We start from the raw sequence: 55,000 nt of genomic DNA, 5'->3' as shown, positions 1-55,000 counted from the left end.
GCTGTCGTTGAGCAGGCGCGAGATTGGCGATGGCGAGGCGACGATCACCGGCAGCTTGCCGTCCTTGCCCTTGAGTTCCGGGCTTTGCGGCGTGCCGCCGCTGAGCTGGATGAACGAGTTGCCGGTCACCCCCGCCAGGGTCAGTTTGGCCTGGGTGTCCTCCTTGACCGGCGTGTCGCCGCTGAGGCGCACGCGAGCCAGGACCCGGCGCGGGTCCTTTGGGTCCAGGCGCAGGCTGCTGACATCACCGACCTTGATGCCGTTGTACTGCACCGGGCTGCCGCGGGACAGGCCCGAGACCGCCTCGTTGAACACCACTTCGTAGTCCTTGAATGCGTCGTCGACACTGGACTTGGTCAGCCACAGGCCGAACAGCATGGCGCCCGCCACCACCAGCACGGTGACCAGGCCGATCAGGACATGATGAGCTCGGGTTTCCATCGTTCAGCGCTCCTGGCGGGCGCGCAGGGCGGCGTCTTCGGCCGCCCGGCCACGCGGGCCGTGAAAGTATTCGTGAATCCAGGGATCAACGGTCTGCTCGACCTCGGCCAGGGGCCCGGCTACCAGCACCTTCTTCTGCGACAGCACCGCCACCCGGTCGGTAATGGTGTAGAGCGTGTCCAGGTCGTGGGTGATGAGGAACACCGACAAGCCCAGGGCGTCGCGCAGGGTGAGGATCAACTGGTCGAAAGCGGCGGCGCCGATCGGGTCGAGGCCGGCGGTGGGCTCGTCGAGGAACAGGATGTCCGGGTCCAGGGCCAGGGCGCGGGCCAGGGCGGCGCGCTTGATCATGCCGCCGGACAGCGAGGCCGGGTACTTGTCGGCGGCGCTGATCGGTAGCCCGGCCAACGCCAGCTTGACCCCGGCCAGGTGCTCTGCGTCGGCCCGCGACAGCCCGGCATGCTCGATCAGCGGCAGGGCGACGTTCTCGGTAACGGTCAGCGATGAAAACAGCGCGCCCTTCTGGAACAGTACGCCGAAGCGGCGTTCGACCAGCGAGCGCTGGTTTTCGTCGAGCGTGGCCAGGTCCTGGCCGAACACCTTGACCGTGCCTTCATTGGGCCGGCGCAGGCCGACGATGCTGCGCAGCAGCACCGACTTGCCGCTGCCCGAACCGCCGACCACGGCGAGGATCTCACCGCGGTACAGGTCCAGGTCGAGGTTCTCGTGCACGCTCTGGCTGCCGAAGCGGTTGCACAGGCCCCGGGCTTCGATCACCGCTTCAGTCACCAGCCCATCTCCATGAAGAACAGCGCGGCCACCGCGTCCAGCACGATGACCACGAAGATCGATTGCACCACGGCTGAGGTGGTGTGGGCACCCACCGACTCGGCGCTACCGCTGACCTTGAAGCCTTCCAGGCAGCCGATGGCGCCGATCAGGAAAGCGAAGAACGGCGCCTTTGCCATGCCCACGAGGAAATGCTGCACGCCGATGTCGCTCTGCAGCAGCGAGAGGAACATGGCAGGCGAGATGTCCAGGGTCAGGGCGCAGACCACCGCGCCACCGATCATGCCGCAGAGCATCGCGACGAAGGTGAGCAATGGCAATGCGATCAACAGTGCAAGCACCCGGGGCACAACCAGCAGCTCGATGGGGTTCAGGCCCAGGGTGCGGATGGCGTCGATCTCTTCGTTGGCCTTCATCGAGCCGATCTGCGCGGTGAACGCGCTGGCGGTGCGCCCGGCCATGAGGATGGCGGTCAGTAGCACGGCGAACTCGCGCAGGAAGGAGAATGCCACCAGGTCGACCGTGAAGATCGTTGCGCCGAAGTCGGCCAGCACCGTGGCGCCAAGGAAGGCCACAACGGCGCCAACCAGAAAGGTCAGCAAGGCGACGATGGGCGCGGCGTCCAGGCCGGTCTGCTCGAGGTGCGCAACCACCGGGGTGACCCGCCAGCGATGCGGCTGGAACAGGCGCAGGAACAAGGTCTGCAGGATCAGGCCGATGAAACCCAGCACCTGGGTGGTGTCCTGCCACAGCTGGTCGACGGCGCGGCCGATGCGCGCCAGCAGGAGCAGCAGCACTGGCTGCTCCGGTTCCTTGACCGGGATGCAGTAGTCCTGCACCGAGCAATAGACGTTCTTCAGCAAGGCCCGGCTGGCGTCGGGGAGTTCGTCGCTGCAGCGCGACAGGCGTTCGGAGCCCAGCAGTTCGGCCAGCAGCGAGGCACCGGCGGTGTCCAGGCGGCCCAGCTGGCTGAGGTCGACCTGGGTGTCATCGCCGTACTGGCTGCCCAGGCGCTCGCATTCGCGCTTGAGCTCGGCGTAGTGGGCCAGGGTCCAGTCGCCGACGATGCGCAGGCGGGTGGGCTGCTGCTGGGTGTCCAGGGTAGCGCTCGGGGCGGTCATAGGCTCCATGCATCTGACTGGTGAATCGGCGACTCAGATCATAGCCCATCACGGGGCAAGCCCGCTCCCACCAGAATCATGGCGTGGGAGCGGCGGTGCGCCGATGCGACTTGCCCGGCGATCTTGTCAGGAGTCGACCACCCTGAACCGCAACACCCCGATCACCTGCCCGTCCTCGGTCAGCACCCTCACCTGCCACTTGCCCACGGGATTCGGTGGGAAGTTCTGCTTGTGGGTCCAGGCGCGGTAGCCCTCCTTGCGCCCGCCGTGGATGTCCAGGGCGATGCGGTCGACCTCTTTGCCGTCGAGCTGCCACACATGGTAGATGCGCTCGTTCAGCCCGCGCGGCGCGTTGATGGCGGTGTAGGCATACAGCCCGCCACTGCGGATGCGGCTGGCTGCTACTTCCTCCAGCGACGCGCCTGGCTGGCGGTTGAGCACCTCGGTGCTGATCGCCACGTCGGTCATCCACAGCGTGGCCGGCGGCACCCAGGAGCGCAGCAGCCAGCCGCCGCCGCCCACCGCCAGGGTCACCAGCACCAGCGCTACGCCACGGCGCCAGTTGTTGATCGGGAAGCTGCTGGCCAGGCTCGGGAACGACAGCGCCATGGCGGCGATCAGCGCAAGCTTGAAGCTCTGCGCGGTGGTCAGGTGAAGGATGATCGGCAGCGCCGTGAGCATGGCCGCGAACAGCGTCAGGGTATGCAGCGCCAGGAACAGCCAGCGCCGCGGCACCAGCCACTTGTGATACAGCGGGTCGATGATCGAGATCAGCCCCGCGGCACCGAGCAGGCCGGTGAACACCAGCTGGCCGCTGTTCCAAGTGGTGGTGATGAAGAAGAACGGCAGGACGAAGAACAGGCTTTCCTGGTGAATCATCTGCGTCGCGAAGCGCAGCAGCGGTTGTGGGATCTCGCGCTTGAAGGTGCGGGCGAACAGTTCGGTGAGGGTGTTCTCCAGCATCAGCCAGACCCAGCTGACCAGCATCGCAATGGCGATCCATCTGGCCAGGCCGGCCTGGCGGTCGACCAGGATGAAGCTGCCGATCCCCGAGACGAAGCCGTAGAGCGCAATGATGCCGGGGTAGCGCTTGAGCAGCTCGATGATGCGCAGGATGAAGCTGGGGATTGGGGGCATGGGGCAAGCAACAGGGAGCGGTGGATGGCTGTGCCAGCTTCATCGCGGGGCAAGCCCGCTCCCACGCAAGAGTCGGCGTGGGAGCGGGCTTGCCCCGCGATGAGCGCTAGCGAACGGCTTACAGGATACCGCCGAATCAAGGCGCCCGTGTAGCACCGCTGGGCTTGGTGTGTGGCCGACGGCGACGGATCAACCCGACCGCCAGTATCAGCCCCAACAACAACGCCACCAGCCCATACAACTCGTCATAGCCCAGCAACGGCTTCTCGATACGCAGGTAACCAGGCTCCTTGAGCAGCTCGCGCAGCGCCGCATCGGCCTGTTTCAGGCTGACCTGGCGAAGTTCTCGCACCGGGTCGGTGAAGCGCCCGTCCTCGTAGGCGTTGAGCGCCCCCCAGTAGTAGTCGGCGAGCGCCGCGTTGCCCTGGGTGGTCCAGCTCTCCCGGGCAATCGCTGCCTCCTTGATGCGGGCGAAGGTGTCCGGGTCCAGGCCATGCTTGCGCAGGTGGTCGAACAACTGCTCGAGTACCTTGAGTGCCTTGTCGAGGTCCTGGCGCTCGAGGTCGGCATTCAGGCTGAGCAGCCCGCTGTCGCCAAAGCTCTCGCGTTGCGCCGATGGCCCGTATGACAGCCCGTGGCGCAGGCGCAACTGGTCGTACAGCGCCCAGTCCAGGTAGCGCGACAGCAGCTCGAGGGTCTGGTCGTGCCCCTCCTCCAGGGTCGGCTCGATGAACAGCCAGTGCAGCTTGACGTTGTCGCCCAGCCAGCCGCGGGTCAGGTCGCGACGCGGCTCGGCCTGCTGGCTGATACTTTCGAGGTTGCGGCGTTCTTCGGGCTCGGTCGCCGGCAGCTCGCCGAAGGTGCGTTCCAGATAGGCCGGCAGCAGGCGGTCGAGGCCGCCGACGACGATCAGCGACATGTTGTTGGCCACATACCAGTGCTCGCGCAACTGCTGGACCTGCTCCAGTGTCATGTCGTCGAGGTTGGAGCGTTCCGGGCATTTCAGGCCCATCTCGGTAGCCAGCTGGTCACTGGCTGGGTGGCCGATGTCCTGGCGGTCCAGCCAGCGCTGCAGGCGGCCGTAATGGCCACCGTCCTCGCGCTCGATGATCTTTTTCGCGGTGGCCAGCGCCTTGGCGTCGATTTGGGTATCGCGGACCACCGCCAGCAGCAGGTCGAGCACCTTGCGCTGGTTGCGCGCCGGGGCTTCGATGACGAAGGTGGTGTCGGCGCTGCTGGTGAAGGCGTTCCACTCCCCGCCCAGGGCCTGGATACGCTCCTCCAGGCCGCCCTCGCCCGTCTCGTCGATACCGCTGAACAGCAGGTGCTCGAGCAGGTGTGGCAGCTCGCGCTGGTCACAGTCGAAGTCGTCCAGGCCCACGCCCACTACCAGGCGGATCGACACATGATCACGCTCGTAGCCGGACTTGAGGATTACCTGCAGGCCGTTGGGCAGCAGGTAGCCCTCGACCCGCGAGCGGTCGAGGGCGAGCGTGGGCAGGCTGCAGATCAGCAGGCAAACGAACAACAGGCAACGCATAGGCGAGCTTCGGTCTCCGGGGTGTCGTGGCTCAAGGCTGGCGGGCTTCGTCCGGCACGCTGTCGAGCATCAGCCCGCCGGTATCGGTGCCGCCCAGTACCACATAGGCACTGCTGCAGAACAAAGAGTTCAAACGCTTCATGTCGGCAATGAGCTCCAAGTGTAGCGAACTGGTCTCGATACTCTGCACCACTTTACGTTGCAGGCGGCTGACATGGGCGTGGGCCAGGCGCCGCTCCTGGGCGCGGAAGCGACGTTTCTCGCGCAGCAACTGGTGCGCGCTCTGCGGGTCGGCGCTGAGGAACACCGACAGGCCCAGGCGCAGGTTGGCCAGCAATTGCTCCTGCAGGCCGGTCAACTCCTCCAGGCCGACCTGGGAAAACTCCCGGCGCTGCGAGGTCTTCTGCTGCTGCACCTTGCGCAGCATGCGCTCGATCAGGTCGCTGGCCAGCTTGAGGTTGATCGCCACCTCGATGATCTCTGCCCAGCGCCGGTTTTCCTGTTCGGCGAGGTCTTCACGGGGCATCTGCGCCAGGTACAGCTTGATGGCGTTGTAAAGTGCCTCGGCATCCTCCCCGAGGGCCCGAACCTGTTGCGGCAAGGCCGTTTGGGTACCGCGCAGGGCGCCGAGCATGGCCTCGAGCAGGCTGTCGACGATATCGCCCAGGCGCAGGGTCTCGCGCACGGCGTTGACCAGCGCCAGGCTGGGGGTGTTCAACGCGGTCGGGTCCAGGTGGCGTGGCTGGTGGTGGCCATTGCCGTTGTCGCGTTCGGGCAGCAGGTAGCCGCACAGGCGGCCCATGGGTTTGACCGTCGGCAGCATCAGCAGGCAGCGCAAGGTGTTGTAGAGCAGGTGGAAGCCGATCACCAGCTCCTGCGGGCTGAAACTCAGGCTGTCCATCCAGGCCACCAGCGGGTGCAGCACCGGGATGATCAGCAGCAGGCCGATCACCTTGTACAACAGGCTGCCCAGCGCCACCCGGCGCCCGGCGCTGTTCTGCAGGCTGGTGGTAAGGAAGGCGAGCAGGCCGCTGCCGATGTTGGCGCCGATCACCAGGCCGATGGCCACCGGCAGGCTGATTACCTCGGCGCCCGCCAGGGTGGCGGTGAGCAGCACGGCGGCTAGGCTGGAGTAGGAGATCATGGCGAACAGCGCGCCGATCAGGGCATCGAGTAGGATATCGCCGGTGAGCGAGGCGAACAGCACCTTCACCCCTTGGGCGTGGGTGATCGGCGCGGCGGCGTGGACGATCAGCTGCAGCGCCAGGATGATCAGGCCCAGGCCGATACCGACGCGGCCCAGCTGGCCGGCGCGGGTCTGCTTGCGCGAGAGGAAGAAGATCACCCCGAGGAAGATCAGCAGCGGCGACAGCCAGGACAGGTCGAAGGTCAGCACCCGCGCCATCAGCGCGGTCCCGACGTCGGCGCCGAGCATGATCGCCAGGGCCGGGGTCATGGCCATCAGGCCCTGGCCGACGAACGAGGTGACCAGCATGGCGGTGGCGTTGCTGCTCTGCACCATGGCGGTGACCAGGATCCCGGCGATGAAGGCCAGCGGGCGCTTGTTCATGTTCTGGCCGAGCACGCGGCGCAGGTTCGAGCCATAGACCCGCAGGATGCCGGTACGCACGATATGGGTGCCCCACACCAGCAACGCCACGGCGGAGAGCAGATTGAGCAGGGTCAGCATGGTCGGGCCCCCTTTTCTTCTATGCCCCTGGGCGGGGCCAATGGGTGCAGCGGCGAGCCTGGCCCGGGGGTGGGCTGTTTTTTCCAGTGCTCACTGAAGCTTTAGTTGTTTTGCGTGGCTGGCGCCAGCTTGGCATGGGTGAAACGTATTTGAAACATGCTCTGGCCTCATCGTCGGCAACAAAAAAGGCCCCGAAGGGCCCTTTTGCTACCGCGCTTCCTGGGTTTATTGACCCGGGATGTCCTTGCGCAGTTTCACTGGATCGTGTTCCTTGCCCTTCTTGCGTGCCATCGCCGTGCGCATGCGGATGTTGATCGCCTCCACCGCCAGCGAGAAAGCCATGGCGAAGTAGACATAGCCCTTGGGCACATGCACATCGAAGGACTCGGCGATCAACACCGTACCGACGACGATCAGGAACGAAAGTGCGAGCATCTTCAGCGACGGATGCTTGTCGATGAAATCGCTGATGGTGCCGGCGCAGAGCATCATCACCAGCACGGCGACGATGATCGCGGCGATCATCACCGGCACGTGGGAGACCATGCCCACCGCGGTGATCACCGAGTCCAGCGAGAACACGATGTCGATGATGGCGATCTGGATGATGGTGTAGAAGAACTTGCCGCCCGAGCCTTTCGGCTCGTCCGCGCTCTCGTCCTCGCCTTCCAGGCCGTGGTAGATCTCCTGGGAGCTTTTCCACAAGAGGAACAGGCCGCCGAAGAACAGGATCAGGTCGCGCCCGGAGATACCCTCGCCCAGCACATGGAAGAGGTCGTCGGTCAGGCGCATGACCCAGGTGATCGACAGCAGCAGCATGATCCGCGTGACCATGGCCAGGGCCAGGCCGAAGATCCGTGTGCGCGGTTGCATGTGCTTGGGCATGCGGCTGACCAGGATCGAGATCATGATGATGTTGTCGATCCCGAGCACGATCTCAAGCGCGGTGAGGGTGAAAAAGGCAACCCAGATTTCCGGGCTGGTCAGCCATTCCATGTGTATTCCTTCGAGCGGTAAAGGCAAAGCGCCCTGATGGCGGGCGCTTTGCGGTTGGATGAGGCGCTTGTCTTACAGACTGCTGAACAGCGGGAAAGTCCCCAGTGCCAGTGCGCCGAACATTATGCACAGGCACACCAGCACTGCCCACTTGAGGGTGAAGCGTTGGTGGTCGCCGAACTCGATGCCGGCCAGGGCCACCAGCAGGTAGGTGGAGGGTACCAGTGGGCTGAGCAGGTGTACCGGCTGCCCGACGATCGACGCGCGGGCCATTTCCACCGGGGTGACGCCGTAGTGGCTGGCGAACTCCGACAGCACCGGCAGCACGCCGTAGTAGAAGGCGTCGTTGGACATGAAGAAGGTGAACGGCATGCTGACCAGTGCGGTGATCACCGCCATGTAGGGGCCGAACGCTTCCGGGATCACCGCCAGCAGGCTCTTGGACATGGCATCGACCATGCCGGTCCCCGACAGGATGCCGGTGAAGATGCCAGCGGCGAAGATCAACCCGCTCACGGCCAGCACGCTGGAGGCGTGGGCGGCGATGCGGTCCTTCTGCTGCTGCAGGCACGGGTAGTTGACGATCATGGCGATGCTGAAGGCGATCATGAACAGCACCGGCAGGGGCAGCACGCCGGCGATCAGCGCGACCATCAGCGCGGCGGTCAGGGCGCCGTTGAACCACAGCAGCTTGGGCCGGCGGGCTTCCGGGAACTGCGACACGCTGATTTCGCTGTGGTCGATGTCGTCGGTCGGCAGGTGCAGTTCACCGAGGCGGGCACGTTCGCGCAGGCCGTACCAGTAGGCGATGGCGAGGATCGCCAGTACACCGAAGGCCATGGCCGGGATCATCGGCACGAAGATGTCAGAAGGGTCCACGTGCAGGGCGCTGGCGGCGCGCGCGGTAGGGCCGCCCCATGGGGTCATGTTCATCACCCCGCCAGCGAGGATGATCAGGCCGGCCATGATCCGCGGGCTCATCCCCAGGCGGCTGTACATCGGCAGCATGGCGGCGCAGCAGATCATGTAGGTGGTGGCGCCGTCACCGTCCAGGGACACCACCAGGGCCAGCACCGCGGTGCCGACCGAAACTTTCAGCGGGTCGCCCTTGACCAGCTTGAGGATCTTGCGCACGGCTGGGTCGAACAGGCCGGAGTCGATCATCAAAGCGAAGTAGAGAATGGCGAACATCAGCATCACGCCAGTGGGCGCGAGCTTGCTGATGCCCTGCAGCATCATCGGGCCGATGTCGCTGTAGAAGCCGCCGAACAGGGCGAACAGGATCGGTACCAGGATCAGCGCGATCAAGGCCGACAGGCGCTTGGTCATGATCAGGTACATGAAGGTGATGACCATGGCGAAGCCGAGGAAGGTCAGCATGGCGGTACTCCAGGCGTGGCGCGGCGAAAGGAAGGACGATTCGGGCGGATCAGCGCGTCAGGCGCTGCGCGAGGAGCAGGCGGAGGGGGACTGCGAAAAGGCGGGCACAGGAAAACATCAGAATCACCATTGTTGTTGTTGATTGGGCCGGGCGCGGAAGTTTCCGGGTGCCCTGGCTGACCGGTCTGCTGCCGGTGGTGGCGCTATCCTATGTGGGCAAGCTTTCAGCCAGCTTTCGCCCGGTGCAAGGCGACGGGAGGTCATTTCGATGGTGGATGTCGTGGAAGGCGGGTGCCATTGCGGTGCCCTGCGTTATCGCTTGTCGGGCGCCCTGGGCGATGTCGCCCATTGCCATTGTTCGATCTGCCGGCGGGTCAGCGGGGGCACTCTGGTGACCTGGGTCACCCTGCCCTTCGAGGCTTTCCAGTGGTTGGCGGGCTCACCGCAGCGCTACATGGCGCCGGAAACCTGTAGCCGTTATTTCTGTGGCAGTTGCGGGGCGCACGTGGCGCTGGTGACGGCCCATAGCCCGGATTCGATCGATGTGACCGTGGCGACGCTGGATCACCCGGAGCGGGTGCCGGCCAATCGGCATATCTGGGTGGGGAGCCGGTTGCCATGGTTGCGGGTGGATCAGGGGTTGCCGGAGGAAGACGAGGAAAACCTGTAGGGCATTGTGCTGCCTCTTCTGGCCCTATCGCCGGCAAGCCGGCTCCCACAGGGTTATGCGATCCCTGTGGGAGCCGGCTTGCCGGCGATAGAGGCTGACCTGCCATGTACTAGGGCAGCTGCAACCCCCCGGCCGCCTTGTGCAACGCCCGCAGGTGCTCGCCCACCTGCTTGATATTGGCCTCGACCGCCTTGATTTCCCGGCCCCGCTCGGGCCCCAGCAGCGCCCTGACCTGCTGGTCGAGGTCGGTGCTCAGGCGCAGCAGCTGCGCCTGGCGCTCGCTGCTCACCTGTTCCAGTTGCTTGCGCTCTTCCGGCTGCGGCAGGCCGTAGCCCCCTGCCCCGAGCAGCTCCGCCGGGCGGCTGAGGAAGCCGCTGTTGGCCAGCATCGCCTGCAAGGTCTCGTTGGCCTTGTCGAAACTGCCGTCCTTGAGTGCCCGCCCGTTCAGGTAGCGTTGCTTGACCTCATCCTGGGCCAGCAGCAGCTGGCGCCGCAGCCCGGCCTGTTCGAGCAGCAGCAAGGCCGCGCTGGTGCGCAGGTCGGCGCGGTCGAACCACTGGCGGCGCTGCTCGGCGTCCAGCGCCAACCAGTCTTCCACCGTCGTCTGTTTGATTGGCAGCTGCTTGCGCAACACCTCGAACATCGCCTGGTAGCGGTCGCGGTAAGAGTCGAAGCGATAGCCCAGGCGCAGGGCTTCGCGTGGATCGTCGAGCACGCTGGTATTGGCCAGCCCCCTGCCCTTCATGACCTCGAGCAGGCCGTTGGGCATGATGCTGTCCAGGTCATTCAGGCGTGGATTGCCGGTGCCGCTGCGCAGCAGCTTGAGCGACTCCACCGCGCAGTTGTTGGACAGGAAGTAGTAGTTGCCGTCGTAGCTCCAGTGCATCTCGGCGGCCTGGCGCACAAGGTTCTCGATCTCGGCGCGACTGAGCTTGAGCGGCACCGAGGCCAGGCTGCGCAGCTCGGTCTTGGTGTACTCGTCGATCACCTGCCCCAGCGGCAGCACGAACAGCCGCGACGGGTAGGCGCCGACCAGGCCGTCCCAACTGGACAGCTGCACATCATTGACGAAGGCGCGGTATGACAGCACCAGGCTCTGGTCGAGGTCCAGGCGACAGGCCGGCCCGCGTGGGCGGCCCGGGGCGCAGATCACCAGGCGCAGCATGCTGTGGCCCCAGCGGCTGACCCAGTTTTGGTTGGCTTCTGCCAGCAGGTAGTCGACCTCATAGACCCGTTCCGGGTCGATCTCGCCCAAGGGTTGGCGGGCAAAGTCGTTGCCGGCGTTGAGGAACGGCAGTCCCTTGGCGCAGACATCTTGTTGCGGCGCCCAGGCAAAGTGGTCGCGCAGGTACTGGTTCAGTGCCGGCCGGCGGCAGCCGTAGCTGGGATCGAGGAGGAAGTACTCCATGTTGACCGCGACGAATTCCTTCGGGCTGCTCAGCTCGTAGGGGTCCGGGCTGCGCACCAGCTGGCCGTTGTGCTGCTCGCGCTCGCCGCGCCGGCCGACGTACTGCGGCCAGCCGGCCAGGTCCAGCAGGCGCGGGTCGTCGCTCAAGGTGAAGCGGCGTTCGGCCTGGCCGCGACAGTCCTGCGGCAGGCCGACTTTGCCAAGCGCGCCCTGCTGGCGCTTGCAGCGGCTGATCAGCTGGCGCTCAGCCTCCGGCCATAGGCGGGCGCGGTCATAGATGTGGGTCAGCTCGTGGAGCACGGTGGCCAGCAGTTCTTCGCGGACGGTGCCATGGGGGCGGTTGGTCTTCTCGCGGGCGGCGCTGCCATCCACGAGACCCGGTAGCAGGCGTCGGTTTAGATCCAGGCTGGCGACCGGCGAGGCCTGGCCATAGGCATCCTCGGGCATGCGTGTGGTCCAGCTGACCAGGATCTGCCGGTCGAGTTGCTGCTTGAAGCGCGGTGGCAGCTTGGCCATGGCTTCGTCGAGCAGCACCTGGCTGGCCTGCCGTTGCGAAGGGTCGAGGCCGTCGGTCTGCAGCACCAGCTGCAGATCGGCCAGGGCGGGCGTGCCAAGCAGCGTCAGGGCGCAGCCCAGCAGCCAGGCACGCATGCGCTTCACAGGGCGAGGATGGCTTCGGCCAGCACCTGGTCGCTGGCGTCGCGGGCTTCGGGCACACGGGCGCGCAAGGTGTCGAAGGCGGCTTCGAGCTGCGCGCCGCGGATGTCGCCATTGCTGGCGACGAAGCTGGCGGCGTCGTCGTGGGCTTCACGCACCACTTTCGAGTCGCGAATCGAGGTGGTGGTGTCGGAGGTGAAGTCGATCGACCGGCCAAAGGCGCGGACGATGATGTTGCTGGTGGCCACCAGGGTGTGTGCCTGGGCCAGGTCGGCGAGCAGCAGCATGCCGAGGGTGGCGGCGATCAGCGGTTTACGCATGGAGCATCTCCGGAAATACAAGGGAGCGGGTGTAGTTATTGGACGAGAATCGCCTCGGCCAGTTCACGGTCACCGACAGAGTGCCGGGCGCTGCCGTGGCGCAGGGCGTCGAACGCCGCCTCCAGGCGGGCGCCACGGATCAGGCCGTCGCTGGCGACGAACGCGGCTGCATCGTCACGGGCCGCGACGATCCGTTTGCGGTCGAAGGGGGCGGCCGTCACCTGGCTGGTGACGTAACCCGTGATGACCAGGTTCTGGGTGGTGGCATCCATCGCCTGGGCGCTGTTCATGCAGGCCAGGGCGACAAAGGAAAGCAATAGGTAACGCATGGGCTTTGAAGTGGCGATTGTCTCGGGCTGCGAAGGCTACCCCGGATTCATGGCTCGGGGCCAGTGAATCCGGGGCAAGGGCAGGGTCAGATGGCGAGGATGGCGCGCGCCAGCTGCGCATCGCTGGCTTGCAGGGCCGGCAACTGCTGGCGGATGTGCACGAATGCGCTTTCCAGCTTGGCGCCGCGGATGGCGCCATCGCTGCCGACGAAGCTGGCGGCATCGTCACGGGCGGCCTTGACGATCTTGTCGTCGCGGAACGAGGAGGAGATATCGGACGTGGCATCGGTCGAGGCGGCTACGGCGCCGACGACGGCATCGGTGGTGACGACGAAGCTGGTGGCGTGGGCGGCACCGGTGAGGGACAGCAGCAAGGCGGCGCCAATCAGGTGATAACGGGACATGTTGGTGGACTCCTGCACAGGGTCAAGGTTGGTTCTGGTTATCGGACGCTCGCTTGGCTCGTCACGGTACTTTATATGCCAGGCGCGTAAGACAAGCGTAACACGCGGCGGTTCTGACGCCGGGGCGCGAAAAACAGATCAAATCGTAACTGTATCTATAGAATTTGAGTTTTATAAAACTGTTGCGGTTGTCTGTGCAAGTGCTCTACTGCGCGGCTTAAAACAAAAAACCCGCCGCAGTTGCCTGCGGCGGGTTCTTGAGAATTCACGGTGCCGGCCTGGGCCGGCGGCCGGCGCTTAGCGCCAGAAAGGCTTGCTCAGCTCTTCGTAGCGCTGCGACTCGCTGATACCGGCGTCGGCCAGCAGGCGGGAGTCCAGGCGCGCCAGTTGGCGGCGGCTGGCCATGCGGCGCTGCCACAGTACCAGGGTGGACAGGACGCGCAGCGGCAGGGCGGCGTTGGAAGCTTGGGCGTTTTCGAAAACCAGGTCGGAACTGAGGGTACGTTCCATGATGTGTCATCCTTCCGCTTGTGGCGGCATTAGGGAGTGATTTAACTGGTGCCCATCTTCCTCCTCTCTCGTCCAGAACAGTAGGTACAGTTCAGGTGTATTGTGATGGGCCAGTTAACTGTTGAAAGCGACTGTTGCACCGGTTATTGAGGGAACTGTACTGGTGCGCACTTTTTTGGTGCGGTTATGTGGTGTTGGCAGGGAAATGATCGGCAGGAAGTGAGGTATATAGCAGTACAGTAGTACAGTTTTAGATGGATGCTGACTTCAAAGTGTTCAGCGATACAGTTGCGGCGCTTGTGAAATCGAGCGCCGCCCGCGCGGCGATGGCGCGCGCAGCGGCTCCGGGGGGCTCAGACCGACAATGCTGCCCGCCGTGCACGCTCAGCCTTGCCCAGCAGCCGCTTCATCCGCCATTCGAAGCCGAACGTCAGCGCCACCGCTGCGCAGGCCAGACCCAGGGCCAGCCCCCACCAGATACCCTGTGCACCGCCACCGAAGGTGAAGGCGAACAGCCAGGCACTTGGCGCACCCACAAGCCAGTAGCACACCAGGCCGATCAGGAAGGTGGTCTTGGCGTCCTTCAGGCCGCGGATCGAGCCCATGGCAATGGTCTGCACGCCATCGAACAGCTCGAACCACGCCGCCACCATCACCAATTGCACGGCCAGCATGAAGATCGCGGCGAAGGCCGGGTCGTTGCGGTCGATGAACAGCCCGACCAGGGCATCCGGCAGCAACCAGAACAGTGCCGCGAAGGCGAACATCAGCGATGCGCCAAAACCAATGCCCACGCGCCCGGCGCTACGGGCCGCCAGCAAGTTGCCGGCGCCGTAATAAAGGCCGACGCGCATGGTCACCGCATACGAAAGGCCCGTCGGCACCATGAATGCGGTGGAGACGATCTGCAGGGCGATCTGGTGCGCCGCCAGCTCCGTGCTGCCGAGCACGCCCATGCACAGGGCGGCAAAGGCGAACAGACCAACTTCGACCATATAGGTGCCGCCGATCGGCAGGCCCAGCCGCCACAGCTCGCGCAGTGCCGGCAGGGAAGGGCGCAGCAGGCCCTTGCGCAGCGGGTAGGCGGCATAGGCCTTGTGCCAGCGGATATACAGTGCGAGCGCGATGGCCATGAGCAGGGTCACCACCGCAGTGACCAGGCCGATACCCATCAGCCCCAGCTTGGGCAGGCCGAACATGCCCTCGATCAGGGCGTGGTTGAACAGGTAGTTGAACACCGTGCCCACCAGGCTGATGACCATCACCGGGGTCGAGTGGCCCAGGGCACTGGTAAAACCGCGCAGGGCCATGAAAGTCATGTAGCCGGGGAGGGCAAGCGGCAGCAGGGTCAGCAACTGCATCGCCGAGTCGACGTTCTCCGGCTTCTGGCCGAACAACAGCAGCACCGGCTTGAGGTTCCACATCACCAGTGCCGAGACCAGCGCCAGGCCCCAGGCCAGCCACAGGCCGCTCTGCGCCAGGCGGGTGACGCCCTCGATGTCGTTGGCGCCCTTGCGGATGGCCACCAGCGTGCCGACCGCGGCAATCACGCCCAGGCAGAAGATCGACACGAACGAGTAGCTCGCCGCGCCCAGGCCACCGCCGGCCAGGGCCTGCGGGCTGATGCGGGCCATCATCAGGGTGTCGGTGAGCACCATCAGCATGTGCGCCAACTGCGAGGCGATCAGCGGCCCGGCCAGGCGCAGCAAAGCCTTGAGTTCGGTGGTGGGCGCGACGTGCATGGGGGCGGTCCTTCTTGATGATTCTGGAAGCGAGCCGTCGATTCTGAGGCTTCGGTCAGCTTTGCACAAAAGGATAAATGCGATCGGTGTCATGAGTCTGACTCATGCCTGTATGATCATTGGCACCGATCCAGCTCCCGTATGACAGGTGCGCCATGATTCGCCAACTGCCTCCGCTTTATGCGTTGCGCGCATTTGAAGCCGCTGCTCGGCTGAGCTCGTTCACCCGTGCCGGGGAAGAGCTGGCGATTACCCAGAGCGCGGTGAGCCGGCATATCCGCACCCTGGAGGAGCATTTCGCCTGTCGCCTGTTCGTGCGCAATGGCCGCAGCTTGCAGCTGACCGAAGCCGCGCGCATGCTGCTGCCTGGTGTGCGTGATGGTTTTGCTTCCCTGGAGCGGGCTTGCGAAACCTTGCGCGGCGAAGATGACATCCTGCGCATGAAGGCCCCTTCGACCCTGACCATGCGCTGGCTGCTGGCGCGCCTGAGTCGCTTCCGCCATCTGCAGCCCGGCAACGAGGTGCAACTCACCAGTGCCTGGATGGATGTCGACCATGTCGACTTCAACCAGGAGCCGTTCGACTGTGCAGTGCTGCTCAGCGATGGCAGCTTCCCGGCGGACTGGGAAGTGCGCCGGTTGTTCTCCGAGTTGCTGATTCCGGTAGGTGCGCCGGACCTGCTCGATGATGCGCCTTGGGACGAGCGGCGCCTGGCCGGTATCGAGCTGCTGCATCCCACGCCGGACAAGCGCGACTGGCGGGCTTGGTTGGCGCGCATGGGCCTGACCGACAAGATCTCGCTCAAGGGCGGGCAGGTGTTCGACACCTTGGAGCTGGGCATGATCGCCGCCGCGCGGGGCTACGGGATCTCCATGGGCGACCTGCTGATGGTGGCCGAGGATGTGGCGCAGCGGCGGTTGAGCCTGCCCTGGCCGACTGCGGTAGCCAGCGGCATGGACTACTACCTGGTGTGGCCACGGACCCGGCCGGGCGGGGAGCGGTTGCGCCGGCTCAGCGTGTTTTTGCAGGAGGAGGCGGCGGCGATGGATTTGCCGGCTGTGCAAATCCTGTCGGCACAGGGCTGACAACCTCTCTGAGGCCACGGCAAGAAAACGTTTGCGAATATCCCGGTCCCGCACTCAAGTATTTCCTACAGACGCCGATCAACTTGCACCAGCGTCCCGGAAGAGGACGCGATTCCCCGTCGATATGCAGCGGGCGGTCAGCGTGATCAGGACGATCCCGGCCTCTTGCCAGGAGCCTTGCCATGTCTCAACCGCGTGCCCGAATCGCCTCGCAGCTCGGGATTGCCCTCGCCATCGTGCTGGCGCTGGTGATCACCGGTAGCACCCTGTTCGCCCTGCGTTCGCTGGACGACGCCAACCTCACCACGCGCCAGGCGCACCTGGCCAGCGAGGCGCGGCTGCTGGCCGATCAGCTCGATACCTTCCACGGTTCGCTAAAGGACAATACCCAGCGCCTGAGCGGCCTGTTCGAGCGGCGGTTCGCCAGCGGACTGGCGCTGCACGCGGGGGAAACGGTCAACGTCGCAGGTGCCGCGACGCCTGCGCTGTACCTGGGTGACCACCTGTTGAACAACGATTTCCACCAGGTCGACGAGTTCCAGCAGATGACGGCCGGTGTTGCGACCCTGTTCGTGCGCAGCGGTGACGACTTCGTACGCATCAGCACCAGCCTGACCAAGCAGGACGGTAGCCGCGCCATCGGCACCCAGCTCGACCGCCAGCACCCGGCCTATCCGAAACTGATAGCCGGGCAGACCTACGTCGGCCGCGCCGTGCTGTTCGAGCGCAACTACATGACCCGCTATGTGCCGGTGCGCGATAGCGGTGGCCGGGTGATCGCTGTGCTGTTCGTCGGCTTCGACTACACCGACGCACAGAACGCCCAGTTCGCCAACCTCAAGCGCTTCCGCATCGGCCAGACCGGTTCGCTGGCGTTGCTGGACGAGCAGGGCAAGTGGCTGGTGCCGCCGGCCGAGGTGCGCGACGGTGAGGCGGCGGCCCAGGCGGCCCAGGCGGCCCAGGCGGCCCAGGCGGTCAAGGCGATCAAACCGGGGGCAGGGCAGTTCTGGGCCGGTGCCGGCGAGCCTTTGTTCAGCGTCACCGAGCCGTTCGCCGAGGGGCCGTGGACCGTGGTGGCAAGCATGCCCGAGGGCGAGATCCGCGAAGTGACCTGGAGCGTCGGCCTGCGCCTGGCCATCGGCAGCGTACTGGCGATGCTGCTGGCCGTGGCCGCCACCCTCTGGCTGCTGCGCCGCAAACTGCGCCCGCTGGGCGACCTGGTGCGCCAGGCCGAAGCCCTCGGCGCTGGCGACCTGAATGCCCGCCTGAGCGTCACCAGCCATGACGAGATCGGCCAGCTCGCCCGCAGCTTCAACCAGATGGGCGATGCCCTGGCGACCATGGTCGAGCATATCCGTGCCGCCTCCGACCAGGTCAGTGGCCGTGCCCGCTCGTTGTCGGGCCTGTCGTCCGGGGCCTGCGAGGGCATGGACCAGCAGTCCGGCGAGATCACCAGCATGGCCGGTGCGGTGGAGGAGTTCAGTGCCACCTCGATGAACATTGCCGACAACATGGCCGGGACCGAGCGCATGGCCCGCGATAACGCGCAGCAGACCCGTATCGGTCGCAGCGCCATGGACGAAGCCTCGGTTTCCCTGCGGCAGATCGCCGAGGCATTGGGCGGTACTGCCAGTGTGATGGACACCTTGGGCGCTCGCTCGCAGGAGATCGGCGGCATTGTCGGCGTGATCACCTCGATTGCCGAGCAGACCAACCTGCTGGCGCTCAATGCCGCCATCGAAGCGGCTCGGGCTGGCGAGCAGGGCCGTGGTTTCGCCGTGGTCGCCGATGAGGTCCGCGGCCTGGCCGCGCGCACCCGCCAGGCCACCGACGAGATCTCGGGCATGATCGCCAGCATCCAGCAGCAGACCGGCCATGCCATCAGCACGCTGGAGCAGGGCAACCAGCTGATGCAGGAAGGCCTGGCGCGCAACGACAAGGTGGCCGAAGCCCTGGCGCGCATCGATGAGCAGAGCCGGGTGGCGGGCGAGCAGTTCGCCGTGATCAGCACCGCGACCCAGGAGCAGAGCAGCACCGCGACGGTGCTCAGCCGCAACCTGCAGAGCATCGCCCAGGCCAACAGCGAACAGCGCGATGTGGCCAATGAACTGGCCATGACGGCCCGCGAGCTGGAAGGACTGGCGGGGCAGTTGCGCCAGGAAGTGGATCGGTTCCGGACTCATCGGTAGGGCATTGGGGCCGCAATGCGGCCCCGGCTTTGCGAAGCCCTACATCGCGCTCAGACCCAACGCCTGCGCACACGCCTGCAACGAGCGCCGCTCGCTCTGCGCATACAGCGCCAGCTCATCCTGCACCTTCAGCCCCAGCGCCTGCTCGAAGGCTTCGCGGTTGGCGTTGCTGCCATAGTCGGCCTGCCCCTCGTCTCCCAGGTTGGACTGGAAGATCCCCGCCGCACTCACCGGCAGGAAGTCCTCGTACACCAGCGCCTCGTAATGCACATGCCCGGCGTCGATCAGCCCTTGCAAGGTAGTGGGGCGGCCGGGCTGCCCGCGTGCCGCCAGTCCCTTGTCGGTGGCGAAATAGCGGAAGTAGGCCAGCCCTTGTTCGCGCATCTGCCCCAGGTCGTCCGGAAATTCGGCGAAATGCTCGGCGAGCAGGCTCATGTAGCGTTCTGCGTTGGCCTCGGCGGACACGCCTCCCAGGGCCGCGCGGGTCGCGTCCAGCAGGCGGTCGTACAGCTGGCGCCCCTTGGGCGTCAGCGCTGCGCCGCGTTGTTCGATCTCGCCGAAGCGCGCCGTGTGACTGCCCTGGGCATCGCTGAAAGCGACCTTTTCCTGTAGCGCCTTGAAGCTGGTCTGGCGTAGCAGGATCGGCTGGCGGCGGGTGGGTGGCCCTTCGACCACGGCCTTGGGTGGAATGCCCTTGGCTGGCATGCCGAGCTGGATGGCGTCGATGTCCAGGGTGCGCGGGGTCAGGTGGTTGATATGGGGGCCTTTGAACGCCACCACGTCAGCGATCAGGCGGTGCTGGTCGTGCAGTTGCTGGTACTGGTCGGCGGTAACGGTGGCGTCCTGGTGCCAGCGGAAGGTGTGCAGCGCTTCCTGGACGAAGGTCTCGGCATCGCTCGCGTTCAGGCCACCATCGCGTTCGCATTGGGCGATCAGTTCCAGCACACGGGCGGTGAAGATCTGCCGCTTGTCGAGAATGCCCTGGGCCAGTGTGCGCAGTTGCGGGTTGTCGATCAGTTCCAGGCGCAGCAGCGAAGTGAACACGCGGAACGGGCTGACATGCAGCGACTGTTCGTGCACGGCACGGAACGCAGTGGAGTGCACCGGTACGCCGGCCGAGCTCAGGTCGTAATAGCCGACCGGTGCCATGCCCATGACCGCGAACAGGCGGGCGATGGTGGCGAGCTCCTCGGCGGTGCCCACGCGGATGGCGCCATGGCGCTCCTGGTCGAGACGTTCGATCTCGCCGGTCCAGCGTAAGGCCTCGGCCACCTTGGGTTGCGCAGCCATGACCTGCCGGTTGGTTTCGCTCACCAGTTCAAGCAGCGTGCCGTACAGGGGAACTTCCTGCTTGTACATGAGCGACATGGCGGCAGAGAACTGCGCACGGATGCTGTCGGGGCTGACGAAATCATGGGCGGGCATCGCAAGCTTCCTGGGTGAGTGGAGGACACTTACATGAAAGCTGGGAATGGAGATGCCGTACAAGCGAAAAAAAGTGCGGGTTTCATTCCTTTTCTTATCGATCTTGACGCCCCTATCGCGGCGCAAGCCTGCTCTCACGACGGCGTCAGTGGTGGCGCCGCTGGATCTGCTCGGCAACCCACTCCACCAACGCCCGCACCTTCGGCACCTCCGCCGCATGTTCGGCATACGCCAGGTAATGCGCGCCATTGCTTTTCATCGCATGGTCCCAGGCCAGCACCAGGCTGCCCTCAGCCAGCTCTTTGGCCACCAGGTAACTGGGCACCAACGCCACCCCGCATCCGGCCTGCGCCGCGCTCAAGGCCATGTAGAAGGTGTCGAAGCGCGGCCCATGGTAGCTGTTGTCGGTATGTAGCCCCTGCTCCAGGAACCATTCGTGCCACGCCTGCGGTCGCGAGGTGCTCTGCAGCAGCACCAGCTCCGCCACCGCGCCGGCGTCAGGCAGCGTGCGCCCTTGCAACAACTCCGGCGCGCACACCGGCACCACTTCTTCGCCGAACAGCTCGATACAGGTCGCCCCGGGCCAGGTGCCTTGACCATAGAAGAACACCACGTCGGCCGAGCCCTGCAGCAGGGCGAACGGTTCCATCTCGTTGCGGATGTCCAGGTGCAGGTTCGGGTGGCGCTTGCCGAAGCCCTTGAGGTGCGGGATCAGCCAGCGCACGCCGAAACTCGGTTGAGTGGCTACCTTCAACACTTCGGTCTGCGAGCCGTAGCTCAGGACATAGCGGCTGGACATGTCCACCTGGGTGAGGATCTTGTTCACTTCGGCCAGGTACAGGCTGCCGGCCGGCGTCAGTTGCAGGCGGCGGCGGATGCGCAGGAACAGGTGATGGCGCAGCATTTCCTCGAGCTGCGCCACTTGCTTGCTTACCGCGCTCTGCGTCAGGTGTAGTTCCTCGGCGGCGCGGGTGAAGCTCAGGTGACGGGCTGCGGCCTCGAAGCACTGCAGGGCGGTCATGGACGGTACCAGGCGTTTGGACATAAGCGGTCTCGGCGGCTGAAATCATTACCTGGTGGAATGATATGCGGAATAAAGGTCGTTTGTTGCACCCGAGTAATCGGATTAATACTGACCCACGATATTTTCAACCCCTTCACCCGATGTAAGGAGAAGCACGATGGTTGCTGGATTGCTCGAGCGCCTTGGCGTTGCCGCTGCGGCTCACACCCAGGGCGATTACCCTGTCCATACCCCCATCGACGGCAGCCAGATCGCCTCGGTGAAGCTGCTCGGCAAGGCCGACACGGTTGCCCGCATCGACCAGGCGCAACAGGCCTTCGAAGCCTGGCGCAGCGTGCCGGCCCCTCGTCGTGGCGAGCTGGTGCGCCTGTTCGGCGAAGTGCTGCGCGAGCACAAGGCCGACCTCGGCGAGCTGGTGTCCATCGAAGCAGGCAAGATCACCCAGGAAGGCCTGGGTGAAGTGCAGGAAATGATCGATATCTGCGACTTCGCCGTCGGCCTGTCGCGCCAGCTGTACGGCCTGACCATCGCCTCCGAGCGCCCGGGCCACCATATGCGTGAAACCTGGCACCCGCTGGGTGTGGTCGGGGTGATCAGCGCCTTCAACTTCCCGGTCGCGGTGTGGGCGTGGAACACCGCGCTGGCGCTGGTGGCGGGTAACGCCGTGGTGTGGAAGCCGTCCGAGAAGACCCCACTCACTGCGTTGGCGTGCCAGGCGCTGTTCGACAAAGCCCTGAAAGCCTTCGGCGACGCCCCGGCAGGTGTGGCGCAACTGGTGATTGGTGGTCGCGACGCCGGCGAAGCCCTGGTCGACGATTCACGCGTGGCGTTGGTCAGTGCCACCGGCAGCACCCGCATGGGCCGCGAAGTGGGCCCGCGTGTAGCGGCGCGTTTCGGCCGCAGCATCCTCGAGCTGGGTGGCAACAACGCCATGATCCTGGCCCCGAGCGCCGACCTCGACCTGGCCGTGCGCGGCATCCTGTTCTCTGCCGTCGGCACCGCCGGCCAGCGCTGCACCACCCTGCGCCGCCTGATCGTGCACCGCTCGATCAAGGACGACGTGGTCGCCCGTGTCAAAGCCGCCTACGGCAAGGTGCGCATCGGTGACCCTCGCAAGGACAACCTGGTCGGCCCGCTGATCGACAAGCAGTCGTTCGATGCCATGCAGGGTGCGCTGGCCAAGGCCCGCGACGAAGGCGGGCAGGTATTCGGTGGCGAACGCCAGCTCGCCGAGCAGTACCCGAACGCCTACTACGTGTCGCCGGCCATTGCCGAGATGCCGGCCCAGAGCGAGGTAGTGCGCCACGAGACCTTCGCGCCGATTCTCTACGTGCTGGCCTACGACGACTTCGACGAGGCCCTGCGCCTGAACAACGAAGTGCCGCAAGGCCTGTCGTCATGCATCTTCACCACCGACCTGCGCGAGGCTGAACGTTTCCAGAGCGCCTCGGGCAGCGACTGCGGCATCGCCAACGTCAACATCGGCACCAGCGGCGCGGAGATCGGCGGGGCGTTCGGTGGCGAGAAGGAAACCGGCGGTGGCCGTGAGTCTGGTTCGGATGCCTGGAAAGGCTACATGCGTCGCCAGACCAACACCGTGAACTACTCTCGCGAATTGCCACTGGCGCAAGGGATCGTGTTCGACTGATGATCGTCGCGGGGGCTTTGCCCCCGTTTCGCCGGCAAGCCGGCTCCCACAGCGACCGCGTCGATCTCTGTGGGAGCCGGCTTGCCGGCGATGGGCCGCAACAAGAATAAAATCTGCTGGAGCCGGTCATGTCCGAACTGCGTCAAGAATGCTTGTGGGAACACCTCACCCAGCCGACCGTTGCCGCCCAGGCCCTGGCCGGTGAGCTCAAGGCCGATGTCTGCGTGATCGGCGGCGGCATCACCGGCCTGTCGGCGGCTATCCATCTGCTGGAGCAGGGCAAGACGGTGATCCTGCTGGAGGCCTGGAAAATCGGCCATGGCGGCTCCGGGCGCAACGTCGGTTTGGTCAACGCCGGCACCTGGATCCGCCCCGACGACGTCGAGGCCACCCTCGGGCACAAGCAGGGTAGCCGCCTGAACAAGGTGCTCGGCGAGGCGCCGGGCGAAGTGTTCGCCATGATCGAGCGCCTGGGTATCGACTGCCAGGCCCGGCATCAGGGCACGCTGCACATGGCACACAATGCCACCGGCATCGCCGACCTCGAAGCCCGCCACCAGCAGTGGACCCGGCGCGGCGCCGACGTCGAGCTGCTGACCGGCGCGCAATGCCAGGAATACTGCGGTACCGACAAGATTTCCGCCGCGCTGCTCGACCGCCGCGCGGGTACCATCAACCCCATGGGATATACCCAGGGCCTCGCCGCTGCCGTGAGCCGGCTGGGCGGCAAGCTGTTCCAGCAGTCCGCGGTTGAAGGCCTGGAGCGCGACGGCGATGCCTGGCGGGTGAAAACGGCGCGCGGCGCGGTGCGCGCCGACAAGGTGGTGATCTCTACCGGCGCCTACACCGAAGGCGACTGGAGCAATTTGCAGAAGCACTTCTTCCGCGGCTACTACTACCAGGTCGCTTCCAAGCCGTTGCACGGCGCCGCCGCCGACCAGGTCCTGCCCCATGGGCAGGGTTCGTGGGACACCCGCACCGTGCTCAGCAGCATCCGCCGCGACGAGCAGGGCCGGTTGCTGCTCGGCAGCCTTGGCCGAGTCGACAACAAGCCAGACTGGTTCGTGCGCAGCTGGGCCGACCGCATCCAGAGCCACTACTACCCGGCGTTGGGCAAGGTCGAATGGGAGATGCACTGGACCGGCTGCATCGATTTCACTCCGGACCACCTGATGCGCCTGTTCGAACCCGCACCGGGGCTGGTGGCGGTGACCGGCTACAACGGTCGCGGCAACACCACCGGCACGGTGATCGGCCGGGCATTCGCCGAGTTCTTGCTCAAGGACGACCCGGACAGCTTGCCGATTCCGTTCTCGCCGATGAAGCCGGTGAGCGCGCCATCGTTGCGCACGGCGTTCTACGAGTCGGGGTTCTCGCTGTATCACGCCGGGCAGTGCCTGCGGGTGGTGCTGTAGTTCCTGTGCCGGCCTCATCGCTGGCAAGTCGCGGCGGCGAACCGCAGCTCCCACAGGCTTTTGCGCGTACCCTGTGGGAGCCGGCTTGCCGGCGATAGGGCCCGTGCGAGCGACGAAGCTCGGTCATTTGTGCAACCAGCTGAGGAAGCCACCCTTCTTCACCACCGCCGGCTTCTGCAACAACAGTGACTCGCGCTTCTGCCGCCGGAACCGCTGCAGTTTGGTCAGTGCCGACTTCACATCGCCGCTCTCGGCCAGGCAACCGCGCACCTGTTCCTTGTCGATGCGATACAGCATGCAGCCACTGAGGGCGCGAAACTCGACAGGCGAGGCCTCGTCATCCACCAGGCCCTCGAGCCCCAGCACCTCGCCAGGCCCCATGCGGCCACCTTCGATAAGCCGCTCGCCGTCGCGCACCGACGCCAGCACCACGCCGCGGCTGATCAGCAGCACATGTTCCGAGCGCTCGCCGATGTCGAGGATCACCTGGTCAGCGAGGTATTCCACCGTGGTCATGCGCTGGCTCAGGGCGTCGCGCTCTTCGTTGCTCAGCGAGCGGAACACCCGCACCTCGTCCAGCAGCTCGCGCTGGCGGCTGCGCACCGGGGCGCCCTGCTCGGAGTTCCAGGTCACGCCGCTGGCTTCAAGGTGGCGGTGGGCCAGGTCGAACAACTGGTTGCGCACTTCGGTCTTGCGCGACATCTCGGCGATGAAGCCGCTGGCTTCGTACTCCACTGACTCAAGTGTCGAAGCCTTCACCGTGACCTTGGGCGCCGGCTTGTCCAGCAGGATGCTGGTGCCTTGCAGGCTCTTCTCCAGTGCATCGAACACCCGTTGCGGGCGCACCTTGGCCGGCACCACGACGCTGATCGACACCCCGTGCACTTCGGCCGGGCGGCTGAAGTTGAGGATCTTGGCCTTGGCTGCCACCGAGTTGGGGATCACCGCCAGGCTGCTGTTGCCTGTGATCAGGCGGGTGGCCCGCCAGTCGATATCAACCACCTTGCCCTCGGTACCGTCGATCGAGATCGAGTCGCCGATCTGGTAGGGCCGCGTGGTGTTCAGCACGATGCCCGAGAACACGTCGGCCAGCGTGCTCTGCAACGCAAGGCCGATGACGATGGCCATGACCCCTGAGGTGGCCAGCAGCCCCTTGACCGGCAGTTGCATCACATAGGCCGCCGCAGCCACCACTGCGGCGAGGAAGATCAACGCCCCGAGCACATCCTGCAGCAGGCGCCCGCCGTGGCTGCCGCGGGCCACCAGCAACTGGCCGAACACCACGGTCACCGTGCGCGCGCCGAACAGCCACCAGCCGATCGCCAGCACCGTGGCCATCAGGTTGCGTGACACGTCGTCGGCCCAGGGTGGCGGTTGCAGCGGGCTCATGCCGGCCGTCAGCAACACCGCGCTGAACAACAGGAAGATCACCAGCCGTGTGGCGATGCGCCAGACCCTGTGCTGCAGCGGGATCAACTGCCAGAGCAACACGTCGAGGAAGATCAGCAAGGTGCCGAGCAACAGCGGGTACGACTGGATGAACGCCAGCATGGTGGTCTCGGTGCGGGGGAGGGCTGTCCGTAGTAATAGAGCAGCTTGAGGTGCCAGGCAATGGGGGCAACGCCGTCCCTGTGGGAGCCGCGGTTCGCCGCTGCGACTTGCCGGCGATGAGGCCGGTGCAGCCAATGCCGCTGCATCGTTCATAAAACAGAACGCTAAAGCCAAATTTCGCTATCTACCGCTACAAAGGTCCTGGTTTTAATCTTCTCCCATCAACGCGAAACACCCAACCCACTGAAGATCGAAACCCAAGGAGCACCGGCAATGAACAACTTCAAATACAACCGCCTGAACAAAGACGACGCCGCCGTACTGCTGGTCGACCACCAGGCCGGCCTGCTGTCCCTGGTCCGCGACATCGAGCCGGACCGCTTCAAGAACAACGTGCTGGCCCTGGCCGACCTGGCCAAGTACTTCAATCTGCCGACCATCCTCACCACCAGCTTCGAGCAAGGCCCCAACGGCCCGCTGGTGCCGGAGCTCAAGGAGCTGTTCCCGGAAGCCCCATACATCGCCCGCCCCGGCCAGATCAACGCCTGGGACAACGAAGATTTCGTCAAGGCGGTGAAGGCCACCGGCAAGAAGCAACTGATCATCGCCGGCGTGGTGACCGAAGTCTGCGTGGCCTTCCCGGCCCTGGCGGCCCTTGAAGAAGAGTTCGATGTGTTCGTGGTCACCGACGCCTCCGGCACCTTCAACGAAATGACCCGCGACGCCGCCCACGACCGCATGAGCCAGGCCGGTGCCCAGCTGATGACCTGGTTCGGCGTGGCCTGTGAGCTGCACCGCGACTGGCGCAACGATGTCGAAGGGCTGGCGGCGCTGTTCTCCAACCACATCCCTGATTACCGCAACCTGATCACCAGCTACAACGCCCTGACCGCCGGCAAGTAAGCCGCCGACAGCCTGGCACCCGCGAGGTGCCAGGCAAGGCAGCACACTCATCCAATCCAGCGCTCGTCTGCCGTTGCACAGTGGTTACAGGCCAGCTCACCTCCAGGGAATGTCAGCGATGAACACCGCAACCGAAGGCAACCGCAGCGTCGTCACGCTTGTGATCCAGCACAAGGTCCGTGCCCAGGCGCTGGCGCACTATGAAACCTGGCTCAAGCGCGCCGTGACCACCGCTCGCCAACAGCCCGGTCATCTGGACGTCAATGTCATCCGACCGGACGACGGCGGCCGCCACTTCACCACCGTGGTGCGCTTCGCCGACGCCGGCCTGCTGCAGGCCTGGGTCAACTCTGCCGAGCGCCAGGCGTTGATCAGTGAAGTGCTGCCATTGTTGGAAGACGGCGATCAGACCCAGGTGCACGATGACCCGGAGTTCTGGTTCACCCCGCCCAGCGTCGGCGCCGCGCAACCGCCGCGCTGGAAGCAGGCTTTGCTGACCTACCTGGTGATCTGCCCGATGACCCTGGTCATTCCGCAATTACTGGCGCCGCTGTTTGCCCGCTATCCGCTGTTGGGTGGCCAGATCACCGGCAACTTGATCACCAACCTGTTCGTCATCCTGCCCGTGGTGTTCTACATCATGCCCTGGGTGACGCGCCGCTGTGCCAGCTGGTTGCGTCGCTGAGCGCCCGCCGTGATCCATTGCTAGCCTTCAACCGCCTGCCGATCACCCACCCGGACGGAAAGCACCATGAGCCAGGACCCTACCGACCAGAGTCGCCGCAAGTTCCTCGCCACCAGCACTGTACTCGGTGCCGCCGGCGCGCTGTGGAGCGCATTGCCGTTCACCGATTCCGCCCATGCCGCCCTTTCAGGAGATCCCATGTCCGCCGACCTCATCTTGTTCAATGGCAAGTTGCACACCGTTGACCGCGAGAAGCCCACCGCCAGCGCCGTCGCCATCAAGGACGGCAAGTTCCTCGCCGTGGGCAGCGACGCCGAAGCCATGGCCCACAAAGGCGCCGCCACGCAAATCATCGACCTCAAACAGCGCACGGTCATCCCAGGCCTGAACGACTCGCACCTGCACCTGATCCGCGGCGGCCTGAACTACAACCTCGAACTGCGCTGGGAAGGCGTGCCATCGCTGGCCGACGCCCTGCGCATGCTCAAGGACCAGGCCGAGCGCACGCCGAGCCCGCAGTGGGTGCGCGTGGTCGGCGGCTGGAACGAATTCCAGTTCGCCGAAAAGCGCATGCCCACCTTGCAAGAGATCAACCAGGCCGCGCCGGACACCCCGGTATTCCTGCTGCACCTGTACGATCGCGCCTTGCTCAACCGCGCTGCGCTCAAGGCCGTGGGCTACACCAAGGACACGCCAAACCCGCCGGGTGGCGAGATTCAGCGTGACAAGTTCGGCAACCCCACCGGCATGCTCATCGCCCGGCCCAATGCCACGATCCTCTACGCCACCCTGGCCAAGGGACCGAAGCTGCCGCTGGAGTACCAGGTCAACTCCACCCGCCAGTTCATGCGCGAGCTCAACCGCCTCGGCCTGACCAGCGCCATCGATGCCGGCGGCGGCTACCAGAACTACCCGGACGACTACCAGGTGATCCAGGAACTGGCCGACAAAGACCAGCTGACCGTGCGCATTGCCTACAACCTGTTCACCCAGAAGCCCAAGGAAGAACTCACCGACTTCAAGAACTGGACGCAGAAGGTCAAGCCGGGCGACGGCAATGACTTCTTCCGCCACAACGGTGCCGGCGAGATGCTGGTGTTCTCCGCCGCCGACTTCGAGGACTTCCTCGAACCGCGCCCGGACCTGCCGCAGACCATGGAGCAGGAGCTGGAGCCGGTGGTGCGCCACCTGGTCGAGCAGCGCTGGCCGTTCCGCCTGCACGCCACCTACGACGAGTCGATCTCGCGCATGCTCGACGTGTTCGAGAAGGTCAACCGCGACATTCCGTTCAATGGCCTGCCATGGTTCTTCGACCATGCCGAGACCATCACCCCGCAGAACATCGAGCGGGTGCGGGCGCTGGGCGGCGGTATCGCCATCCAGGACCGCATGGCCTTCCAGGGTGAGTATTTCGTCGATCGCTACGGCGCCAAGGCCGCCGAGCACACCCCGCCGATCAAGCGCATGCTCGACATGGGCGTGCCGGTAGGGGCCGGTACCGACGCGACCCGGGTGTCCAGCTACAACCCGTGGACGTCGCTGTACTGGATGGTCAGCGGCAAGACCGTCGGCGGGCTGGAACTGTATCCGGAAGGCCTCAGCCGCGAGACCGCACTGCAGCTATTCACCCACGGCAGCGCCTGGTTCTCCAGCGAGCAGGGCAAGAAGGGGCAGATCAAGGTCGGTCAGCTGGCGGACCTGGCGGCGCTGTCGCTGGACTTCTTCAGCATCGATGAAGAAGCGATCAAGGGCATCGAGTCGGTGTTGACCGTTGTCGATGGCAAGGTGGTGTACGGCGCTGCCGAGTTCGACAAGTTCGGCCCGGCGCAGGTGCCGGTGTTGCCGGAGTGGTCGCCGGTGGCCAAGGTGCCGGGGCACTGGCGCGCCGGGGCACCGATGGCGGCGGCGCTGCACCAGTGCGTCGGGCCGTGTGGGGTGCATGCCCACAGCCATGAGAAGGCGCGGCATTCCAGTGTGCCGGTGAGCGATTACCAGGGCTTCTGGGGGGCGCTGGGCTGTTCCTGCTTCGCGTTCTGAGGGTGGCCCGCTCCTGCGCAGGACGTGGGAGCGGCGGTGTGGCGTCCCGATGTGCCACGCGATGGGACGCTACGCCATGTCGCTGAAGGCGAATTCCTCCGCCAGATGATCGATCAACGACCGCACCGACGGCAGCAGTCCGCGCCGCGACGGGAAGATCGCATGTACGATGCCGCATCGCGGATGCCAGTCCGGCAGCATCTCCACCAGGCGTCCCGCCGCCAGGTCCTCGCGCACCGCCACCCTGGGCAGGTGCGCGATCCCCACGCCCGCCACCACGAAGTGTCGCAAGGCAAACAGATCATCGGTGACCATCCGCGGCGTGTGCGGGATCACCAGGCTGCGGCTCATGTCCTCGCCCTGGAACAGCTCCCACTGGTACTCACGCTGGGCGCTGCCCCAATGGACGCTGGGCAGCTCACTGAGCTGCTGCGGGTCGAAGCCTTCGGCAAGCTGTTCGAGAAACGACGGATGCCCGACCAGGCACTGGGTGCTGTTGCTCAGCACCTTCATCACCATGTCGGTGTTCTCCAGCGGCGGGAAGCGCACCCGCAGCGCCACGTCGAAGCCCTCGTGCAGCAGGTCGACGCGGCGGTTGGTGCTCTCGATGAACAGCTCTACCTGCGGGTATTTGAGCATGTAGCGGGTGAGCATCGGCCCGACCCAGGAGTTGAGCAGGGTGGTCGGACAGCTGATGCGCACCAGCCCACGCGGCTCGCTGCGGTTGCGCTCGATGATCTCGGCGGCGCCCTCGGCCTCGACGCGCATGGCCAGGCAACGGTTGTAGTAGGCCTGGCCGATCTCGGTCAGCGAGCAATGCCGGCTGGTGCGGTGCAGCAGGCGCACGCCGAGGCGCTCCTCGAGGTCGGCAATGCGCCGGCTGAGCTTGGATTTGGGCATGTCCAGCGCCCGCCCGGCCGGGGCAAAGCCACCGTGCTCGACCACCTGGGTGAAGTAGTAGAGGGAGTTGAGGTCTTCCAAGGGGCGATCTCCACAGCGCGTCGGGGTAGTGGGGCGCAGTCTACCGGGCGGTGATGGCCTTCATCCAACGCCCTTGAAGGCAATGTCGCTCAGGGCGACTCGATACCCTCCAGCATCGCCTCGGTCAGGCCCTCGGCCATCTCGATCCCATGCAGGCTGGCCCACAGCAGGCTCCTGCCGGTTTCATCCATATGGTCCAGCGCCTTGTAGCCAACGTTGTAGGCGCTGCGCAGGTACTCGGCGACATGCACCAAGGCGTCGTGGGCGTTGATATTGGGGTTGACCGCAAACAGCGGTGGGTGGCCGGCGTCGCATTTGCCGAAGGCGTGGTGACGGGTGTCGGGAAGGGGTGGGTCGGGGACTATTTTTTTCATTGCAGTGATCCTCTAAGGGTTGAACCGCAACCGTCCGTTTCCACGCAGAGGGTGGCAGTCGTACGCGGGGTGGAAACCGGTTAGAGGTCAACCCGGCAGGCCAGGCGGCCTCCCGCGCACAACTGCCATTGAAGGCAATAACCCTAACCGGATTTCCACGTCCGATCGCTGAACAGACCGCGACCGGGAGATCCTAGAGGGCATGATTTCCCCGGACAATCAGACGGGAATCGACAGACTTCGTAGGGTATTTCCCGGTTTGTAGGCTGCCTAGCGAGAAGATTCTTCAAAGCTTGTGGGAAATTGCTGGCGCCCCCCGTCTTGGCGCTATTGGCCGGCCACTTCTGGCTACATTCCATTTGTCCGCTTCCGTTGACTTGCCTGGCGGCTGTTGTTAGCGTTTCAGATGAGCGCGAAACCAGTTGCCATTCAGCGGCAATAGCTGGCGTAGGAACCCCGTCGATGGCTGAATCATCAGCGTAGGGTGAGACCTCCACACCCCGGCTTGAGGGTGTGTATATGAATATCAAGCATCGCTTCAGGGCCACTGTTCGCAGTGGCCCTTTTCTTTGCCTGGCAGAAACTCATAGCGCTGATACAGCAGCTCGCCGTGACGGTGCTTGTTCAGTGCTTTCGCATCGCATTGCATGAAATTCCACAACAGCTTGCCCTGCTCCAGCGTAACGATCACCAACATCTGCCGCTTGGATTCATAGGCGCCGATGAACGCCAACCTATGGGTGTCGTTGCTGTATGCGACCCGCCATACCTCGAATGGTCCGGTTAGCGTATCCAGCGCCACTCTGGCAAAGCGTTCTCTGGCATCCTGGCGCTTCTCGACGATGTGGGCGATGAAGTTGTGGCGGATCTGGACCACCCCAAGAGGGGTGTCGATGCCCCGCGAATCCATGGACGATGTATTCAGGCCCAGGTGATACGCGACCAAATCCACTGCGACGTGATGATTGTCAGCTGCAATGAGTTCTTCGACGGTAGGCGCACGCCATGCCCGATCAAGGGTCCTGAGATCGGGCAATTGCAGGTCCAGCCAAGTGCTCTGACCTTTCTTCTCGATAATCTTCGGGGACGCAGAGTAGGGGCTCAAGGAAATCCCTGGCAGCGATCAGGTTCGCTGTAATGGCGGCGACCTGATCAGCCTAGGGAGCAGGGTGTGCTCGAACAATCAGAGGGCCATCGACAGGTTTCGTAGGGTATTTCCTGCGTCTGGCCCTCAATCCTCATCCGATGCAAACAACCGCTCCAGCTCCACCCGCGCCTCCTTGGCCGTCTGCATCACTTTGGCCCGGTCGTCGCGGACCTGCCCCTGGGCCTCCAGCACCTGCTCGTCATGCTCGGTGAACCGGGCGATGCGGTCTGTCGCCTGTGCTTCGGTGAGCCCCAGCCCGACCAGCGCGCGGCGGCTCATCTCCAGGCTGGAATAGAACGTCTCGCGGATCGGGTCGGCACCCACGTCCATCAGCTTGTGCACATGCTGACGGTTACGTGCCCGGGCGATCACCTTCAGGTGCGGGTACAGGCGCTTGGCCCGCTCCGCAGTGTGAATGGCCACTTCGGGATCGTCGATGGTGATGATGAAATACTCGGCCTCACCGACCTTGGCCGCGTGCAGCACTTCGGGGCGCAGTGGGTCGCCATAGAACACCGGCACCTGTTCGAACATGCGGGTCATCTCGATGGCGTCCACCGAGGTCTCCAGGGCTATGAACGGGATCTTCTGCGCCCGCAGGATGCGCGCGACGATCTGGCCCATGCGGCCCATGCCGGCGATCACCACCCGTGGCGTGCCGGCGTCGATCTGCTTGTAGTGCTCGGGCACTTCCCGGGAGGGTTGCGGACGCTTGAGGGCGCGGGCGCAGCCGAGCATCAGCAGTGGCGTAAGGGCCATCGACAGGGTGATGGTCATCAGCAGCAGGTCGTAGGTCTGGGTGTCGAACAGGCCCTGGTCCTTGCCCAGCTTGAACACCACGAAGGCGAACTCGCCGCCGGCGGCCAGCACCATCCCCAGGCGCAGGGCGCTGGCGCTGTTCAGGCCGCCGGCCAGGCGGCCGACGCCGATCAGCAACGCAAGCTTCACGCCGATCAACAACAGTGTCAGGCCCAGCAGCACCAGCGGCGTTTCCAGCAGCAGGCGCAGGTTGGCGCCCATGCCGACGCTGATGAAGAACAGGCCCAGCAGCAGGCCCTTGAAGGGTTCGATCTGCGATTCCAGCTCATGGCGGTATTCGGAGTCGGCCAGCAGCAGGCCGGCGAGGAAGGCGCCCAGGGCCATGGACACGCCGGCCTCTTCCATCAACCAGGCGGTGCCGATCACCACCAGCAGCGCGGTGGCGGTGGACACTTCCGGCAAACCGGTGCGGGCGACGATACGGAACAACGGGCGCAGCAGGTAGCGGCCGCCGACGATGACGATGGCGATGCTGGCGAACACCTTCAGGCCATGTTCGAGGCTGTCGCCGTGGCTGGTGTCGGGGCCACTGGCGGCCAGCAGCGGCACCAGGGCGATCAACGGGATGGCGGCGATGTCCTGGAACAGCAGGATGGCGAAGGCCAGCCGACCGTGGGGTGCATTGAGCTGCTTGCTTTCGGCCAGGCTCTGCAGGCCCAGGGCGGTGGATGACAGGGCCAGACCAAGGCCGAGCACGATGGCCGCCGGCAGCGTCTGGCTGAAGCCGAACAGGGCGATTGCGCCGAGTACCGCGCCGGTCAGGACTACCTGCGCGGCACCCACGCCGAACACCGACTTGCGCATCAGCCACAGGCGTCGTGGTGAAAGCTCCAGGCCGATGATGAACAGCAGCAGGACAACACCCAGCTCGGAGATGTGCGCGACGCTCTCAGTATCGCGGATCAGCCCCAGGGCCTGCGGGCCGATGGCCACGCCGGCCAGCAGGTAGCCGAGCACGGCGCCCAGCTGCAGGCGCTTGGCCAGCGGCACGGCGACCACGGCGGCGAGGAGGAAGATGACGGCGGTTTGTAAAAGGCTGCCTTCGTGTGGCATTGCTCGGACTCCTTGAACTGCGTGCGGCAGCGCTTGATGCAACAGCTTATGCCATCGATGAAAGAGGCGGGCATTTTCGGGGGGCAAGGGATACAGGACAATCCCGGTGTTGCAGGAAGCAGCGTTCTGAAAGCAGGACCTTTGCTGAATCAAGCGCGGGGCAAACCCGCTCCCACGAAGGTTTGTTACCTTGCGTGGGAGCGGGCTTGCCCCGCGATCGACCGCTTACTGCAGATGGGCTTTCAGCGCCTGCGCCGCCTGGTCCATGGCGCTGCGCACACTGGGCACGTCGCTCAGCACGTTGAGCAGGCCGTAGTCATGGATCATGCCGTTGTAGCGCACGGCGGTCACCGGTACCCCGGCGGCGTCCAGCTTGCGGGCGTAAGCCTCGCCTTCGTCACGCAACACGTCCATTTCGGCGGTCTGCACCAGGGCCGGTGGCAGGCCTTTCAGCTGCTCGAGGCTGGCGCGCAGCGGCGAGGCGTGGATGTCGTCGCGCTGGCGCGGATCGTTGGTGTAGCTGTTCCAGAACCACTGCATCATGTTGCGGGTCAGGAAATGGCCTTCGGCGAACTGGTTGTAGGACGCGTTGTTGAAGTTGGCGTCGGTCACCGGCCACAGCAGGGCCTGGAAGCGCAGCTTCGGCGTGCCGGCCTCCTTGGCCTTCAGTGCCACCACCGCGGCCATGTTGCCGCCGACGCTGTTGCCGGCTACTGCCAGGCGGCTACCGTCAACACCGATCTCCTTGCCGTGCTCGGCGACCCAGCGGGTGGCGGCGTAGGCCTGGTTGATCGCGGTGGGGAACTTCGCTTCCGGTGACGGCGTGTAGTCGACGTAGACCGCCGCAGCGCCGGAGCCCACCACCAGGTCACGGATCAGGCGTTCGTGGGTGGGGTAGTCGCCCAGCACCCAGCCGCCGCCGTGGAAGAACATGAACACTGGCAGCTCGCCCTTGGACCCTTCGGGCCGCACCACGCGGATTTCCAGCGGCTGGCCGTCGGCCTGGATGGTCCGGCGTTCGACGCGGATCCCCGACACATCGACCTTCACCCCGGCCTGGGCACCGCTCAGCACCGCACGGGCATCCTTGGGTGCGAGGGTCTCCAGTGGCTTGCCGCCACCAGCGGCCAGGGCGTCGAGGAAGCCTTGGGTGGTGTGCTCGACGCCGGGGCTGCCAGCGGCGAAGGCGCTGTTCACGGCAAGGGCCAGCAGGCCGGCGGTCAGGGTGTGGGACAGTTTCATGTTCTAGCTCCTTTGGCGGGCGAGCCGCGGCTCAGTTCTGGTTGGCGAGGACGGTGGGTTGCACGTAGCTCACGGCGCGCAGCTGGCCGCTACTGTCGCGGTAGGTCAGGGTGGCGGTGCTGGTTTGGCCTTGGGCGCTGACGGGGGCATCGACGCTGACGACCTTGGCGATGTCCAGGTCCATGCCGTAGCGGTACGGGGTGGCTTCGCTGGCGAAGCTGCTGACGCTGGTGCCGAGGGCCAGGGTGGTGACGGTGACGGCGAAGGCTTTGCGAAGGGTCATGATCGTTCTCCGGGTTCTGCTGAGTGGGGTTGGCGACTGCTTTCTGCTTGAGATTAATGATGCGCGCAATTATTTAGCGCACAAAATATATTTCCGCTATGAGACCGATTGAGTGGATCTGTCGAAGGGGCTCAGCCACGCGGAAACCGCCGTAAAAGATCAGGCGCTGGGCCGGTACTGCAGCGCCTCCGCCAGGTGCGACCTGGCGATGGATTGCGCCCCCTCCAGGTCCGCCAGGGTGCGGGCTACCTTCAGCAGCCGGTGCGCTGCCCGCAACGACAGCGTCAGCCGTTCGCAGGCCTGCTCCAGCCAGGCCTGGTCGACCGGCTCCAGCGGGCAGTGCCGGCGCAGCCCCTTGAGGTCGAGGAAGGCATTGGCGCAGCCCTGCCGGCGCTGCTGCAGCTCCCGTGCCTCGGCCACCCGCTGGCCAACACTGGCGCTGGTTTCGCCGCTGGGCTGGTGGGTCAGCACGGTGCTTTCGCGGGCTACCGTCAGGTGCAGGTCGATGCGGTCGAGCAGGGGGCCGGACAACTTGTTGCGGTAGCGCTGGATCTGCTCGCTACTGCACCGGCAACGACCGGTGGGGTCACCCAGGTAGCCGCAGGGGCAAGGGTTCATGGCCGCCACCAGCTGAAAGCGCGCCGGGAAGCGCACCCGGTCCTTGGCCCGGGCCACCACGATCTCGCCCGACTCCAGCGGCTCGCGCAGTACCTCCAGCACGCGTCGTTCGAACTCGGGCAGCTCGTCGAGAAACAACACGCCGTGGTGCGCCAGGGTGATCTCGCCGGGTTGCGGCCGGCTGCCACCGCCCACCAGCGCTGGGCCGGAGGCCGAGTGGTGGGGGTGGCGGAACGGCCGCTGTGGCCAGCAATCGAGCGGGGCATGGCCGCTGACCGAGCGGATCGCCGCCACTTCAAGCGCCTCGCGCTCGTCCAGCGGCGGCAGCAGCCCGGGCAGGCGGCTGGCGAGCAGGGTCTTGCCGGTGCCCGGCGGACCGGAGAACAACAGGTTGTGCGCGCCGGCTGCGGCGACCAGCAGCGCCCGCTTGGCGGCGATCTGGCCTTGTACTTCGCTGAGGTCCGGGTAGGGGCGTTGCTCAAGCAACAGGCCATTCGCGGCGTAGGGTGGCAGCGAAGGTTGCGCATTCAGGTGGGCGACCAGTTCCCGCAGGTGCCCCACCGCGTACACCACCAGGCCGCTGGCCAGGCTCGCCTCTTCGGCGTTTTCCTTGGGTACTACCAGCGCCCGACCCGCGTCTCGCGCCGCCAGTGCCGCAGGCAGTACGCCCTGTACCGGACGCAACGTACCCGACAGCGCCAGTTCGCCCAGGCATTCGATGCTGTCGAGGGCGGCAACCGGTACCTGGCCATTGGCGGCCAGGATGCCCAGGGCGATGGCCAGGTCGTAGCGGCCACCGTCCTTGGGTAGATCGGCCGGGGCGAGGCTCTGGGTGATGCGCCGGGCCGGGTAGTCCAGGCCGGAGTTGACGATGGCACTGCGGACCCGGTCCTTGCTTTCCTTGACCGTGGTCTCCGGCAGACCGACCAAGGTGAGCGTGGGCAGGCCGTTGGCCAAGTGGGTTTCGACGCTGACAGCCGGTGCCTGTACCCCGACCTGGGCGCGGCTGTGGACGAGGGCGAGGGACATGGGGCACTCCGTGTTTGCAGTTGATGGCCGCGTCCTGCGGCCTGGCAAAGCTTAGTGGCGCTCCTGTGCAGGTGGACGAGAAGAGTGCGTCGAATTTTGTCCGGCCTGGCATCCAGGACTGTGGGCGCCTGCCGTCCGGGGCTGCCTGCCACAGATCACGGGAATCCCCGAACCCCGCGCCCGCGCCAGCAGTTCCTCGGTATCGTCGCCGCCCGGCAGCGCCAGCACCAGGTCGGGCCGGCTGTCGCGCAGCATGAAGACGTTGCGCAGGCGCTCGGCCAGCTTGCCGTGCAGCTGCCAGTTGGGCGGGTAGCGCACGATGTCGGCGCCCTGCTCGCGGGCCCAGCCTTCGATCTCGCCGCCCAGGTGCTGGCTGCCGCCGTGGATGAGCACCCGGATCGGTTGCTGGCGCTGGAGGGCGTCCAGCGCCTGGCGGCAGCGTTGGCTGTCGGCGTAGTTGCGCCCTGCGCAGATCAGTACGCGCATGCCCACCCCCTCAGAACCACTGGCCGAAGCGGCGGATGTACAGGGTCTTCATGCCCTGGGCCACCAGGCAGTAGCCGAGCAGGGTAGCGGCCAGCCATGGGAAGTATTCCCACGGCAGCGGCACCAGCCCGACCATCGCCCCCAGTGGCGAGAACGGGATGTAGATGCCCAGGCACATCACCAGGCCGGTGGCCAGGATCACAGGCAGCGCCGCGGTGCTCTGGAAGAACGGCACCTTGCGGGTGCGCAGCATGTGCACCACCAGCGTTTGCGACAGCAACCCCTCGATGAACCAGCCGGACTGGAACAACGCCTGCATTTCCACGCTGTTTGCGGCGAACACGTACCACATCAGCGCAAACGTGGTGATGTCGAAGATCGACGAAGTGGGGCCGATCCACAGCATGAAACGGCCGATGTTGCGGGCATCCCACTTGCGTGGTTCGCGCAGGAACTCCTTGTCCATGCGATCCCACGGCAGCGACAGCTGGGAGAAGTCGTACATCAGGTTTTGCAGCAGCAGGTGGATCGCCAGCATCGGCATGAACGGGATGAACGCGCTGGCCACCAGTACCGAGAACACGTTGCCGAAGTTGGAGCTGGCGGTCATGCACAGGTACTTCATGATGTTGCCGAAGGTTTCGCGGCCCTTGAGCACGCCTTCCTCCAGCACCATCAGGCTCTTTTCCAGGAGGATGATGTCGGCCGATTCCTTGGCGATGTCGGTGCCGCTGTCCACCGAGATGCCCACGTCGGCATCGCGCAACGCCGGGGCGTCGTTGATGCCGTCACCGAGGAAGCCCACGGTGTGGCCATTGGCTTGCAGCGCCTTGAGCACCCGCGACTTCTGCAGCGGAGTGAGCTTGGCGAACACCGTGCGTTCTTCGACCAGGGCCTTGAGCTGGGTGTCGTCCAGGCGTTCGATGTCCTGGCCGAGCAGCGGCTGGCCGGGCTCCAGACCCACTTCGCGGCAGACCTTGCAGGTGACCACCGGGTTGTCGCCGGTCAGCACCTTCACCTTCACGCCCATCTCGCGCAGGGCGGCGATGGCCGGGCCGGCGGTTTCCTTGGGCGGGTCGAGGAAGGTCAGGAAGCCACGGATCACCAGCTCGCGCTCGTCATCGGTGTGGTACTGGGGTTTGCCGTCAACGGCCGGAATATCACGGGTGCCAACCAGCAGCACGCGGAAACCTTCCTGGTTGTAGGCGCTGGCGGTGGCCAGCAATTGCTGGCGTCGCCCGGCATCCAGAGCGATCCGCTGGCCGCCTTCTTCCACATGGGTGGCGATGGCCAGCATTTCCTCGACGGCGCCCTTGCTCACCAGCAGGTGGTCGCCCAGGGCATCCTTGACGATCACCGACAGGCGACGGCGGATGAAGTCGAAGGGCAACTCGTCGACCTTGGCGTAGGCATAGGGTGGCTGGAAGCGCTGGTCTTCGCCAGCAAAGCGCAGCACGGCCTGGTCCATCAGGTTCTTCACGCCGCTCTGGTGATGGCTGTTTAGCCAAGCCAGCTCCAGCAGGTGCGGGGCCACCTGGCCACTGGGGTCGACGTGGTGTTCGAGGATGATGCGGTCCTGGGTCAGGGTACCGGTCTTGTCGGTGCACAGCACATCCATCGAGCCGAAGTTCTGGATGGCGTTCAGCCGCTTGACCACCACCTTGCGCCGGGCCATGGCGACGGCGCCCTTGGCCAGGTTGGCGCTGACGATCATCGGCAGCATCTCCGGGGTCAGGCCCACGGCCACGGCCAGCGCGAACAGGAAGGCGTCGCTCCAGTCGCCCTTGACCACGCCGTTGAGCATGAACACCACCGGCACCATCACCAGCATGAAACGGATCAACAGCCGGCTGACGCTGTTCACGCCACGGTCGAAGGCGGTCTGGCTACGCGAGCCGACGATGGCCTTGGCCAGCGAGCCGAAATATGTGCGCTTGCCGGTGGCCACCACCACGGCGCGGGCGCGGCCGCTGACCACGTTGGTCCCCATGAAGCCGATGTTGGGCAGATCCAGCAGGCCGCTTTCATCGTTGGCGCTGTCGGCGGCGGACTTCTGCGCGACGTGGCCGAGGGTGTCGTACTTCTCCACCGGCAGCGCTTCGCCGGTCAGCACCGCCTGGCTGATGAACAGGTCGCGAGACTCGATCAGGCGGATATCGGCGGGGATCATGTCGCCGGCGGCCAGTTGCACGATATCGCCGGCCACCAGTTCGTTCATGGGCACTTCGCGCAGGCGCGCCGGCTGGTCGTGGCGCTCGCGGCGCAGCACGGTGGCGGTGGTGCGGACCATGGCCTTGAGGGCGTCGGCGGACTTGCCCGAACGGTACTCCTGCCAGAAGCGCAGCAGGCTGCTGAGGCTGACCATGGTCATGATGATGATGACCTTGGTCAGGTCCGCTTCTTCCATGTCGCCTGCGCGTACCGGCAGCCAGTAGTCGGTAACGAAGCTGATGCCGGCGAGGGTGAGCAGCACGTAGATAAAGGGGTTGTGCAAGGCCTTGAGCAATTGCACCAGGGCCGGTTGCGGCTTGTCATGGGCGACTTGGTTGGCGCCGTCGCGCTGCAGGCGCTTGGCGGCTTCGTGCTCGGTCAGGCCCAGTTCGCTGGCGTCGAGGTTGGCCAGGGTCACGGCCAGGCCGTTGCGTGCCTCGCGGGCGGCACGCATGGACAGGCGGGTGTCTTCGCCGGCTTTGCTGCGGGTGTTGTGGTCTTTTACGGTCATTTGGCTGTGCTCCTGCCGCAGGAGGCGGCACGACACACAGTCGACTCACGGTGGGGAAGGTGAGTGAACGTGTTTCGTGTCGCAATGATTCAAACAATGAAAAGCGTGGTTTTTCCGACATTTAAGTGTTCGCTGGCGAATGCCGGAAATAAGATCGGCAGCGAACTTTCTACTGGCTGATTCCATGGTCGGTTAATCCCATCTGTTAAATGGTGGGCAATAGAGTTCCAAAAAACTTTAATTACTTAAAGTTCGGAAGTTTCTGACGATTTAAATGGCGTCAGTTCAGCGAACAGACAGCATCGCGCGCGTCACTGCAGGCAGCAACGGGCACGCTATCGACTGGGCGGTTTCAGGGGCGAGGACAAGCCCCCGTCGCGGACAGGACGGTACTGGGCCTTGTGCGCAAAGGCGCGCAGGCGAGGGGTAGCGATATCAAGGTTCATGAGCTTGCCTCCGACCGGGCGGGCACCCGGGGCGGCAAGCTACGGCGGAGCATCAGGCTCTGGCGCGGCTTGCCCGACCTAGGGGCGGGCCCGGAGTTCCGGTTCAAGTGCCTGGCGGCCAGGAGCTGCCAGACAGCGACTAGATACTGTGTCCATTGAATTCTTCGTGAGTTGAAATAAAGGCCCGTTTTTCGGGGCGGGTGAACTTTATGCAAAGCATAGCGAGGAAGTCAACCAGGAAGACGTAACTTAAACAAGTTTCATCTGCTGGGAGGGAAATTAATGCAGTGTGCGGCGCGATTACCATCGCGTGGTAATCCCGCTTCTACCTGGGCAAGGTAGAAAGCGGGCATTCATTCAAGGCTTGGCACCCAGGATGATGTGCGAGGCCTTGATCAGCGCGGTGGCCTTCACACCCGGCTTCAGGCCGAGTTCCTGCACCGCTTCGCGGGTGACGATGGCATACACTTCGGTGCCGCCGGAAAGCTTCAGCACCACCTCGGCATTCACCGCGCCGTCACCGACTCGCAACACTTCGCCTTCGAGGCTGTTGCGCGCCGACAGCCTGTAGCCGGCGGCATCGGTCATCAGCACCACCCACGGCGCCTTGACCAGGGCCACGGCCTGTTTACCGACGTTGATACTGAGGTTGTGCAGGCTGGCCATGGTGACCACCGCGACCAGTTTCTCGCCGCCACCGAGAGTCAGCGCGACCTCGGCATTCACCGCGCCAGGCTGGACGGCGCTGACGGTACCTTCAAAGACATTACGGGCACTGACTTTCATGGCAAGCACTCCCTGTATCGATCGTTATTCTTTGGCGGACGGCGCCATCCTGGCTTCCAGCTCGGCGAATTGCTGCTCGAGGGCTTCGAGGCGGGCGCGTGTACGGGCCAGCACCACCATCTGGCTGTCGAATTCCTCGCGGCTGACCAGGTCGAGTTTGCTGAAGGCCCCCTGCATCAGCACCTTGAACTGGCTCTCCAGTTCGGCACGGGGCGCGGCGGCGTCGCCGCTGAACAGGCGCGAGGCCTGGTCGCTCAGGGCATCGAGGAAGGCTTTGGGCGCGAGCATGTCTGGTATCCGCTGATCACTGAAAGTGCCGCAGTGTAGCACGCCGCTTTTGCCCGCTTGCCCTGCACGCTTTTCGCGCAGGGCGGCCAAAGGTCGCGCACCGATTTTGTGCGCTTTTTCGCTGCTGGCAACTGGCCAATCCCTACCGATTCACGCAACTCCCTGTTTTCCCGATCGTTGTTCGAACTGGCAAGGTTTCTGCAAAGACCCGAGTGAGCCATGCACTGATGCAGTCCCTTGTGACCAGGCAGTGCGCAGGCGGAGCCGCAAGGTCCTTCGTCACAGGCGGATCGTGTGTCGGCGGGGAGAATGGAGCCGACGATGCGTTACAAAGCCAGGCGCTGCGCTTAGACTTGAGACGGGTTTGTTTTCCTGGGGCAAGTCCATCAAATCGGGAGAGAGTTTCATGAAGCTAGTCACTGCCATCATCAAGCCGTTCAAGCTGGACGACGTGCGCGAGTCGCTGTCGGAAATCGGCGTGCAGGGCATCACCGTGACCGAGGTCAAAGGTTTCGGCCGGCAGAAGGGTCACACCGAGCTGTATCGCGGCGCTGAATACGTGGTCGATTTCCTGCCCAAGGTGAAGATCGATGTCGCCATCGACGACAAGGACCTCGATCGGGTGATCGAAGCCATCACCAAGGCAGCCAACACCGGCAAGATCGGCGACGGCAAGATCTTCGTGGTCAATCTGGAGCAGGCGATCCGCATCCGTACCGGCGAAACCGATACCGACGCGATCTAAGCGCCAAGCAAAGCCTCACCAAACCCAACGCCCCAGGAGAAAACAACATGACTCTGCGCAAGATCGCAGGGCTAGGAGCCCTATTGTCCCTCGTAATGCCAGGGCTGGCCCTGGCCGAGGAAACTGCCGCCCCTGTGCTGAACTCCGGCGACACCGCCTGGATGCTCACTTCGACGGCACTGGTCCTGTTCATGACCATCCCGGGCCTGGCCCTGTTCTACGGCGGCATGGTGCGCTCGAAGAACGTGCTGTCGGTGATGATGCAGTGCTTTGCCATCACCGGCCTGATCAGCATCCTCTGGGTCATCTACGGCTACAGCCTGGCTTTCGATACCGCCGGTATGGAAAAGGGCGTGCTCAATTTCAACTCCTTCATCGGTGGCTTCTCCAAGGCCTTCCTCAGCGGCGTCACGCCGTCGGGCCTGACCTCAGCTACCGCGTTGTTCCCCGAGGCGGTATTCATCACCTTCCAGATGACTTTCGCCATCATCACCCCGGCGCTGATCGTCGGTGCCTTCGCAGAACGCATGAAGTTCTCGCGCCATGCTGATTTTCATGGGTGTGTGGTTCACCCTGGTCTACGCGCCGATCGCGCACATGGTCTGGAGCGGTGACGGCGCGCTGATGTGGGACTGGGGCGTGCTGGACTTCGCGGGCGGCACCGTGGTGCACATCAATGCCGGTATCGCCGGCCTGGTCTGCTGCCTGGTGCTGGGCAAGCGCAAGGGCTACCCGACTACGCCGATGGCTCCGCACAACTTGGGCTACACGTTGATGGGTGCGGCCATGCTGTGGATCGGCTGGTTCGGCTTCAACGCAGGTTCCGCTGCGGCGGCCAACGGTACCGCCGGCATGGCCATGCTGGTGACCCAGATCGCTACCGCCGCCGCCGCCTTGGGCTGGATGTTCGCCGAGTGGGTCTTCCACGGTAAACCGAGCGCACTGGGCATTGCTTCGGGCGTGGTCGCCGGTCTGGTCGCCATCACCCCTGCCGCGGGTACCGTCGGCCCGATGGGCGCCCTGGTGATCGGCCTGGTGTCCGGCGTGGTCTGCTACTTCTGCGCCACCAGCCTCAAGCGCAAGCTGGGTTATGACGACTCCCTCGACGCCTTCGGCGTGCACGGTATCGGCGGCATCATCGGCGCCCTGCTCACCGGTGTGTTCGCGGCACCTGCCCTGGGCGGCTTCGGCGCGGTCACCGATATCGCCGCGCAGTTCTGGATCCAGGCCAAGGGCGTGATCTTCACCGTGGTCTACACCGCCATCGTCACCTACGTGATTCTCAAGGTCCTGGACCTGGTGATGGGCCTGCGGGTCAGCGAAGAAGAAGAGTCGGTCGGCCTCGACCTGGCTCAGCACAACGAGCGCGGCTACAACCTGTAACCGCCACCCTGGAAAACTTGCCCGGCTCGCCGGGCATTTTTTTTGCCTATAGTTTGCCGATTCGCGCCGGGCAAACGGTTTCTCTGTCGTGATCGCGACGCAGGTAGAAAACTTACAAGTCATTGGGCGTTTCTGGAGCTTTGCTTTTTCTGCGAGCGCGCTAGAATGCGCGCCGAAGGGAGCTGGACGAGTAGTCCACACACTTCGCCACCCTTTGCTAGGCTTGCCAATAGCCTGTGGCCAGCAAGGGTTCAAAGGATTTTGTCAGGCCTTGCCAGGAGCAGGGCCTGCAGGGTGCCGGGCCTCCCATGAGGGGGCGGACACCCAGGGCAGTGGCCAACCCACGGCCAGTTGAATTTTCACTGGTGGCTGCCGGTCTACGGCTGCACCGGTCTATAACTAACCTGCTTTTTGCAAGTCATGAGGTAGAACATGAGCGACGACGATCTGGAAAATGATGACCTCGAAGTAGGCGACGAAGACGAGGCTGATGACGGCCTGGAAGCTGCGGCCGACGATGGCGCGGAAGATGCCGGCGATGACGACAGCAGCCCGGCGCCTGCTGCCAAGGGCAAGTCCAAGGCGGCTGTCTCGGTAGACGAGATGCCGAGCATGGAAGCCAAGCAGAAAGAGCGCGACGCGCTGGCCAAGGCGATGGAAGAGTTCCTTTCGCGCGGTGGCAAGGTGCAGGAAGTGGAGGCCAACGTGGTCGCCGATCCGCCCAAGAAGCCGGACAACAAGTACGGCAGCCGCCCTATCTGAGTGGCTGAGCGCAAAGAAGCCCGCCGTCGCTGCGGGCTTTTTTGTGGGCGACTGTCAGTCAGCGCCAGCGTGCTAGCACGTCTGGCAACTGCGACAAACGCTGGATCTCCGCATCCGGCGCCTGTTCGCCGCTCCAGGGCTTGTGCTGGGGGTTGAACCACACCGCCCGCAGCCCGGCGCGCTGGGCGCCGGCTATGTCGTCGCCCGGGTGGTCGCCGACGTGCACCGCCGCTCCTGCGTCCACCTCGCCGCGCTTCAGCGCTTCGAGGAAAGGTGCAGGGTCCGGCTTGCCAATCCCCAGGTCTTCCGCGCACAGGGCGAAGCGGAAGTAGTCCGCCAGGCCGAGCCTGCGCACGTCGGCATTGCCGTTGGTCACCACGCCGAGAACGTAGTGGTGGCGCAGGATCTCCAGCACCGGCTGCACCTCTGGGAACACCTCGACCTGGTGCCGCGCATGCAGGAACACCTCGAAACCTTCGTTGGCCAGTTCCTGGGCGTGTTTCTCGCTGTAGCCGACCTCTTCCAGGGCATGGAACAGCACCCGCCGGCGCAGGGCGCTGATGCGGTGCTTGAGGCCCGGCTCGGCCTGTACCAAGCGCTCGCGGATGGCGAACAGGTGCTCGACCGGCACGCCGCCGAGGATCGGCGCGTTGGCTTCGAGCCAGTCGCGCAGGACGACTTCGGCGCTGGCGATGACCGGCGCGGTATCCCAGAGGGTGTCGTCCAGGTCGAAGGTGATCAGCTTGATGCTCATGCGTCTGTGTCCTTGCTGCGTTTGGCCCGGGGGTGGGCGCTGTCGTACACCGCAGCCAGGTGCTGGAAGTCCAGGTGGGTATAGATCTGCGTGGTGCTGATGTCGGCGTGGCCGAGCATCTCCTGCACCGCGCGCAGGTCCTGGGACGATTCCAGCAAATGGCTGGCGAAGGAATGGCGAAGCATGTGCGGGTGCAGGTGCTGGCCGAGCTCGCGCTCGCCGGCGGCCTTGACCCGCAGCTGGATGGCTCGGGGACCGAGGCGCTTGCCCTGGCGGCTGAGGAACACGGCGCTGTCCCGCGGGCCGGCGATGCCGCGCAGTTTCAACCAGGCCTGCAGCGCCTCCCGGGCCTTGCGGCCAATCGGCAGCACGCGGCTCTTGCCGCCCTTGCCTTGCACCTGCACCAGCCCGGCAGCCAGGTCCAGGTGCTCGAGGTCGAGCCCGGTCAGCTCCGACAGGCGCAGGCCGGACGAATAGAACAGTTCGAGGATGGCCTGGTCGCGGCGGGCGATGAACGCGTCGTCGACGCCGCCGTCGAGCAACTGCAGGGCGCGGTCGGTGTCCAGCACCTTGGGCAGGCGCCGCTCACCCTTGGGTGGCGCCAGGCCGTTGGCCGGATCGTGCTGGCACAGCCCTTCGCGGTTGAGGTAGCGGTACAGCCCGCGCACCGCCGAGAGCAGGCGCGCCAGGCTGCGCGAGGACTGGCCGTGATGGTGCTGGCGGGCGACCAGCTGGCGCAGTTGCTGGACCTGCAGGGCAGCCCAGCCGGCGATGCCCTGGGCGTTGCAGAATTCGATGACCTTCTCGAGGTCACGACGGTAGGCCAGCAGGGTGTGCTCGGACACCTGGCGCTCGTTGCGCAGGTGTGCGCAATAAGCCTCCAGCTGGCGTTCCATCAGCGCACCGAGCGCAGAGTCTGGGTAAAGCGCGGCACCACGCGGCCGAGCACTTCGGCGATGTAGCTGAGGAACAGTGTGCCGACACTGCTCTTGTAGTGCTGCGGATCGCGGCTGCCGATCGCCAGTACGCCGTGCAGGCCCTGGTACTCGAGGGTGGCCACGGCGCTGGAGCCGACTTCCTTGTGTTGATCGTTGCCGAACAGGAACGCCAGCTCATGTTCGCGCAGGCTGCCGCTGATGGTCTTGCCGCCGCCGATCAGGCCGCCGATGGCCTGTTGCGCCTCGGCCCCGGAAACCCAGCGCCCCACGGGCGCCGCGTTTTCGCCGAACAGGATCAGGCTGACGAAGGGTACCTGGAACTCCTGGCGCAGGCTGTCCTCGACCGCCATCACCACCTCTTCCAGGGTGCTGGCGTCGAGCAGGTCGAGGATCAGCCGGCGGGTCTTGTCGAACAGCCGGTCGTTGTCGCGGGCCACGTCCATCAGTTGCGACAGGCGATGGCGCATCTCGATGTTGCGGTCGCGCAGCAGCTTGAGCTGGCGTTCCACCAGCGACACGCTGTCGCCGCGCTGGTGAGGAATGCGCTGTTCGACCAGCAGCTCGTCGTGCTCGGCGAAGAAGGTCGGGTGGGCGCGCAGGTAGGCGACCACCGCTTCGGCATCGAGCTCACTGGCCTGCGGGGATGCAACGTTAGGCTGATCGGTCATGGCGGATACTCGCTTAGAGACGAACTTGTCCTTCGAACACACGAACGGCGGGGCCGGTCATCAGCACCGGCTTGCCGGGGCCGGCCCACTCGATACTCAGGCGCCCGCCCGGCAGCTCGATGGTCACCGGTGAGTCCATCCAGCCTTGGCTGATCGCCGCCACGGCGGCGGCGCAGGCGCCTGTGCCGCAGGCCTGGGTCTCGCCCGCGCCACGCTCCCATACGCGCAGGTTGGCGCGGTGGCGGTCGACTACCTGGATGAAGCCGGCATTGACCCGCTGCGGGAAGCGCGGGTGATGCTCGATCTTCGGTCCCAGCTCATGGACCGGCGCGCTGCGCACATCGTCCACGCGCAACACCGAATGCGGGTTGCCCATGGACACTGCGGCGATCTGGTGCACCTGGCCGTCGACTTCGAGTGCGTAGCTGCTCGCCTGCTCATCGGCGATGAACGGGACCTCGGCCGGCGTGAAGCGCGGCGGGCCCATGTCGACGCAGATCTGCCCGTCGTTGCGCACATCGAGCACGATGATGCCGCCCTTGGTCTCGACGCGAATGCGCTTCTTCGCGGTCAGGCGCTTGTCCAGGACGAAACGGGCGAAGCAGCGCGCGCCGTTGCCGCACTGTTCGACCTCGGAGCCATCGGCGTTGAAGATACGGTAGCGGAAGTCGACATCCGGGTTGTTCGGCGCCTCGACGATCAGCAGCTGGTCGAAGCCGATGCCGGTGTTGCGGTCACCCCATTGCTTGGCGTGCTTGGGTTGGATGTGTGCGTGCTGGCTGACCAGGTCGAGGACCATGAAGTCGTTGCCCAGCCCGTGCATCTTGGTAAAACGCAGCAGCATGGGTTCACTCCGGCAGCAGGCTTTCGCCGGCGAACAGTTCGGTGATGGTCTCGCGGCGACGCACTTCGAAGGCCTGATCGCCATCGACCAGCACTTCGGCGCAGCGGCCACGGGTGTTGTAGTTGGAGCTCATGACGAAACCATAGGCGCCCGCGGAGCGCACGGCCAGCAGGTCGCCCTCGGCCAGGTCCAGCACGCGGTCCTTGCCCAGGAAGTCGCCGGTCTCGCAGATCGGGCCGACCAAGTCGTAGGCCCGACCTTCGCCTTCGCGAGGCTTGACTGCGCTGATGTCCATCCAGGCCTGGTACAAGGCCGGGCGGATCAGGTCGTTCATCGCCGCGTCGATGATGGCGAAGTCCTTGTGCTCGGTGTGCTTGAGGTATTCCACGCGGGTCAGCAGCACGCCGCCGTTGGCGACGATGTAGCGGCCCGGCTCGAACACCAGGGCCAGGTCGCGGCTGCCGATGCGCTCGCGAATGGCCTTGATGTAGTCGGCAAGCTCCGGCGGCTGTTCGTCGCGATAGCGCACGCCGACACCGCCACCCAGGTCGAGATGGCGCAGGTGGATGCCGCACTCGGCCAGGCGATCGACCAGCACCAGCAGGCGGTCGAGGGCATCGAGGAACGGTTCGACGGTGGTCAGCTGTGAGCCGATATGACAGTCGACGCCGACCACGTCGAGGTTCGGCAACTGCGCGGCGCGCACGTAGATGGCCTCGGCGTCGGCAATGGCGATGCCGAACTTGTTTTCCTTGAGGCCCGTGGAGATGTACGGGTGGGTACCGGCGTCGACATCCGGGTTCACGCGCAGCGACACCGGCGCGACCTTGCCCAGCTCGGCGGCCACCACTTGCAGGCGCTCGAGCTCGTCGGTGGACTCGATGTTGAAACAGTGCACGCCCACTTCCAGGGCGCGGCGCATGTCCTCGCGGGTCTTGCCGACACCGGAGAACACCACGCGATCGGCGCGGCCACCGGCGGCCAGCACGCGCTCCAGCTCACCGCCGGAAACGATGTCGAAGCCCGCGCCCAGGCGCGCCAGCAGGTTCAGCACGCCCAGGTTGGAATTGGCCTTGACCGCGAAGCAGACCAGGTGCTCCACCCCGTGCAGGGCATCGGTGTAGTTGCGGTACTGCGCCTCGATATGGGCACGCGAGTACACGTAGGTGGGCGTACCGAAGCGTTCGGCGATCGCCGACAGGGCCACCCCTTCCGCGAACAGCTCACCGCCGCGGTAGTTGAATGCATCCATGGGATTTCCTTACTGCGCGGGCGACTCTTCTGGCTGCTCTTGCTGCTGCTCCAGCACAGGTTGCGGCTGGACTGGCTTGGCATGCTGGTGCGACTTGCGCGGGCCTTTGCCGTCCTTGCCGTCTTCTGGCAGGTACAGGGGGCCTTTCTGACCGCAGGCCGAAACGAGGCAGGCGACCGCGACCAGCGCCGCGAGGGAGGAAATCAGGCGTTTCATGGGTGAAATCCTTGGAAATATGCAGTATTGCGGCCGAGTATACCGAGCGACCACCTGATTGCCTATGCAAGGGGCACCCCCTTGGCGGCGGTGCGGCGACCAAAGGCGATGCGGCTTTTTCTTACAGCTATTAGCTTGTAGCTTGAGGCTTTCGCCCTTATCGTGCCCGGCTTGCGTGTGTACAGCCATTTTTCGAGGTCCTTGCAATGAGTTTGAGCGAAGCGCGTTTCCACGACCTGGTCGACGCGACCCAACAGGCCCTGGAAGATCTGTTCGATGAAAGCGGCATGGACCTGGACATGGAGAACTCCGCTGGCGTCCTGACCATCAAGTTCGATAACGGCAGCCAGCTGATCTTCAGCCGCCAGGAGCCGCTGCGCCAATTGTGGCTGGCGGACAAGTCCGGTGGTTTCCACTTCGATTACGACGAAGAGAGCGGCAAGTGGGTGTGCGAGAAGAGCGAAGAGCTGCTCGGCGAGATGCTCGAGCGCATCGTCTGGGAGCGGGCCGGCGAGAAGCTGGACTTCGACGAGATCTGAAATGAGCGAACAGCCCAGGCCGCCCAGGCCGCCCAAGCCGCTCTACAGCAATGTGAGCCCGGCGGTGCCGTCACCTTGTATCAGCATATGTCGGCTGGATGAGTACAAGGTCTGTACCGGCTGCCACCGTCACGTCGAGCATATCCGTGAGTGGCGCTCGGCCGATGACGAACGGCGCCGGCAGATCTGCCGCGAGGCGCTGGCCCTGAAAACAGGGCGCCCGGCATAGCCACAACGACGGTGTGGGCTTGAGTATTTGCCCCGCTGTGGTAGTGTCAGGGTCTGCGTCGGTGACGCCAAGCATTTCACAAACCCCGCCCTTGGGCGGGGTTTTGCTTTATCTGCCTTTAGTAAATTGCCTGTTCAAAGGAGTCTGACTGGATCATGAGCACCAAGCCTTCCCTCATCCTCACCCGACTGGACGTGCAGCGTCTCGAGCGCCTGCTCGACGCCCTCGATGAAAGCACCCCGGGTGTGCTCGCCCTGCAGGACGAGCTGGACCGCGCCGAGAACGTGGTGGGTCACGAGGAAGTCCCGGCCGGCGTGGTGACCATGAACTCCCGCGTGCACTGCCGCGAGATCGCCAGTGGCAAGGATTACCACCTGACCCTGGTGTATCCGAAGGACGCTGGCCCTGAAGGCAACGTCTCGATCCTTGCGCCGATCGGCTGCGCACTGCTGGGCCTGTCGGTGGGCGACCAGATCGACTGGCCGGCGCCGGGCGGCAAGACGCTCAAGCTCGAGCTGCTGGCAGTCGAGTACCAGCCGGAAGCGGCAGGCGATTTCGATCTCTGAGTTGATCAGGGCTCCAGCCGCGCCTGCAGTTGCTCCAGCCCATCGTTGAGTGCCTGCTCCAGCTCGCGTTTGTAGCGCAGGTAGAGGCTGGTGGACCCTTGCTCGTCCTCCAGCAGCTCGGACAGGTCGAGGTCGGTGATGTAGCAGCGGTAACTGCCGCTGCCGCGGCGCTGGCGCAGGATCTGCCGGGCGACCACGGCATACAGCTGGTCGCCATGCTCCAGTTCGGAAAACTCCTGCTGGTCGCAGTAAAGGGTGACATGCACCTCTTCGCCCGTGCCGGCCTGGAGGATCGCCTGAACTTCGAAATACGCCTGGTTCTGGTTGTCCGAAGGTGCCGGTCTTGGCTCCAGGCTGCGTGCCTTGCCGATGCCTGAGGGCAGCAACTGGTAATAGAGGATGCGCAGCGATGCCAGCGGCAGGCTGTCCAGTGGCAACTGGGCGTCGCGGCGCATCAGCATCGATTGCAGGAAGCGTTGCAGCGGCAGCAGCAGGTGCGGCTCGTCCTGCAGTGGCAGCCGTTGTTGCCAGAGCGCGTTGTGCTCATCGAGCACGTACAGGTCGGCCCAGCCCTCGAACAGGCGGTAGAACACCTGGATGCAGCCGGGCTGGCCCTGGGCCAGAACCAGCGGCAGGTCGTGGTCCTGCAGGGCGTGGGTGTCCAGGTGCAACGGGCTGTATCTGCTGCGCTCCTCGCCGAGGGCCGCCAGCACCGCGTCGTGGTCGGCGAGGCTGGCCAGGGTCACCTGTCCGGGCTGCAGGTCGAGGATGTGGGTGTGCTGGGCCACCTGCAGCAGGTAACGGTGATTCAGGCCCTGGTCGAGCAGCAATTGCACGGTGTCGAAGATCTCCTCGACGCGCTGGCTGATGGCCTGGGCGCGGTTGTGGCAATAGCAGCGTACCCGCACCCGCGGGCGGTGGCTGCGCTGGCCCAGGCTGTTGAGGAAGTCGCGCAGGCAGCGCGCCAGCGCATGCTCGCCGTCGTAGCGTTGCACCAGCACCTCGTTCCAGCTGTTGAGGGTGATCTGGTCGAGGGTCAGCACCAGGTTCTCGCGCACCCCGGCGTAGCTCAGCGAGTCGGTGCGCTCAGTGGTCATCAGAATGTTCAGGTCGCGCTGATGGCGCAGCGGGTCGACGCCGACATTCACCAACAGCAGGATCTCGTCGGCCACGCTCGGCTGCAGCAGGCGCACCTCGCTGACTGTCTCCAGGGGCAGAGGGATGCTCTGCTGCAGGCTGCCTATCAGGTTGAACAGCTCGAACTCGCTCAGGTCGCTGACACCTGGGTGCAGGGCCAGGCGCGTGCTGCTGTCGATCACGCCGTTGCGATGGGCCCAGGTGAGCAGCTCTAACAGTTCGCGGCAGCGCTTGATCGGGCTGAAGTGCTCCCACTCGTGCACACCCAGGTTGCCGTTGTACAGCCCCCAGTGGTGTGTGCCCGGTTCCTTGCGGTTGGGTGATTGCACCAGGGTCAGGGTGTCCTCGGCCAGGTCCGGGGCGATGCCCGGGTTGATCACCTCGATCTTGCCGGCCCGGCGCTCGAAGGCGGCGTAGAGGCGGCGGCCAAGCACATTGAGGTCACGCTGGTCGGCGCGGCTGTTGGCGTTCTGCTGGCGGGCAAACTGGGTCAGGAAGCGGTAACTGTGGTTCAGCTCTGCCACCAGTTCGCGGCGCTCGACCGCCACCTGGCGCACTTTCCACTGGCTGCGACTGTCGAGCAGTGCCAGTTGGCGCTCGTCCCAGCCCCATTCTTCGGTCAGGCGCCCCAGCAGCTGGCGTTGCCAGCCCCCGCTACGTGTACGGCCCTGGTCGCCGAGCTTCTTGTTCACCTTCAGGTACAGGCTGCGCCGCACCAGCTCCAGGCGTGCCGGCTCGCCGCGCAGGAGCAGGTAGCGTTCGATGCGGCGGTAGACCATCACGTAGGGGTCGAGCTCATCCAGATCCAGCTGGTTGGCGAACACGGCCCGCTTGTAGTCCAGGCTCAGGCAGCGCACCTGCGGGTGCTCGCTGGCGTAGGCCTCGGTGAGCAGCAGCTTGAGCAGCGACTTGTAGGGTGAGTCGATACCCTTGAACAGCTGCCACAGCCCGGCGCCGACGAACTCGCCCGACGGAATGTGCGCCAGGTGACCCAGGTCGAGATCGTCCTGGGCGCGGATGAAGCGCTTGGACAGCAGGGTCTGGGTGTAGTCGCGGTAGTTGTGTTCCTGGTAGACCGGCACCAGCCACCACAGCGGCGTGCGCCCGGCCAGCCAGATGGCGGTGCGGTAGAACTCGTCGAGCAGCAGGTAATGCTGGGTGGTGCCGCAGTCGTCGGAGCTGAGCTGGCCATCGCGCTCGCCCTGGACGAAGCCCCGGGGTTCGATCAGGAAAAAATGAGCTTCGGCGCCTTGGCTGGCCGCCCAGGTTTCGAGCAGCTGGCACTTGCGTCGCAAGTCGGCCACGGCCTGCTCGTCCAGGTCCGGTGCATGGCACACCCACAGGTCCATATCGCTCTGCTCGGCCTGGGCCAGCGTGCCGAGGCTGCCCATCAGGAACAGGCCGTGGATCGGCTGCGCTGGCTTGCCGTGGCGCGGCTTGTAGGTGAACGAGCGGGTCAGGCGCTGGACTTCGGCGAGCAGTTCGTCGTCGGGCTCGAAACCGGAGACGCCGGCGGGGGTGGTGCCGGAAACATAGCCTGGTAGCAGCGGATGATTGACGTGGAAGAACAGCGGCAGCAGCGTGAGGACCTGCTGCTGGCGTGTGGATAACCCTTCCATCGCCCGTGCCAGGCGGCCCTGGTTGATTTTCAGGAAGCGCGCACGCAGCTTGGCCAGCTCCTTGCGGTCGATGCCTTGATCCAGGTCGGGGCGGATTTCGTGGGGGTGGTTCATTGCGCGCTCAGGCAGGCCGGGGGAAGCTCTGGCGAGTTTAGCCTGAGTGGCGCGGTCGGATAAGGGGTTGGTGGCTTTTTGACTTCAGTTTTGCAACGTTCGTCTGGGGGCTCATCGCGGGGCAAGCCCGCTCCCACGGGGTGAGGGCGGGCTTGGTTAAATCAGGCTGGCTGCGGGGTCTTTAGGATGGTCAGAAGCAGCTGGACGCTTTCGGCGGCATCGTTGCCCAGGCTGGTGAGGTAGCCACCATCAGGCTGGTCGGTGAGCTCTTTGTCGTACAGGCGCTGGGCGGCGGCGATCAGGGCCGGGGAGGCGCTGCTGCCAACCTTGATGCCTTCCTGGTGGCTGTCCAGGTTGAACAGGGCAAGCACTTCCAGTTCGGCGATCAGTTCCGGGGTGAAGGACATGGGCAACTCCTGACTTCGAAACAAGGATGGAAGTCAGGAGTGTAGTCAGGCTTATTCGATGTCGCCTTGATCCGCCTCAGGTGGCAGCTCCGGCAGGGCGCGCAGGGCGGTTTCGTACCACTCGGTATCGAACGGGCGATCTTCGTCGAGCATGGCGTCGATCTCGATGGCCAGCACGTGGGCCATGAGGTTGAGGATGTCTTCACGCTCGTAGCCGACCAGTGTCAGCTTGTTGAAAGTGGCCTTGGCGGCCGGCGGCTCGCCGCTTTCGATCTGGTTCTCGATCGCCTGGGTCAGGGTGGCCTCGGCGAAGTCTTCTTCATCATTGCTGTCGATGTCTTGGGGTTCGCTCATGGCGGTGCTCCTGTGGTAAGGCGCACAGTGTGCCACGCCTGCGCTGGCAATGCCCGGCCATCAGCGCCGGGCATGGCACTGGCCAAGGGTGGGCAAGGGAGCTATAACAGCCGGGCCAACCCCATACGGCCTTGGAGGCTGTCTCAATGCTCAAGCTTCATGGATTCGCGGTCAGCAACTACTACAACATGGTCAAGCTGGCCTTGCTGGAGAAAGGCGTGCCCTTCGAAGAGGTGCCGTTCTTCGGCGGCCAGTTGCCTCAAGCCCTGGCCATCAGCCCCCGTGGCAAGGTGCCGGTGCTGCAGACCGAGCACGGTTTCATCAGCGAGACCGGCGTCATCCTCGACTACATCGAGCAGACCCAGCCGGGCAAGGCGCTGCTGCCGGCCGATGCCTTCGGGCAGGCCAAGGTGCGCGAGCTGCTGCGGGAAATCGAGCTGTATATCGAGCTGCCAGCGCGTACCTGCTACGCCGAGGCGTTCTTCGGCGCGGCGGTGGAGCCGCTGATCAAGGAGCGGGCGCGGGTGGATCTGCTGGCGGGCTTTGCCACCCTCAGGCGCAATGGCAGGTTCGCGCCTTATGTGGCCGGTGAGCAGCTGACCATCGCCGACCTGATGTTCTGTTTCTCGGTCGACCTGGCCTGCGCGGTGGGCAAGAAGGTGCTGAACATCGACTTCCTGGCGGATTTCCCGGAAGCGAAGGCGCTGTTGCAGTTGTTGGGCGAGAACCCGCACATGGCGCGGATCGTGGCGGACAAGGACGCGGCGATGCCGGCATTCCTCGAAATGATCAAGAACAAGCGCTAACGCTGTAAACAATCGCGGGGCAAGTCGGGCCGCCGCATCGCCGCTCCCACGAGCCTTGTCCAGGCCTTGTGGGAGTGGCGATGCGGCGGCCCGACTTGCCCCGCGAGTGCGTTGTCAGCGCGAAGCCAGCAGTGCCTGGCCGCGAGCCACTGCCGCGCGCACCTGGGCCGGCGCGGTGCCGCCGATGTGGTTGCGGGCGTTGACCGAACCTTCCAGGGTCAGCACGGCAAACACGTCCTGCTCGATCTGGTCGCTGAACTGGCGCAGCTCTTCCAGGCTCATCTCGGCCAGGTCCTT

Annotated in this window: 52 protein-coding genes and 2 pseudogenes (2 of these 54 cut by a window edge); 16 read left to right on the top strand and 38 right to left on the bottom strand. The window is 65.1% G+C overall.

Features of this window, described 5'->3' with window-relative positions:
- From ACZ9C1_RS18230 to ACZ9C1_RS18195, 8 genes are all read right to left on the bottom strand, one after another.
- Positions 1-441: the start of an MlaD family protein gene (locus ACZ9C1_RS18230; protein ID WP_046853636.1), read on the bottom strand. Its footprint begins 498 nt before the window's first position; 441 of the gene's 939 nt are visible here — the first part of the coding sequence; it begins with the start codon at positions 439-441; its stop codon lies beyond the left edge, outside the window.
- 3 nt (positions 442-444) lie between these two features.
- Positions 445-1,230 (bottom strand): ABC transporter ATP-binding protein, encoded by a 786-nt coding sequence (locus tag ACZ9C1_RS18225; protein ID WP_046853637.1) that lies wholly within the window; start codon positions 1,228-1,230, stop codon positions 445-447.
- Positions 1,227-2,360 (bottom strand): MlaE family lipid ABC transporter permease subunit, encoded by a 1,134-nt coding sequence (locus tag ACZ9C1_RS18220; RefSeq protein WP_476254245.1) that lies wholly within the window; start codon positions 2,358-2,360, stop codon positions 1,227-1,229. The genes ACZ9C1_RS18225 and ACZ9C1_RS18220 overlap by 4 nt, the downstream gene beginning before the upstream one ends.
- A gap of 117 nt (positions 2,361-2,477) precedes the next feature.
- Positions 2,478-3,488 carry a DUF5924 family protein gene (locus ACZ9C1_RS18215; RefSeq protein WP_102683028.1) on the bottom strand — a complete coding sequence of 337 codons (1,011 nt, stop codon included), beginning with the start codon at positions 3,486-3,488 and terminating at the stop codon, positions 2,478-2,480.
- Between the two features lie 136 nt (positions 3,489-3,624).
- A complete protein-coding gene (locus ACZ9C1_RS18210) occupies positions 3,625-5,028 on the bottom strand; it encodes a M16 family metallopeptidase (protein ID WP_277502361.1) in 1,404 nt (467 codons plus the stop codon).
- A 31-nt stretch (positions 5,029-5,059) separates the two neighbouring features.
- Positions 5,060-6,718, bottom strand: a complete 1,659-nt coding sequence (locus tag ACZ9C1_RS18205; protein WP_102683030.1) for a Na/Pi cotransporter family protein — start codon at positions 6,716-6,718, stop codon at positions 5,060-5,062.
- 225 nt (positions 6,719-6,943) lie between these two features.
- Positions 6,944-7,714 (bottom strand): TerC family protein, encoded by a 771-nt coding sequence (locus ACZ9C1_RS18200; RefSeq protein ID WP_102683031.1) that lies wholly within the window; start codon positions 7,712-7,714, stop codon positions 6,944-6,946.
- Positions 7,715-7,786: 72 nt separating this feature from the next.
- Positions 7,787-9,094 carry a CitMHS family transporter gene (locus ACZ9C1_RS18195; protein ID WP_046853643.1) on the bottom strand — a complete coding sequence of 436 codons (1,308 nt, stop codon included), beginning with the start codon at positions 9,092-9,094 and terminating at the stop codon, positions 7,787-7,789.
- A 268-nt stretch (positions 9,095-9,362) separates the two neighbouring features.
- Here ACZ9C1_RS18195 and ACZ9C1_RS18190 point away from each other — a divergent pair, with 268 nt between their 5' ends.
- Positions 9,363-9,764: a GFA family protein gene (locus tag ACZ9C1_RS18190; protein ID WP_277502359.1), complete on the top strand. Its 402-nt coding sequence runs from the start codon at positions 9,363-9,365 to the stop codon at positions 9,762-9,764.
- A gap of 109 nt (positions 9,765-9,873) precedes the next feature.
- Here ACZ9C1_RS18190 and ACZ9C1_RS18185 read toward each other — a convergent pair whose 3' ends face one another.
- From ACZ9C1_RS18185 to ACZ9C1_RS18160, 6 genes are all read right to left on the bottom strand, one after another.
- Positions 9,874-11,832 carry a DUF7844 domain-containing protein gene (locus ACZ9C1_RS18185; protein ID WP_139674576.1) on the bottom strand — a complete coding sequence of 653 codons (1,959 nt, stop codon included), beginning with the start codon at positions 11,830-11,832 and terminating at the stop codon, positions 9,874-9,876.
- Entirely contained in the window at positions 11,829-12,149 is a 321-nt protein-coding gene (locus ACZ9C1_RS18180; protein WP_011531558.1) for a DUF2388 domain-containing protein, read from the bottom strand. The genes ACZ9C1_RS18185 and ACZ9C1_RS18180 overlap by 4 nt, the downstream gene beginning before the upstream one ends.
- A 35-nt stretch (positions 12,150-12,184) precedes the next feature.
- A complete protein-coding gene (locus tag ACZ9C1_RS18175) occupies positions 12,185-12,478 on the bottom strand; it encodes a DUF2388 domain-containing protein (protein WP_434728988.1) in 294 nt (97 codons plus the stop codon).
- A gap of 86 nt (positions 12,479-12,564) precedes the next feature.
- Positions 12,565-12,882 (bottom strand): DUF2388 domain-containing protein, encoded by a 318-nt coding sequence (locus tag ACZ9C1_RS18170; protein WP_102683036.1) that lies wholly within the window; start codon positions 12,880-12,882, stop codon positions 12,565-12,567.
- Positions 12,883-13,179: 297 nt separating this feature from the next.
- Positions 13,180-13,392: a DUF1127 domain-containing protein gene (locus ACZ9C1_RS18165; RefSeq protein ID WP_011531561.1), complete on the bottom strand. Its 213-nt coding sequence runs from the start codon at positions 13,390-13,392 to the stop codon at positions 13,180-13,182.
- Positions 13,393-13,745: 353 nt separating this feature from the next.
- Positions 13,746-15,134, bottom strand: a complete 1,389-nt coding sequence (locus ACZ9C1_RS18160) for a NorM family multidrug efflux MATE transporter (protein WP_198754937.1) — start codon at positions 15,132-15,134, stop codon at positions 13,746-13,748.
- Between the two features lie 155 nt (positions 15,135-15,289).
- On the opposite strand from ACZ9C1_RS18160, the gene ACZ9C1_RS18155 reads away from it, so the two are divergent.
- The 3 genes and pseudogenes from ACZ9C1_RS18155 (at position 15,290) to ACZ9C1_RS18145 (ending at position 18,408) form a co-directional block, all read left to right on the top strand.
- A complete protein-coding gene (locus tag ACZ9C1_RS18155; protein WP_102683038.1) occupies positions 15,290-16,219 on the top strand; it encodes a LysR substrate-binding domain-containing protein in 930 nt (309 codons plus the stop codon).
- Between the two features lie 182 nt (positions 16,220-16,401).
- Positions 16,402-17,541, top strand: a pseudogene (locus ACZ9C1_RS18150) (Cache 3/Cache 2 fusion domain-containing protein); the annotation flags it as partial.
- Positions 17,539-18,408 carry a methyl-accepting chemotaxis protein gene (locus ACZ9C1_RS18145; RefSeq protein WP_476254583.1) on the top strand — a complete coding sequence of 290 codons (870 nt, stop codon included), beginning with the start codon at positions 17,539-17,541 and terminating at the stop codon, positions 18,406-18,408. The pseudogene ACZ9C1_RS18150 and the gene ACZ9C1_RS18145, both read left to right, overlap by 3 nt.
- A gap of 39 nt (positions 18,409-18,447) precedes the next feature.
- On the opposite strand, the gene hglS is transcribed toward ACZ9C1_RS18145, so the two are convergent.
- Positions 18,448-19,833, bottom strand: a complete 1,386-nt coding sequence (gene hglS / locus ACZ9C1_RS18140; protein ID WP_476254244.1) for a 2-oxoadipate dioxygenase/decarboxylase HglS — start codon at positions 19,831-19,833, stop codon at positions 18,448-18,450.
- A gap of 145 nt (positions 19,834-19,978) precedes the next feature.
- The gene (locus ACZ9C1_RS18135) at positions 19,979-20,878 is read right to left on the bottom strand and encodes a LysR family transcriptional regulator (protein WP_102683041.1); all 900 of its coding nucleotides are present in this window, start codon (positions 20,876-20,878) and stop codon (positions 19,979-19,981) included.
- A gap of 136 nt (positions 20,879-21,014) precedes the next feature.
- Here ACZ9C1_RS18135 and amaB point away from each other — a divergent pair, with 136 nt between their 5' ends.
- Both amaB and amaA read left to right on the top strand, forming a co-directional pair.
- The gene (amaB, locus tag ACZ9C1_RS18130; protein ID WP_277502351.1) at positions 21,015-22,505 is read left to right on the top strand and encodes an L-piperidine-6-carboxylate dehydrogenase; all 1,491 of its coding nucleotides are present in this window, start codon (positions 21,015-21,017) and stop codon (positions 22,503-22,505) included.
- 128 nt (positions 22,506-22,633) lie between these two features.
- A complete protein-coding gene (amaA, locus tag ACZ9C1_RS18125) occupies positions 22,634-23,920 on the top strand; it encodes an L-pipecolate oxidase (RefSeq protein WP_476254243.1) in 1,287 nt (428 codons plus the stop codon).
- Positions 23,921-24,043: 123 nt separating this feature from the next.
- Here the strand turns inward: amaA and ACZ9C1_RS18120 are convergent, their stop codons facing one another.
- On the bottom strand, positions 24,044-25,471 hold the full coding sequence (locus ACZ9C1_RS18120) for a mechanosensitive ion channel domain-containing protein (protein WP_102683044.1): 1,428 nt from the start codon (positions 25,469-25,471) through the stop codon (positions 24,044-24,046).
- 273 nt (positions 25,472-25,744) lie between these two features.
- Between ACZ9C1_RS18120 and ycaC the strand changes: the two genes are divergently transcribed.
- The 3 genes from ycaC to ACZ9C1_RS18105 all read left to right on the top strand — a co-directional run bounded on the left by ycaC (position 25,745) and on the right by ACZ9C1_RS18105 (position 29,096).
- Positions 25,745-26,374 carry an isochorismate family cysteine hydrolase YcaC gene (ycaC, locus tag ACZ9C1_RS18115; protein ID WP_102683045.1) on the top strand — a complete coding sequence of 210 codons (630 nt, stop codon included), beginning with the start codon at positions 25,745-25,747 and terminating at the stop codon, positions 26,372-26,374.
- Positions 26,375-26,492: 118 nt separating this feature from the next.
- Positions 26,493-27,059, top strand: coding sequence for an antibiotic biosynthesis monooxygenase (locus ACZ9C1_RS18110; protein ID WP_277502349.1), 567 nt, complete (start codon positions 26,493-26,495; stop codon positions 27,057-27,059).
- A gap of 66 nt (positions 27,060-27,125) precedes the next feature.
- Positions 27,126-29,096, top strand: a complete 1,971-nt coding sequence (locus ACZ9C1_RS18105) for an amidohydrolase (RefSeq protein ID WP_457377744.1) — start codon at positions 27,126-27,128, stop codon at positions 29,094-29,096.
- Positions 29,097-29,165: 69 nt separating this feature from the next.
- On the opposite strand, the gene ACZ9C1_RS18100 is transcribed toward ACZ9C1_RS18105, so the two are convergent.
- The 11 genes from ACZ9C1_RS18100 to ACZ9C1_RS18050 form a co-directional block, all read right to left on the bottom strand.
- Positions 29,166-30,077 carry a LysR substrate-binding domain-containing protein gene (locus ACZ9C1_RS18100; protein ID WP_102683047.1) on the bottom strand — a complete coding sequence of 304 codons (912 nt, stop codon included), beginning with the start codon at positions 30,075-30,077 and terminating at the stop codon, positions 29,166-29,168.
- An 89-nt stretch (positions 30,078-30,166) separates the two neighbouring features.
- Complete coding sequence (locus ACZ9C1_RS18095; protein ID WP_102690648.1) at positions 30,167-30,451, bottom strand: DUF6124 family protein; 285 nt, start codon at positions 30,449-30,451, stop codon at positions 30,167-30,169.
- A gap of 538 nt (positions 30,452-30,989) precedes the next feature.
- Positions 30,990-31,556: a PBECR2 nuclease fold domain-containing protein gene (locus tag ACZ9C1_RS18090; RefSeq protein ID WP_277502346.1), complete on the bottom strand. Its 567-nt coding sequence runs from the start codon at positions 31,554-31,556 to the stop codon at positions 30,990-30,992.
- A gap of 126 nt (positions 31,557-31,682) precedes the next feature.
- Positions 31,683-33,470, bottom strand: a complete 1,788-nt coding sequence (locus ACZ9C1_RS18085) for a monovalent cation:proton antiporter-2 (CPA2) family protein (protein WP_277502345.1) — start codon at positions 33,468-33,470, stop codon at positions 31,683-31,685.
- A gap of 225 nt (positions 33,471-33,695) precedes the next feature.
- Positions 33,696-34,712 carry an alpha/beta hydrolase gene (locus ACZ9C1_RS18080; protein ID WP_476254242.1) on the bottom strand — a complete coding sequence of 339 codons (1,017 nt, stop codon included), beginning with the start codon at positions 34,710-34,712 and terminating at the stop codon, positions 33,696-33,698.
- A 31-nt stretch (positions 34,713-34,743) separates the two neighbouring features.
- A complete protein-coding gene (locus ACZ9C1_RS18075) occupies positions 34,744-34,995 on the bottom strand; it encodes a DUF2790 domain-containing protein (RefSeq protein ID WP_277502343.1) in 252 nt (83 codons plus the stop codon).
- A 159-nt stretch (positions 34,996-35,154) separates the two neighbouring features.
- The gene (locus ACZ9C1_RS18070; RefSeq protein WP_434728992.1) at positions 35,155-36,642 is read right to left on the bottom strand and encodes a YifB family Mg chelatase-like AAA ATPase; all 1,488 of its coding nucleotides are present in this window, start codon (positions 36,640-36,642) and stop codon (positions 35,155-35,157) included.
- A 51-nt stretch (positions 36,643-36,693) separates the two neighbouring features.
- Positions 36,694-37,128, bottom strand: coding sequence for a DUF2493 domain-containing protein (locus ACZ9C1_RS18065; RefSeq protein ID WP_232968073.1), 435 nt, complete (start codon positions 37,126-37,128; stop codon positions 36,694-36,696).
- A 10-nt stretch (positions 37,129-37,138) separates the two neighbouring features.
- A complete protein-coding gene (gene mgtA, locus ACZ9C1_RS18060; RefSeq protein ID WP_214500741.1) occupies positions 37,139-39,850 on the bottom strand; it encodes a magnesium-translocating P-type ATPase in 2,712 nt (903 codons plus the stop codon).
- An 803-nt stretch (positions 39,851-40,653) separates the two neighbouring features.
- Positions 40,654-41,082, bottom strand: coding sequence for a TOBE domain-containing protein (locus ACZ9C1_RS18055; RefSeq protein WP_476254241.1), 429 nt, complete (start codon positions 41,080-41,082; stop codon positions 40,654-40,656).
- Between the two features lie 24 nt (positions 41,083-41,106).
- Positions 41,107-41,370: an accessory factor UbiK family protein gene (locus tag ACZ9C1_RS18050; protein ID WP_277502341.1), complete on the bottom strand. Its 264-nt coding sequence runs from the start codon at positions 41,368-41,370 to the stop codon at positions 41,107-41,109.
- Positions 41,371-41,776: 406 nt separating this feature from the next.
- Between ACZ9C1_RS18050 and glnK the strand changes: the two genes are divergently transcribed.
- The 3 genes and pseudogenes from glnK to sutA all read left to right on the top strand — a co-directional run bounded on the left by glnK (position 41,777) and on the right by sutA (position 44,260).
- Positions 41,777-42,115 carry a P-II family nitrogen regulator gene (glnK, locus tag ACZ9C1_RS18045; RefSeq protein WP_002555808.1) on the top strand — a complete coding sequence of 113 codons (339 nt, stop codon included), beginning with the start codon at positions 41,777-41,779 and terminating at the stop codon, positions 42,113-42,115.
- Between the two features lie 47 nt (positions 42,116-42,162).
- Positions 42,163-43,498, top strand: a pseudogene (locus tag ACZ9C1_RS18040) (ammonium transporter).
- A 432-nt stretch (positions 43,499-43,930) separates the two neighbouring features.
- The gene (gene sutA, locus ACZ9C1_RS18035) at positions 43,931-44,260 is read left to right on the top strand and encodes a transcriptional regulator SutA (RefSeq protein ID WP_023632536.1); all 330 of its coding nucleotides are present in this window, start codon (positions 43,931-43,933) and stop codon (positions 44,258-44,260) included.
- A 58-nt stretch (positions 44,261-44,318) separates the two neighbouring features.
- Here the strand turns inward: sutA and ACZ9C1_RS18030 are convergent, their stop codons facing one another.
- Genes ACZ9C1_RS18030 through lptM form a run of 6 tightly spaced genes read right to left on the bottom strand, consistent with a single transcriptional unit; the run spans position 44,319 to position 48,932 of the window.
- The gene (locus ACZ9C1_RS18030; protein ID WP_102683534.1) at positions 44,319-45,014 is read right to left on the bottom strand and encodes an HAD family hydrolase; all 696 of its coding nucleotides are present in this window, start codon (positions 45,012-45,014) and stop codon (positions 44,319-44,321) included.
- The gene (xerC, locus tag ACZ9C1_RS18025) at positions 45,011-45,910 is read right to left on the bottom strand and encodes a tyrosine recombinase XerC (protein ID WP_102683533.1); all 900 of its coding nucleotides are present in this window, start codon (positions 45,908-45,910) and stop codon (positions 45,011-45,013) included. Before xerC ends, ACZ9C1_RS18030 begins: the two co-directional genes overlap by 4 nt.
- On the bottom strand, positions 45,910-46,620 hold the full coding sequence (locus ACZ9C1_RS18020) for a DUF484 family protein (protein ID WP_046853676.1): 711 nt from the start codon (positions 46,618-46,620) through the stop codon (positions 45,910-45,912). Before ACZ9C1_RS18020 ends, xerC begins: the two co-directional genes overlap by 1 nt.
- 13 nt (positions 46,621-46,633) lie before the next feature.
- The gene (gene dapF, locus ACZ9C1_RS18015; protein ID WP_102683532.1) at positions 46,634-47,464 is read right to left on the bottom strand and encodes a diaminopimelate epimerase; all 831 of its coding nucleotides are present in this window, start codon (positions 47,462-47,464) and stop codon (positions 46,634-46,636) included.
- A 4-nt stretch (positions 47,465-47,468) separates the two neighbouring features.
- Positions 47,469-48,716, bottom strand: a complete 1,248-nt coding sequence (lysA, locus tag ACZ9C1_RS18010; RefSeq protein ID WP_476254240.1) for a diaminopimelate decarboxylase — start codon at positions 48,714-48,716, stop codon at positions 47,469-47,471.
- A gap of 9 nt (positions 48,717-48,725) precedes the next feature.
- The gene (lptM, locus tag ACZ9C1_RS18005) at positions 48,726-48,932 is read right to left on the bottom strand and encodes an LPS translocon maturation chaperone LptM (RefSeq protein WP_102683530.1); all 207 of its coding nucleotides are present in this window, start codon (positions 48,930-48,932) and stop codon (positions 48,726-48,728) included.
- A 206-nt stretch (positions 48,933-49,138) separates the two neighbouring features.
- Between lptM and cyaY the strand changes: the two genes are divergently transcribed.
- The 3 genes from cyaY (at position 49,139) to rnk (ending at position 50,266) form a co-directional block, all read left to right on the top strand.
- A complete protein-coding gene (cyaY, locus tag ACZ9C1_RS18000; protein ID WP_102683529.1) occupies positions 49,139-49,471 on the top strand; it encodes an iron donor protein CyaY in 333 nt (110 codons plus the stop codon).
- 1 nt (position 49,472) lies between these two features.
- Positions 49,473-49,700, top strand: coding sequence for a DUF1289 domain-containing protein (locus ACZ9C1_RS17995; protein ID WP_476254239.1), 228 nt, complete (start codon positions 49,473-49,475; stop codon positions 49,698-49,700).
- A 155-nt stretch (positions 49,701-49,855) separates the two neighbouring features.
- Complete coding sequence (rnk, locus tag ACZ9C1_RS17990) at positions 49,856-50,266, top strand: nucleoside diphosphate kinase regulator (protein ID WP_102683527.1); 411 nt, start codon at positions 49,856-49,858, stop codon at positions 50,264-50,266.
- A gap of 5 nt (positions 50,267-50,271) precedes the next feature.
- Here rnk and ACZ9C1_RS17985 read toward each other — a convergent pair whose 3' ends face one another.
- The 3 genes from ACZ9C1_RS17985 to ACZ9C1_RS17975 all read right to left on the bottom strand — a co-directional run bounded on the left by ACZ9C1_RS17985 (position 50,272) and on the right by ACZ9C1_RS17975 (position 53,897).
- On the bottom strand, positions 50,272-53,136 hold the full coding sequence (locus ACZ9C1_RS17985) for a class I adenylate cyclase (protein WP_476254238.1): 2,865 nt from the start codon (positions 53,134-53,136) through the stop codon (positions 50,272-50,274).
- A gap of 161 nt (positions 53,137-53,297) precedes the next feature.
- On the bottom strand, positions 53,298-53,543 hold the full coding sequence (locus tag ACZ9C1_RS17980) for a TIGR02647 family protein (RefSeq protein ID WP_110697049.1): 246 nt from the start codon (positions 53,541-53,543) through the stop codon (positions 53,298-53,300).
- 51 nt (positions 53,544-53,594) lie between these two features.
- Positions 53,595-53,897 (bottom strand): hypothetical protein, encoded by a 303-nt coding sequence (locus ACZ9C1_RS17975; protein ID WP_046853681.1) that lies wholly within the window; start codon positions 53,895-53,897, stop codon positions 53,595-53,597.
- Between the two features lie 146 nt (positions 53,898-54,043).
- On the opposite strand from ACZ9C1_RS17975, the gene ACZ9C1_RS17970 reads away from it, so the two are divergent.
- Positions 54,044-54,703, top strand: coding sequence for a glutathione S-transferase (locus ACZ9C1_RS17970; protein WP_476254237.1), 660 nt, complete (start codon positions 54,044-54,046; stop codon positions 54,701-54,703).
- A gap of 114 nt (positions 54,704-54,817) precedes the next feature.
- On the opposite strand, the gene argH is transcribed toward ACZ9C1_RS17970, so the two are convergent.
- Positions 54,818-55,000, bottom strand: the end of a protein-coding gene (gene argH, locus ACZ9C1_RS17965; RefSeq protein ID WP_102683522.1) for an argininosuccinate lyase. The gene runs 1,212 nt beyond the window's last position; only the last 183 of its 1,395 coding nucleotides appear in the window; its start codon lies beyond the right edge, outside the window — the gene reads right to left on this strand; its stop codon occupies positions 54,818-54,820.

It is taken from the genome of Pseudomonas sp. TE21435 (assembly GCF_056279265.1).
The sequence above is the reverse complement of the archived record's forward strand: the minus strand, read 5'-3'. Positions and strand labels throughout refer to the sequence as shown.

What these genes read in the sequence shown, in the direction of transcription:
- ACZ9C1_RS18220 (WP_476254245.1), bottom strand. Translation starts at nt 2,360, where the DNA reads ATGGAGCCTATGACCGCCCCGAGCGCTACCCTGGACACCCAGCAGCAG.
- ACZ9C1_RS18215 (WP_102683028.1), bottom strand. Translation starts at nt 3,488, where the DNA reads ATGCCCCCAATCCCCAGCTTCATCCTGCGCATCATCGAGCTGCTCAAG.
- ACZ9C1_RS18210 (WP_277502361.1), bottom strand. Translation starts at nt 5,028, where the DNA reads ATGCGTTGCCTGTTGTTCGTTTGCCTGCTGATCTGCAGCCTGCCCACG.
- ACZ9C1_RS18205 (WP_102683030.1), bottom strand. Translation starts at nt 6,718, where the DNA reads ATGCTGACCCTGCTCAATCTGCTCTCCGCCGTGGCGTTGCTGGTGTGG.
- ACZ9C1_RS18200 (WP_102683031.1), bottom strand. Translation starts at nt 7,714, where the DNA reads ATGGAATGGCTGACCAGCCCGGAAATCTGGGTTGCCTTTTTCACCCTC.
- ACZ9C1_RS18195 (WP_046853643.1), bottom strand. Translation starts at nt 9,094, where the DNA reads ATGCTGACCTTCCTCGGCTTCGCCATGGTCATCACCTTCATGTACCTG.
- ACZ9C1_RS18190 (WP_277502359.1), top strand. Translation starts at nt 9,363, where the DNA reads ATGGTGGATGTCGTGGAAGGCGGGTGCCATTGCGGTGCCCTGCGTTAT.
- ACZ9C1_RS18180 (WP_011531558.1), bottom strand. Translation starts at nt 12,149, where the DNA reads ATGCGTAAACCGCTGATCGCCGCCACCCTCGGCATGCTGCTGCTCGCC.
- ACZ9C1_RS18175 (WP_434728988.1), bottom strand. Translation starts at nt 12,478, where the DNA reads ATGCGTTACCTATTGCTTTCCTTTGTCGCCCTGGCCTGCATGAACAGC.
- ACZ9C1_RS18170 (WP_102683036.1), bottom strand. Translation starts at nt 12,882, where the DNA reads ATGTCCCGTTATCACCTGATTGGCGCCGCCTTGCTGCTGTCCCTCACC.
- ACZ9C1_RS18165 (WP_011531561.1), bottom strand. Translation starts at nt 13,392, where the DNA reads ATGGAACGTACCCTCAGTTCCGACCTGGTTTTCGAAAACGCCCAAGCT.
- ACZ9C1_RS18160 (WP_198754937.1), bottom strand. Translation starts at nt 15,134, where the DNA reads ATGCACGTCGCGCCCACCACCGAACTCAAGGCTTTGCTGCGCCTGGCC.
- ACZ9C1_RS18155 (WP_102683038.1), top strand. Translation starts at nt 15,290, where the DNA reads ATGATTCGCCAACTGCCTCCGCTTTATGCGTTGCGCGCATTTGAAGCC.
- ACZ9C1_RS18145 (WP_476254583.1), top strand. Translation starts at nt 17,539, where the DNA reads ATGGGCGATGCCCTGGCGACCATGGTCGAGCATATCCGTGCCGCCTCC.
- hglS (WP_476254244.1), bottom strand. Translation starts at nt 19,833, where the DNA reads ATGCCCGCCCATGATTTCGTCAGCCCCGACAGCATCCGTGCGCAGTTC.
- ACZ9C1_RS18135 (WP_102683041.1), bottom strand. Translation starts at nt 20,878, where the DNA reads ATGTCCAAACGCCTGGTACCGTCCATGACCGCCCTGCAGTGCTTCGAG.
- amaB (WP_277502351.1), top strand. Translation starts at nt 21,015, where the DNA reads ATGGTTGCTGGATTGCTCGAGCGCCTTGGCGTTGCCGCTGCGGCTCAC.
- amaA (WP_476254243.1), top strand. Translation starts at nt 22,634, where the DNA reads ATGTCCGAACTGCGTCAAGAATGCTTGTGGGAACACCTCACCCAGCCG.
- ACZ9C1_RS18120 (WP_102683044.1), bottom strand. Translation starts at nt 25,471, where the DNA reads ATGCTGGCGTTCATCCAGTCGTACCCGCTGTTGCTCGGCACCTTGCTG.
- ycaC (WP_102683045.1), top strand. Translation starts at nt 25,745, where the DNA reads ATGAACAACTTCAAATACAACCGCCTGAACAAAGACGACGCCGCCGTA.
- ACZ9C1_RS18110 (WP_277502349.1), top strand. Translation starts at nt 26,493, where the DNA reads ATGAACACCGCAACCGAAGGCAACCGCAGCGTCGTCACGCTTGTGATC.
- ACZ9C1_RS18105 (WP_457377744.1), top strand. Translation starts at nt 27,126, where the DNA reads ATGAGCCAGGACCCTACCGACCAGAGTCGCCGCAAGTTCCTCGCCACC.
- ACZ9C1_RS18095 (WP_102690648.1), bottom strand. Translation starts at nt 30,451, where the DNA reads ATGAAAAAAATAGTCCCCGACCCACCCCTTCCCGACACCCGTCACCAC.
- ACZ9C1_RS18085 (WP_277502345.1), bottom strand. Translation starts at nt 33,470, where the DNA reads ATGCCACACGAAGGCAGCCTTTTACAAACCGCCGTCATCTTCCTCCTC.
- ACZ9C1_RS18080 (WP_476254242.1), bottom strand. Translation starts at nt 34,712, where the DNA reads ATGAAACTGTCCCACACCCTGACCGCCGGCCTGCTGGCCCTTGCCGTG.
- ACZ9C1_RS18075 (WP_277502343.1), bottom strand. Translation starts at nt 34,995, where the DNA reads ATGACCCTTCGCAAAGCCTTCGCCGTCACCGTCACCACCCTGGCCCTC.
- ACZ9C1_RS18070 (WP_434728992.1), bottom strand. Translation starts at nt 36,642, where the DNA reads ATGTCCCTCGCCCTCGTCCACAGCCGCGCCCAGGTCGGGGTACAGGCA.
- ACZ9C1_RS18065 (WP_232968073.1), bottom strand. Translation starts at nt 37,128, where the DNA reads ATGCGCGTACTGATCTGCGCAGGGCGCAACTACGCCGACAGCCAACGC.
- mgtA (WP_214500741.1), bottom strand. Translation starts at nt 39,850, where the DNA reads ATGACCGTAAAAGACCACAACACCCGCAGCAAAGCCGGCGAAGACACC.
- ACZ9C1_RS18055 (WP_476254241.1), bottom strand. Translation starts at nt 41,082, where the DNA reads ATGAAAGTCAGTGCCCGTAATGTCTTTGAAGGTACCGTCAGCGCCGTC.
- ACZ9C1_RS18050 (WP_277502341.1), bottom strand. Translation starts at nt 41,370, where the DNA reads ATGCTCGCGCCCAAAGCCTTCCTCGATGCCCTGAGCGACCAGGCCTCG.
- glnK (WP_002555808.1), top strand. Translation starts at nt 41,777, where the DNA reads ATGAAGCTAGTCACTGCCATCATCAAGCCGTTCAAGCTGGACGACGTG.
- sutA (WP_023632536.1), top strand. Translation starts at nt 43,931, where the DNA reads ATGAGCGACGACGATCTGGAAAATGATGACCTCGAAGTAGGCGACGAA.
- ACZ9C1_RS18030 (WP_102683534.1), bottom strand. Translation starts at nt 45,014, where the DNA reads ATGAGCATCAAGCTGATCACCTTCGACCTGGACGACACCCTCTGGGAT.
- xerC (WP_102683533.1), bottom strand. Translation starts at nt 45,910, where the DNA reads ATGGAACGCCAGCTGGAGGCTTATTGCGCACACCTGCGCAACGAGCGC.
- ACZ9C1_RS18020 (WP_046853676.1), bottom strand. Translation starts at nt 46,620, where the DNA reads ATGACCGATCAGCCTAACGTTGCATCCCCGCAGGCCAGTGAGCTCGAT.
- dapF (WP_102683532.1), bottom strand. Translation starts at nt 47,464, where the DNA reads ATGCTGCTGCGTTTTACCAAGATGCACGGGCTGGGCAACGACTTCATG.
- lysA (WP_476254240.1), bottom strand. Translation starts at nt 48,716, where the DNA reads ATGGATGCATTCAACTACCGCGGCGGTGAGCTGTTCGCGGAAGGGGTG.
- lptM (WP_102683530.1), bottom strand. Translation starts at nt 48,932, where the DNA reads ATGAAACGCCTGATTTCCTCCCTCGCGGCGCTGGTCGCGGTCGCCTGC.
- cyaY (WP_102683529.1), top strand. Translation starts at nt 49,139, where the DNA reads ATGAGTTTGAGCGAAGCGCGTTTCCACGACCTGGTCGACGCGACCCAA.
- ACZ9C1_RS17995 (WP_476254239.1), top strand. Translation starts at nt 49,473, where the DNA reads ATGAGCGAACAGCCCAGGCCGCCCAGGCCGCCCAAGCCGCTCTACAGC.
- rnk (WP_102683527.1), top strand. Translation starts at nt 49,856, where the DNA reads ATGAGCACCAAGCCTTCCCTCATCCTCACCCGACTGGACGTGCAGCGT.
- ACZ9C1_RS17985 (WP_476254238.1), bottom strand. Translation starts at nt 53,136, where the DNA reads ATGAACCACCCCCACGAAATCCGCCCCGACCTGGATCAAGGCATCGAC.
- ACZ9C1_RS17980 (WP_110697049.1), bottom strand. Translation starts at nt 53,543, where the DNA reads ATGTCCTTCACCCCGGAACTGATCGCCGAACTGGAAGTGCTTGCCCTG.
- ACZ9C1_RS17975 (WP_046853681.1), bottom strand. Translation starts at nt 53,897, where the DNA reads ATGAGCGAACCCCAAGACATCGACAGCAATGATGAAGAAGACTTCGCC.
- ACZ9C1_RS17970 (WP_476254237.1), top strand. Translation starts at nt 54,044, where the DNA reads ATGCTCAAGCTTCATGGATTCGCGGTCAGCAACTACTACAACATGGTC.